Origin of the sequence: Psychrobacter sp. SCQQ22 (genome assembly GCF_015864605.1) — a bacterium.
GTDB lineage: Bacteria > Pseudomonadota > Gammaproteobacteria > Pseudomonadales > Moraxellaceae > Psychrobacter > Psychrobacter fozii.
Map to the genome: position 1 here is coordinate 1 of NZ_JADYWZ010000004.1, position 57671 is coordinate 57671.

At 42.6% G+C, this 57671-nt stretch carries 50 protein-coding genes (1 of these 50 running past the window's edge); 23 read left to right on the forward strand and 27 right to left on the reverse strand.

Annotation, left to right across the window (positions count from 1 at the left end):
- Positions 1–229 precede the first annotated feature (229 nt).
- The 5 genes from I6E84_RS06520 to I6E84_RS06540 all read right to left on the reverse strand — a co-directional run bounded on the left by I6E84_RS06520 (position 230) and on the right by I6E84_RS06540 (position 5193).
- Complete coding sequence (locus I6E84_RS06520) at positions 230–1336, reverse strand: TonB-dependent receptor domain-containing protein (protein WP_197216958.1); 1107 nt, start codon at positions 1334–1336, stop codon at positions 230–232.
- A complete protein-coding gene (locus I6E84_RS06525; protein WP_197216961.1) occupies positions 1333–2502 on the reverse strand; it encodes a TonB-dependent receptor plug domain-containing protein in 1170 nt (389 codons plus the stop codon). The genes I6E84_RS06520 and I6E84_RS06525 overlap by 4 nt, the downstream gene beginning before the upstream one ends.
- 201 nt (positions 2503–2703) lie before the next feature.
- On the reverse strand, positions 2704–3177 hold the full coding sequence (locus I6E84_RS06530; protein ID WP_197216963.1) for a DUF2946 family protein: 474 nt from the start codon (positions 3175–3177) through the stop codon (positions 2704–2706).
- A gap of 243 nt (positions 3178–3420) precedes the next feature.
- The gene (locus tag I6E84_RS06535; RefSeq protein WP_197216965.1) at positions 3421–3786 is read right to left on the reverse strand and encodes a DUF3817 domain-containing protein; all 366 of its coding nucleotides are present in this window, start codon (positions 3784–3786) and stop codon (positions 3421–3423) included.
- A 231-nt stretch (positions 3787–4017) separates the two neighbouring features.
- Positions 4018–5193 (reverse strand): siderophore-interacting protein, encoded by a 1176-nt coding sequence (locus tag I6E84_RS06540; RefSeq protein ID WP_197216966.1) that lies wholly within the window; start codon positions 5191–5193, stop codon positions 4018–4020.
- Between the two features lie 152 nt (positions 5194–5345).
- Between I6E84_RS06540 and I6E84_RS06545 the strand changes: the two genes are divergently transcribed.
- From I6E84_RS06545 to fhuB, 3 genes are read left to right on the forward strand one after another with little or no spacing between them, the layout of a single operon-like run.
- On the forward strand, positions 5346–6110 hold the full coding sequence (locus I6E84_RS06545; RefSeq protein WP_197216968.1) for an ABC transporter ATP-binding protein: 765 nt from the start codon (positions 5346–5348) through the stop codon (positions 6108–6110).
- 60 nt (positions 6111–6170) lie between these two features.
- A complete protein-coding gene (locus tag I6E84_RS06550; RefSeq protein ID WP_227681334.1) occupies positions 6171–7217 on the forward strand; it encodes an ABC transporter substrate-binding protein in 1047 nt (348 codons plus the stop codon).
- Positions 7214–9367, forward strand: coding sequence for a Fe(3+)-hydroxamate ABC transporter permease FhuB (gene fhuB, locus I6E84_RS06555; protein ID WP_227681335.1), 2154 nt, complete (start codon positions 7214–7216; stop codon positions 9365–9367). The genes I6E84_RS06550 and fhuB overlap by 4 nt, the downstream gene beginning before the upstream one ends.
- A 130-nt stretch (positions 9368–9497) precedes the next feature.
- Here fhuB and I6E84_RS06560 read toward each other — a convergent pair whose 3' ends face one another.
- Positions 9498–10409 carry a LysR family transcriptional regulator gene (locus I6E84_RS06560; RefSeq protein WP_197216970.1) on the reverse strand — a complete coding sequence of 304 codons (912 nt, stop codon included), beginning with the start codon at positions 10407–10409 and terminating at the stop codon, positions 9498–9500.
- A gap of 158 nt (positions 10410–10567) precedes the next feature.
- On the opposite strand from I6E84_RS06560, the gene I6E84_RS06565 reads away from it, so the two are divergent.
- Entirely contained in the window at positions 10568–11758 is a 1191-nt protein-coding gene (locus I6E84_RS06565; RefSeq protein WP_197216972.1) for an MFS transporter, read from the forward strand.
- A 69-nt stretch (positions 11759–11827) separates the two neighbouring features.
- Entirely contained in the window at positions 11828–12967 is a 1140-nt protein-coding gene (locus I6E84_RS06570; RefSeq protein ID WP_197216974.1) for an MFS transporter, read from the forward strand.
- Between the two features lie 143 nt (positions 12968–13110).
- Here the strand turns inward: I6E84_RS06570 and I6E84_RS06575 are convergent, their stop codons facing one another.
- Complete coding sequence (locus I6E84_RS06575) at positions 13111–14274, reverse strand: TauD/TfdA family dioxygenase (RefSeq protein ID WP_197216976.1); 1164 nt, start codon at positions 14272–14274, stop codon at positions 13111–13113.
- A 172-nt stretch (positions 14275–14446) separates the two neighbouring features.
- Positions 14447–15445: a formylglycine-generating enzyme family protein gene (locus tag I6E84_RS06580; RefSeq protein ID WP_197100395.1), complete on the reverse strand. Its 999-nt coding sequence runs from the start codon at positions 15443–15445 to the stop codon at positions 14447–14449.
- A gap of 465 nt (positions 15446–15910) precedes the next feature.
- On the opposite strand from I6E84_RS06580, the gene I6E84_RS06585 reads away from it, so the two are divergent.
- The 5 genes from I6E84_RS06585 to I6E84_RS06605 all read left to right on the forward strand — a co-directional run bounded on the left by I6E84_RS06585 (position 15911) and on the right by I6E84_RS06605 (position 21922).
- The gene (locus tag I6E84_RS06585) at positions 15911–17314 is read left to right on the forward strand and encodes a hypothetical protein (RefSeq protein WP_197216978.1); all 1404 of its coding nucleotides are present in this window, start codon (positions 15911–15913) and stop codon (positions 17312–17314) included.
- A 158-nt stretch (positions 17315–17472) separates the two neighbouring features.
- Complete coding sequence (locus I6E84_RS06590) at positions 17473–18525, forward strand: hypothetical protein (protein ID WP_197216980.1); 1053 nt, start codon at positions 17473–17475, stop codon at positions 18523–18525.
- A 68-nt stretch (positions 18526–18593) separates the two neighbouring features.
- Positions 18594–19748: a DUF6708 domain-containing protein gene (locus tag I6E84_RS06595; RefSeq protein ID WP_197216982.1), complete on the forward strand. Its 1155-nt coding sequence runs from the start codon at positions 18594–18596 to the stop codon at positions 19746–19748.
- 121 nt (positions 19749–19869) lie between these two features.
- Complete coding sequence (locus I6E84_RS06600; RefSeq protein ID WP_197216984.1) at positions 19870–21075, forward strand: DUF6708 domain-containing protein; 1206 nt, start codon at positions 19870–19872, stop codon at positions 21073–21075.
- A 118-nt stretch (positions 21076–21193) separates the two neighbouring features.
- Entirely contained in the window at positions 21194–21922 is a 729-nt protein-coding gene (locus I6E84_RS06605; protein WP_197216985.1) for a hypothetical protein, read from the forward strand.
- 192 nt (positions 21923–22114) lie between these two features.
- On the opposite strand, the gene ppc is transcribed toward I6E84_RS06605, so the two are convergent.
- The gene (gene ppc / locus I6E84_RS06610) at positions 22115–24889 is read right to left on the reverse strand and encodes a phosphoenolpyruvate carboxylase (RefSeq protein WP_197217315.1); all 2775 of its coding nucleotides are present in this window, start codon (positions 24887–24889) and stop codon (positions 22115–22117) included.
- 525 nt (positions 24890–25414) lie between these two features.
- Entirely contained in the window at positions 25415–26431 is a 1017-nt protein-coding gene (locus tag I6E84_RS06615) for a bile acid:sodium symporter family protein (RefSeq protein WP_197216988.1), read from the reverse strand.
- Positions 26432–26797: 366 nt separating this feature from the next.
- On the opposite strand from I6E84_RS06615, the gene I6E84_RS06620 reads away from it, so the two are divergent.
- The 5 genes from I6E84_RS06620 to I6E84_RS06640 all read left to right on the forward strand — a co-directional run bounded on the left by I6E84_RS06620 (position 26798) and on the right by I6E84_RS06640 (position 31368).
- Positions 26798–27268, forward strand: coding sequence for a MarR family winged helix-turn-helix transcriptional regulator (locus tag I6E84_RS06620; protein ID WP_197216990.1), 471 nt, complete (start codon positions 26798–26800; stop codon positions 27266–27268).
- A gap of 84 nt (positions 27269–27352) precedes the next feature.
- Positions 27353–27886: a hypothetical protein gene (locus tag I6E84_RS06625; protein ID WP_197216992.1), complete on the forward strand. Its 534-nt coding sequence runs from the start codon at positions 27353–27355 to the stop codon at positions 27884–27886.
- Between the two features lie 192 nt (positions 27887–28078).
- The gene (locus tag I6E84_RS06630; RefSeq protein ID WP_197216994.1) at positions 28079–29302 is read left to right on the forward strand and encodes a YHYH protein; all 1224 of its coding nucleotides are present in this window, start codon (positions 28079–28081) and stop codon (positions 29300–29302) included.
- 208 nt (positions 29303–29510) lie between these two features.
- Complete coding sequence (locus tag I6E84_RS06635; RefSeq protein ID WP_197216996.1) at positions 29511–30527, forward strand: YHYH protein; 1017 nt, start codon at positions 29511–29513, stop codon at positions 30525–30527.
- Entirely contained in the window at positions 30514–31368 is an 855-nt protein-coding gene (locus I6E84_RS06640) for a hypothetical protein (protein ID WP_197216998.1), read from the forward strand. The genes I6E84_RS06635 and I6E84_RS06640 overlap by 14 nt, the downstream gene beginning before the upstream one ends.
- 156 nt (positions 31369–31524) lie before the next feature.
- Here the strand turns inward: I6E84_RS06640 and I6E84_RS06645 are convergent, their stop codons facing one another.
- Entirely contained in the window at positions 31525–32409 is an 885-nt protein-coding gene (locus I6E84_RS06645; protein WP_197217000.1) for a LysR family transcriptional regulator, read from the reverse strand.
- Between the two features lie 209 nt (positions 32410–32618).
- Here I6E84_RS06645 and I6E84_RS06650 point away from each other — a divergent pair, with 209 nt between their 5' ends.
- From I6E84_RS06650 to I6E84_RS06665, 4 genes are all read left to right on the forward strand, one after another.
- A complete protein-coding gene (locus I6E84_RS06650; protein ID WP_197217002.1) occupies positions 32619–33224 on the forward strand; it encodes a short chain dehydrogenase in 606 nt (201 codons plus the stop codon).
- Between the two features lie 445 nt (positions 33225–33669).
- The gene (locus tag I6E84_RS06655; protein ID WP_197217004.1) at positions 33670–34707 is read left to right on the forward strand and encodes a hypothetical protein; all 1038 of its coding nucleotides are present in this window, start codon (positions 33670–33672) and stop codon (positions 34705–34707) included.
- A 215-nt stretch (positions 34708–34922) separates the two neighbouring features.
- Entirely contained in the window at positions 34923–36578 is a 1656-nt protein-coding gene (locus I6E84_RS06660) for a phosphatase PAP2 family protein (protein WP_197217006.1), read from the forward strand.
- Positions 36579–36670: 92 nt separating this feature from the next.
- Complete coding sequence (locus I6E84_RS06665; protein ID WP_197217008.1) at positions 36671–37318, forward strand: glutathione S-transferase; 648 nt, start codon at positions 36671–36673, stop codon at positions 37316–37318.
- Positions 37319–37365: 47 nt separating this feature from the next.
- On the opposite strand, the gene I6E84_RS06670 is transcribed toward I6E84_RS06665, so the two are convergent.
- The 4 genes from I6E84_RS06670 to I6E84_RS06685 all read right to left on the reverse strand — a co-directional run bounded on the left by I6E84_RS06670 (position 37366) and on the right by I6E84_RS06685 (position 40739).
- Entirely contained in the window at positions 37366–37665 is a 300-nt protein-coding gene (locus I6E84_RS06670; protein ID WP_197217010.1) for a hypothetical protein, read from the reverse strand.
- Between the two features lie 69 nt (positions 37666–37734).
- Positions 37735–37992: a hypothetical protein gene (locus tag I6E84_RS06675; RefSeq protein WP_197217012.1), complete on the reverse strand. Its 258-nt coding sequence runs from the start codon at positions 37990–37992 to the stop codon at positions 37735–37737.
- 547 nt (positions 37993–38539) lie between these two features.
- Entirely contained in the window at positions 38540–40030 is a 1491-nt protein-coding gene (locus I6E84_RS06680) for a histidine kinase dimerization/phospho-acceptor domain-containing protein (protein ID WP_197217014.1), read from the reverse strand.
- A complete protein-coding gene (locus tag I6E84_RS06685; RefSeq protein ID WP_197217015.1) occupies positions 40020–40739 on the reverse strand; it encodes a heavy metal response regulator transcription factor in 720 nt (239 codons plus the stop codon). Before I6E84_RS06685 ends, I6E84_RS06680 begins: the two co-directional genes overlap by 11 nt.
- Before the next feature lie 472 nt (positions 40740–41211).
- On the opposite strand from I6E84_RS06685, the gene I6E84_RS06690 reads away from it, so the two are divergent.
- Positions 41212–41847, forward strand: coding sequence for a DUF411 domain-containing protein (locus tag I6E84_RS06690; protein ID WP_197217016.1), 636 nt, complete (start codon positions 41212–41214; stop codon positions 41845–41847).
- Positions 41848–42004: 157 nt separating this feature from the next.
- A complete protein-coding gene (locus I6E84_RS06695) occupies positions 42005–42178 on the forward strand; it encodes a hypothetical protein (RefSeq protein ID WP_197217017.1) in 174 nt (57 codons plus the stop codon).
- Positions 42179–42601: 423 nt separating this feature from the next.
- On the opposite strand, the gene I6E84_RS06700 is transcribed toward I6E84_RS06695, so the two are convergent.
- The 12 genes from I6E84_RS06700 to I6E84_RS06755 all read right to left on the reverse strand — a co-directional run bounded on the left by I6E84_RS06700 (position 42602) and on the right by I6E84_RS06755 (position 57004).
- A complete protein-coding gene (locus I6E84_RS06700) occupies positions 42602–43513 on the reverse strand; it encodes a haloalkane dehalogenase (protein WP_197217018.1) in 912 nt (303 codons plus the stop codon).
- Between the two features lie 299 nt (positions 43514–43812).
- Positions 43813–44241: a DUF6789 family protein gene (locus I6E84_RS06705; protein ID WP_197217019.1), complete on the reverse strand. Its 429-nt coding sequence runs from the start codon at positions 44239–44241 to the stop codon at positions 43813–43815.
- A 30-nt stretch (positions 44242–44271) separates the two neighbouring features.
- The gene (locus tag I6E84_RS06710; RefSeq protein ID WP_197100447.1) at positions 44272–44967 is read right to left on the reverse strand and encodes a haloacid dehalogenase type II; all 696 of its coding nucleotides are present in this window, start codon (positions 44965–44967) and stop codon (positions 44272–44274) included.
- A gap of 236 nt (positions 44968–45203) precedes the next feature.
- On the reverse strand, positions 45204–46538 hold the full coding sequence (locus I6E84_RS06715; RefSeq protein ID WP_197217020.1) for a patatin-like phospholipase family protein: 1335 nt from the start codon (positions 46536–46538) through the stop codon (positions 45204–45206).
- A gap of 605 nt (positions 46539–47143) precedes the next feature.
- On the reverse strand, positions 47144–47821 hold the full coding sequence (locus I6E84_RS06720; RefSeq protein ID WP_227681336.1) for a c-type cytochrome: 678 nt from the start codon (positions 47819–47821) through the stop codon (positions 47144–47146).
- A gap of 88 nt (positions 47822–47909) precedes the next feature.
- Positions 47910–49541: a flavin monoamine oxidase family protein gene (locus tag I6E84_RS06725; protein ID WP_197217022.1), complete on the reverse strand. Its 1632-nt coding sequence runs from the start codon at positions 49539–49541 to the stop codon at positions 47910–47912.
- 174 nt (positions 49542–49715) lie between these two features.
- Positions 49716–51137, reverse strand: coding sequence for a cytochrome c (locus I6E84_RS06730; RefSeq protein WP_197217024.1), 1422 nt, complete (start codon positions 51135–51137; stop codon positions 49716–49718).
- 351 nt (positions 51138–51488) lie between these two features.
- On the reverse strand, positions 51489–52250 hold the full coding sequence (locus tag I6E84_RS06735; protein WP_197217026.1) for a PAP2 family lipid A phosphatase: 762 nt from the start codon (positions 52248–52250) through the stop codon (positions 51489–51491).
- A gap of 164 nt (positions 52251–52414) precedes the next feature.
- Complete coding sequence (locus tag I6E84_RS06740; protein ID WP_197217319.1) at positions 52415–52804, reverse strand: diacylglycerol kinase; 390 nt, start codon at positions 52802–52804, stop codon at positions 52415–52417.
- 417 nt (positions 52805–53221) lie between these two features.
- Positions 53222–54568, reverse strand: coding sequence for a sensor histidine kinase (locus tag I6E84_RS06745; protein ID WP_197217029.1), 1347 nt, complete (start codon positions 54566–54568; stop codon positions 53222–53224).
- 107 nt (positions 54569–54675) lie between these two features.
- Positions 54676–55362 carry a response regulator transcription factor gene (locus I6E84_RS06750; protein ID WP_197217030.1) on the reverse strand — a complete coding sequence of 229 codons (687 nt, stop codon included), beginning with the start codon at positions 55360–55362 and terminating at the stop codon, positions 54676–54678.
- Between the two features lie 43 nt (positions 55363–55405).
- Positions 55406–57004: a phosphoethanolamine--lipid A transferase gene (locus tag I6E84_RS06755; protein ID WP_320158631.1), complete on the reverse strand. Its 1599-nt coding sequence runs from the start codon at positions 57002–57004 to the stop codon at positions 55406–55408.
- A gap of 255 nt (positions 57005–57259) precedes the next feature.
- On the opposite strand from I6E84_RS06755, the gene I6E84_RS06760 reads away from it, so the two are divergent.
- On the forward strand, positions 57260–57568 hold the full coding sequence (locus I6E84_RS06760; RefSeq protein WP_110924327.1) for an ArsR/SmtB family transcription factor: 309 nt from the start codon (positions 57260–57262) through the stop codon (positions 57566–57568).
- A gap of 77 nt (positions 57569–57645) precedes the next feature.
- Positions 57646–57671 carry the 5' end (the start) of a tRNA-dihydrouridine synthase gene (locus tag I6E84_RS06765; protein ID WP_197217032.1) on the forward strand. The gene runs 1213 nt beyond the window's last position, so the window shows 26 of its 1239 coding nt (coding positions 1–26); its start codon is at positions 57646–57648; the stop codon falls past the right edge of the window.

The following is a 57671-nucleotide window of genomic DNA, read 5'->3' on the forward strand; positions in this document are numbered from 1 at the left end:
GTGCCGGTGTTGGATTATTTGCCTTATGCGTTCTTCTGTTATTTGTCTTTGCTATTGACGCTGCTATTTGGCTTTACGGGAGTGACTATTAGTCGAATAAAAATCCATTAGGTGTTATCTGCTCACTATTGCTTCTGATGCTACTCTTATATTTAGGACAGCTGTTAATACTAGGGCGTGTCTTCAATTCACTCGAAAAATGAAGACACATCCTAGACTTTAGTACCGATTAAAATTTATAGTTGATACCCATGTAAAATGAGCGGCCCACGCCAGGTACGGCCGTGCCCCAGTTAGAGCCTGTGGTTAGCTCGTTATTGATACCCATGGTGCGGCCTTGACCCATGTATGCACCGCCTAGAGGTAATGCGTAGTTTTTATCCAATACGTTATCAATACCGGCCTCAACGCTAATCGCATCCCACTGATAACCAGAGCTCAGGTTTAACAAACCGTAGCCAGCTGTTTTAATCTCATTACGCGGTGTCGACACCTTGTTTTTAGCAGCGACGGCAACCACTTCGACTTGGTTCCTCCAGTTATTGTTTTCGTGATTGAGCGCAATACTAGCATTGAGCGGCATGATGTTGTATAGGTGGGAGCCTGTGTCTTTATTTTTGCCATTGGTATAGCTCAATGAGCCTGTAAGTCCCCAATCACCCCAAGCATTAGAGGTTAAATCGCGGTCAGCTGTGATATCGATACCGTATATTCTGGCATCTTGGTTGGTATAACGCATCACATTATATTGATTCGCCGTTTGGGTGGTTGCGGCGGTATTGATTGCTGAATCCCATTGTATGGCATCAACATAATCATCGATGTGTGAGTAATAAGGCGTTGCTTTAATACCCCAGCTGTCATCAGCGCCGCGCCAATCGAATGTTAGGGATAGCGTGTTAGATTTTTCTGGACTCAGATCAGGATCACCGAAATAGCCGTTACCATCACCTACGGTATTGTTCATAATCGATGCCATGCCCCATGTCGACCATGTATAGCGCTCGTATAGGCTAGGGGTGCGTTCTTTGTGTGCGGCTCCTATCTCTATTGATCGCTGGGTGTCGATGTCGTAGCGTGCGATAGCAGTCGCGTCAATGTTATTATCAGTCGTGCTACGGTCACTGGCATTAAAGATAGCACTATCGCGGTCTTGATAGGTCATCATCATTGAGTTGTAGCCGTTGACTTCATCCGCGCTGGTACGCACGCTTTCGTAACGAGCACCCAGCTGTGTGGTCCACTTTGGTGCTATCTGTTTTCCCCACTCGCCATAGACACCGATACGTTCGCGTTCGCCATTATTGATATTTTGGAACTCATTAGGCCCCATCATGCCAGTACCAGAGGCTGGCCATAAGTCATCGAGGGTGTATCTTGATACTCAGCGCCTACGGTCACAGTGCCTTGGTTAGTCAAATCGATAATGCCTTTGAGGTTAGCACCGATGGTTTCACTGTCGGTATACATAGGCATACCAGGAGCCGTACCGTACAAGAACTGTTTATCTTCACCAAAGTTCATATAGTGATCGACGTCTTCATGATACGCCTGTGCTTCTAATTGCCCCCAACTTAAGTCAGTTTTGTAGCGGAGGTTGATACGGTCGAGCTGGTTATCTAGCATGTCCATACGCTGGTTTGGATATAGCTCTTCTGGCACACGTTGCCAAAGGTAGGTACCTTGCAACAGATGATCACCATTTTGATAAGCCACATCGACAGACTGAGTCTGGCTTTCAAAGGCAGTCGAACCAACTTCATCTTTGGAGAGTTCTTTGCCGTCGCCACTCGCATCTGTGTAAGACTTAAAGTCACCACCACCGTCGTAATTGTCTGATTTGGCGTAGCTGCCTTTATAACTGAGGCTTAAAGTATCGTTAGCGATAGTGGTTTCAATGTTGGCACCGTAGCCATTACCATTACTTCGATAGAATGTGCCAACCTCGCCTGACGTCACAACGGTACTGTCTTCTGAAAACGTTGGCTCTGCTGATTCTACTACGATGGTGCCGCCAATACTGTTACCACCGACACTCACGGGCGTGACGCCTGCATAGACTGTGGTTTCTTCCACGGCGCTAGGCGATATGTAGGATAGCGGTGAGTTCATACTGTTTGGGCAAGAAGCGATGGAGTCAACACCGTCCACTAAAATGCGCAGACGATTATCAGCCAGTCCTCTAATGACGGGCAAGTTTGAGATGCCACCAGCACTCTGCACATTTATGCCTGGAATTTTGGTCAATATGGTTGCAGTATCACTGGTTGCTACCTGTTTATTACCGATATCATTTTTATTAAGCGTCGCAGATGTACCAAGGTTACTGGTATCTGATGCGGTTGCCATTACTGTAATAGTGGGCAGGTAGGCCATTGGAATATCGTCAGTATTAGAGTGATCCTCTCCATTGTGGGCATAGGCATTACTGATTTGAAACAAAGCCATTGCCAACACGCTAAGCTTTAGAGCAGGGGTCGTACTTTTTAATGGTTGTAACATATTCTTTTCCTGAAAACTTTAAAAAACACATGATAAGAGGATTGTATTTTTGGTGATCAGTCACGGTCAGGCAGCGCATTAATAATGACAATAGCCCGCTGTACGACGCTATATACGGTCGTCAGTTATGCTCTCAACGTTTTATCGTTGAGCGGGTTACCAACTGTTAAATCAGCTGTCAATATTATTGGTAGTGACTGATTAAGCAATCAGGATAAAGGGAGGGGCACGGGAGAATGGTCGTAAGAAGTCAGTTGCATAATAGACCTCTATCGTAGGTGGTATCATCGCTACAATAGTAGTTAGCTCAATGAGCTTGAATTCAGGTGATTTGATGATAAGAGGAGTGATAACTGCTGACATGGATGTACAGATGTCACAGCTATTATGTTGTTGCGCGTTGTGCTCAGAATGTGAGGCTGGCTCTGCATGTACAGATATTGCTGCTTCAGAATGATGCTGCGAGTGCATGCTATGATCATGAGAGGCTGATACGACAGGCGCAAGCTCAATACAAATGCCATGACCCAGACTGGCGTTGTCACTCCATAAAGGCGTCAATAATGGAGTAGTGTGCAGCAGCCATGCAAGACATGCCAGTAGCATGCCTGTCCACATCATTGCTGGTGATAATAGTGAATATCGCCGCGCATTATTGGGTTGTTTTAGCGTCATAGTATGTTCATTGAACTAGGGCATATTCTTAATTTAATCGATAGCCTTGTTTCTGATACAATTAAAAAAGAAAGATTAACAAAACTTATAATAAACGCTATTTTACGGTAATTACCTTACTCATTACAAGGAATAAAATATTGAAGGTGGTATTGATAAAATGGCAAAAAAATACCCCGATACGTCTTTTATGAGACGCATTGGGGTATCTTGTTTATCTATACTAGAAAGATGTTTTTACGCTTACTTTTCTGCGTTTTTGTTCAAAGTTTTTTTCAAAAAATGATCGAATACAAATGGTCCAAAGGGTAAAAATGAGCCAAGTACGCCTGCAGGCATGGCCCAGAGTGGCATTTTTATTCTACCGACAGTAATCAGTAGGACAAGGATATAAGCGATAAATAATATACCGTGTGCCATACCGATATATTTTACCGCTTCGGGCATGCCCATCATATATTTAAGTGGCATGGCAATACCCATTAACAATAAGAAAGAAGTACCTTCTAGATAGCCGACAACGGTTAATACCTTTAACGATGAATGCTGTTTTTTGCTAAGGCCAGTTGTTTCACTGCTAGTGGGGCAGGTGGTCTGAGCTTGTGACACGTTGTGTTCCTTTCGGTATTATTGAATGCACCATATGATACTGGCTTTGTTCCATGCTTTGAAGGATTGCTTTGTGTCAGTGACTATATAGTCCATTCTTAGGGTAGACCCCAGAACATGTTCTCACTTCCATCTCTTCAAAACTTGTATATTTCTCATCTGCTCAGCATCATTTATATAGACTCAGCTTTTACTGTCTTAGCTTTTATTATATTAGTCTCTATAATGGCTTCAGTCCTGACGCCAATAGACTTTAACGACCGCATCAGCGCGCTCTAATGTGAGTCTTTGTTTGAGTAACCGACGCAGTGATTTTGCAGCACCTGCTTCAAGCGCTCCCCAGACCTTATCAATTTTTAGCGGATGCGTGGCTAGGTAGTCGCCCACCGTATTGTCTATCAACGTGGCTAACTCTTTTCCTGAATTTACCTGACCTGTCACTAATGGCAGTACTGTAAATTTATTATCTGTATTGCTTTCTATGTCACTGCTCATGTTATCAGCGTTTATTTTAACGTCATTAAAATAAGCCTGATCTTTTTCATCTTGAGTAACACAGAGGATGAGTGGTGGTAGAGGATTGTCCCACAGCTCCAGTAAGCGTGCCACGGTTGGCATCGAAGTCTCATCTGCTACTAGCAGCGCTTGGCCTTCATGCAGATGCTCAACTTTCTCTGGAAACTCACGCTTACTGATCACGCTATCACCTGCTTGCAATGAGCTCGCCCAATTACCGCCAGAAGTATCTCCGTGTAGAAACACATCAACCCATGCTTGCATACCGTCCGAGGTTGACCATGCTTTTCTTAATGTGTAATAGCAATGGGAGCGCGAAGGGCGGTCATGCTCATCAGTGACGTTATGCTCTAAATCAAATAAATATGCATAACCTGCCTCATTGACGGGTACCGGATTAGAGGTATTGGTTTCTCGTGCTGTTAAGACCAGACGCAGCATGTTTTCGCTGACCTGATAGCTGTCTTGTACGATAAATTTTTGCTCAGTCAGCTTGATGGTTTTTTTGCCGAGTTTTTTATCTGCGCGTTGTTTGAGCAAAATATATTGCGTCTGTAGTTCGCTAAGCTGTGTGATAGGCGCGGTAAATGGTATAAAAAAATCATGATCTTGCGCGGCTAGATTTTGAGCGTCTGCGCGCGGATGCGCTGAATCGTTCGGCTGTACTCGTAACGCGATACCTTCAGCATAAATATCAGTCAACTGTATATCTGCGTTATCCATCTCATCGGTCGTCAGGGACGTAAACGCTTTCAAAAATCCGAGTAACTCGTCGAAATGCTCTTCATTGATATGAGCAATAGTATGGGCAAGTTCTGGGATATCTAGGGAAGTGTAGACGTTTGATTGAATATCAGGCTCATTTTTAGCAGAGGAAATAGAATAGGTCATATATGTACTCACGAACAATTGTGCATGAAAAGATTAAAAGAGTTGTATTTTATCTTAATGATAATTGTTTTTATTACGGTTTACGAGTAAAATCGGTTTTTATTGGCTTTCCAATATAAATACCACGACTTAAATTAATGACGAGTATCGCTATGTTACGTGCAAACCAACTGACTATCAGTCGTCAAGGAAACACCTTGCTAGACAATGTGAGCTGTGAGATTGATACCAATCAATTGGTTGCTTTGGTGGGACATAATGGCTCTGGCAAGTCAACTTTGATCAAAGCGTTGGCAGGCGAGATGATAAGTAATGGCGGTAGCGTCAGCTTAGATGATCGTCCTATGAGTAGCTACAGTAGCAAGGAGCTGGCACGACAAATGGCATATTTGCCGCAGCAACTGCCTGAGGCTGCTGGGTTTACGGTACGTGAGCTGGTCATGCTGGGGCGTTACCCGCACCAAAAATGGCTACAAAAACCCACTCAGATAGACAAAGATAAAGTCGCAGAAGCGATGCGTACCACACAAGTTGAGGCGTTCGCTGACCGTATTACAGCCACATTATCAGGCGGGGAGCGCGCGCGCGTTTGGCTGGCGATGTGTCTGGCGCAAGACACTCGATACCTGTTATTAGATGAGCCTTTGGCGGCACTTGATATGCATTATCAGCTTGAAGTGATTCAACTGATTCGTCGTTTGGTGGATGAGCAGGGCTTGAGTGTGATCATTATTGTCCATGATATCAATCTGGCCGCGCAGTATGCCGATCGAGTTATCGCACTGAAAAACGGCCAAGTGTGCCACAACGGTGATATCCAAAGCACCATGCAACCAGACATATTACACAATATCTTCAATGTCGATATGCAATTGCTCAGTCATCCTATCACTGGGCAACCTGTCGCCATCGCTTAATATTTGCCTCATCTTTTTTATTCGCCTGTTTCATCTTATTCGCTCAAAAGATAGGTCGCTATGTTCCCTGCTCTTTATCAAAATAACCATTCTAAAAATGTCTCCAGACACGCCGTAAAACCGTCAATCAGAAACTGCTCACCAGACTCTCCAAAGGTGCGACTAAAGCGGTTGTCTCTTGTCGTCAGCTTGGCATTGACCACTATGCTAACTGCGTGTCAGGAGCCAGTGACTGAGCAAAAAGACGTTCAGGCAACTGCTCAAACAGCTGCTCAGGTAGACGGCGCGCCGCATGTGAAAATTAATATTGCCTCGCCTGATTGGGGCAACGCAGCAACCTTGACGGCGATGGGCTATCCACCGATTGCCACGGGCGATGTGAGAGTATGGGACAGATGGGTAGGGACGCCGACATTACCGCCAGCGACGATTGATTTGGGTATTCGTTATCAGCCCAATGCCGAGTTGGTCGCCCAGCTGCCAGTTGACTTGGTTGTAGACAATTCATTTTATCAACATGCCCGAAATTTATATGGTGATGTCCCTGCTGAGTCTGTGATGTTCGCAGCCAAAGGGGATACCGCGACATGGGCCGATTATACTGAGCCAACTCGCAAATTAGGTAAGCTGATTAACGAGCCAAAATTGGCTGAAGATTATATTGTAAAAAGTAATGACGACATAGGCATTGCTAGTGAACGGCTACAACAGCGCTATCCAAATGTAAAAAAATTCGCTGTGGTCCAGTTTGCTGATGCCAATAATATGCGTATGTATGTGGCAAACAGTTTGTTTCAGCCTGCATTAGCGCACATGGGCAAAGAGCTTGATGTGTTAGGTAAGGGCAACCAATGGGGTTTTGTGCCGATACGTATGGGTGATTTGGCCACGTTAGATAATGATACTTGCCTGTTGATTATTAATCCTTTGAGTCCAATCACGCGTGCTGAGATTGATGACAGCTTGATTTGGCAGCGTCTAAGCTATGGTCATGATCGTTGTGTGGGCGAGTTACCGCCAGTATGGATCTATGGCGGTATGGCATCACTGGTCGGTTTGGCAAATAATTTATCAAATGTCACACTAAAAGGTGGTGCAGCCTCATGAGCATTCATACCGCCGAGCATCCTCACAACCTGCCTGCTGACAATACTACTAATAATGTTGATTCTATGTCCTCACTTTCATCGCCTTCGTTGTCTAAGCCGTTAAAGAACACGAAAAATCTAACAAATCCATTACCCCCATCTCCAGAGTCACCTCGGCCAGATGCTTCTACCTCTAGTGGTTTATGGCGACTATGGAGCATGTTCATTGTGCTTCTGGCCTTGTCACTATGGAGTGGTTGGACGTTAATCGCTCAAGAGTGGACACGCCCGATTGGTGATCTGTTGATACCAAGCTCACAGCTGGATATTGCCAGTATGGCGACACAGCTGCACTTGGTCGCAACCAGTATCGTTGCAATATTGGCAGGTGGACTGCTTGGGGTCGTCAGTATTTTACTCCAGCAATTGGTCAAAAACCCATTGGCATCAGACACCACTTTGGGTGTCGGTGTGGGTGCGCAACTGGCCATGCTAATCGTGACCTTGTTTTTGCCAAGCTTGGCAATTTATGGTGGCATTTATGTCGCGTTTGTCGGTGCGATTATCAGTATGGGCTTGGTATTTGCCTTGTCAGCGCCCAGTCGCTTTAACCCGTTGATTTTAATACTTGCCGGTTTAGTGGTGAATATTTTGCTCGCTGCTGTAGCCAATGTATTGGTGTTATTTTTCGCGGAGCGCAGCAATGGTATGTTGTCATGGGCTGCAGGATTTTTAGCACAGAATAGCTGGCATACCAGTACGACGCTATCGATAACCGCAGTTGTGATGCTGGTCGTATGTTTGCCCTTGTTAAAACCACTGACGCTGATGAGCTTAGACGACTTGCAAGCCAAGCGTTTGGGTGTGCCTATTAATAGTATTCGCGCACTGGTGGTGTTGCTCGTCGCGATCGTAACTGCATTGGTCGTGAGTGAAGTTGGGCTGATTGGCTTTATCGGTCTGGGTGCTGCTAGTTTGGTCAATGCGCTGGGTATTTCTTCTATTAGCAAGCGTTTAGTCGTCGCCTTCGTATTGGGTGCGCTATTACTATGGCTGACCAGTAATGTTGCGCTATTGCTAGAGCCGATACTCGATATGCAAATTCCAGCAGGTGCAATGACGGGTATTCTCGGTGCTCCGTTGATTATCTGGCTGATTTTGCGTCAGCGCCGTGAGCAGATAGAGACGGTAACCCCAATGATTACCGGTAAGGATAAGCCGGTCGTATTATGGCGTTGGGGTATTGGCGTGGTTGCACTCATCGCGTTGGCATGTCTGTTCGTCCAAGATATCAATGGCTGGGTATTCAGTACCGACTGGGCCATTACTCAGCAATATCGACTGCCTCGCAGTTTGAGCGCGGCGGCAACGGGTCTAATGCTTGCCATCGCTGGTGTGCTATTACAAACGCTCACGCGCAACCCAATGGCAAGCCCAGAAGTATTGGGGGTCAGCTCCGGCGCTGCGCTTGGCGTTATTTTAGGGTTTTTACTGCTGCCTAGTTTAGGGCTGTCCGCAGGTGCGGGTACGTTGCTCATCTCAGGATTGTCTGGTGCCATGGCGGTGTTGCTATTGGTTATTTGGCTGTCACGTCGAGTAAGCTCGGGCTATCTATTATTGGTCGGTATTGGGATCGCTGCCATGATGGATGGGGTGATGCATATGGTGAAGATATCTGGCGACCCGCGTTTAGAAGCGATGCTTAGCTGGCTATCAGGAACGACCTATAGCGCCCAGCCTAGTACGGTTTGGTATCTTATTACGATTGCCTTTATTCTGTTTGCACTCAGTTTGCTAGTAGTAAAACCTTTGCGTATCCTCGGTTTGGGTACAGGCGTGGCTCGTAATTTGGGCGTCGCCGTCAAGCCCGTGACCCTTGCATTGTTGGTACTGGTGGCGGCATTGAGTACGGCCAGTACGCTTGCTGTTGGGCCATTGAGCTTTATTGGTTTGATGGTGCCACATTTGGCAACATCGCTTGGTGCGATAAAGATTGAGCGTCAATTGCCATTGGCCGCCTTACTCGGTGCAGGTGTGATGGTGATAGCAGATTGGATTGGGCGTTATGTTATCTTTCCTTATGAGCTGCCTGCGGGTACTGTGGCGGCCATTATTGGTGGCGCATATTTCTTATGGCTGATTCGTAAAGTGCCTGTTTCTGCGAGTTGATGGTTCTCGTATTGGTAAATCTGTTCAGTGCTAAAGATATAATAAGTAACCTTTGAGCTTGTATGTTGATATGTGAATAGTATTAAGCCCCATTTTTCATAAACCAGACGAATGGGGCTTTTTTGTGGGTTTAATACGCCATGCTTTGCTGTATGTCATCTGTCGCGCTCAACGCTACCGCGACGAAAGCGGCAACCGTCGCACTGTTATTGCTCTGCTTATATTGGATATGCACGGGTATGTGTGTGCTAACGTTGTTTAACATCATAAAGTGACAGCCCTCGCTATACAGCTTGCGCACGCAATAAGGCGCAATCGCCACGCCTAAGCCTGCAGCTACCTCGGTCACCAATGTCTGCATGTGCTTGGGTTGACTGATGATATTGGGCGAAAAGCCAGCTTGTTTACACAGCATGATGGTTTCATCAAATAGACCAACCGCTTCATCACGGTTAAAAATAATAAACTTATCATCTTTTAGCTGCGCCAAGTCAAAGGTTTGTTGATCGGCTAATTCATGGCTTTGGTTCACAATCGCCACCAATTTGTCGATATAAATACTGTGGCTGATAAAGTCGTTAGCAATAGCGCTCGGTAGCGGCCTAGAAAAACCAATATCGATGCGGTCATTATTAAACGCTTCTATCTGTTCGGTCACCGTCATCTCAAATAATGACACGTGCACGTGCGGAAATTTTTCTTTATAACTGCGTACCAATGTGGCCATAAAGGTCAGACATGCTGAGCTTAAATGCGCAATATTGAGCGTACCTACCTGTCCGTCATGTGCCCGTTTAACTTGTGTTTTTGCTTGCTCTGCTAAGCTCAAAATAACAGCGGCGTCTTTCAGTAGTTGCTCGCCAGCGGGTGTGATAGTCACCTCACGAGAAGTACGGTTAAACAGAACAACACCCAATTCTGTCTCTAAAGATGAGATATGGCGACTGATGGCAGGTTGCACGGTATACAGCTCACGCGCCGCTTCCGAAAAGCTCTGGTGCTTGGCCACTGCCATAAAGCTTTTGAGTGTTTTTATATCCATATCATCAATCCCTTTTATTAATATCTTTCATCAAAATCTTGCTCAATCTTAACTTTTTATCTATACAGTATTTGTATGGATTCAATCATATACTATCATTTTTGTTATGGTTTGATAGGCTCTATACTTGCGGCATGATTTATTAAGCCGAGATAACAATGGATAAGCCAGTACCAGCACTAAAACAATCGTCAAGCCAGTCGTTAAGCAGATTTATTCTACTGTTAATGACCGCCGCGATTGCCGCAACCGCCGCCAACCTTTATTACAATCAGCCAATTTTACCGCTCATTGGCCATGAATTTGATTTGACCGACTCACAACTGGGTAGTATTCCGGCATTGACGCAGTTTGGTTATGCCTTTGCTTTACTGTTCCTCTCACCGTTGGGCGATTCGATTGCGCGTAGACGCCTGATTGGTATTCTGTCGTGCTTATTAGTAGCGGCTTGTGTTTTTGCAGCGATATCACCCAGCTTACCCGTACTGCTGCTATCGGTGTTTTTGATTGGTGTCAGCGCCAATATTACCCAGCAGCTCATTCCGTTTGCTGCATCCATGGTGTCTCCTGAAAACAAAGGTGCAACCCTCGGTACTCTGATGATGGGGTTAACCATTGGTATATTGCTATCTAGAACCTTAAGTGGGTTTGTAGGGGAGCAGTTCGGTTGGCGCAGTGTGTTTGTGATGTCTGCAGCACTTGCCGCTATCTTTGGGGTATTACTGCGCGTATTTTTGCCAACCAACACCCCACAAACCACACTGCGTTACTTTCCGCTTATCAAAAGTAGCTTGGCACTGTTTATAAAACACAAATCCCTGCAAAAATTCACCTTGGCAGGCGCATTTTGGTTTGCCTCATTCAACGTACTGTGGGCAACACTGGCGATTTATGTCAGCGATGCGCCTTTTAATTACAATGCACAGCAAGCAGGACTATTTGGTGTGATTGCGCTGGCAGGCGTGATAGGGGCTAAATCCTCTGGCAAATGGGTCAATAAATTGGGTTCTAAAACCTTAGTAATGATTGCGTTGGCATTAGCTGCCATAGGCTTTGCTATTACAGGGTTGTTTGCAGGTAATTTGGTGTCGCTGATTGTCGGTATTATTTTAATCGACTTTGCTGTGTTCAGTGCGCAAGTGGCCAATCAGGTTCGCGTCTTTAGTATCGATCCCGCCGCTCAGAGCCGCATCAACGGTATTTATATGCTGGGTTACTACACAGGCGGGGCATTGGGGTCTATGGCGGGTGTCAAAGCCTTTGCCTTATACCAATGGCCAGGAGTAGTGGTGGTCAGCATCGTCTTTATCATCATCAGCGCAATATTTAATTCATTCGCCAAAAAATAAGTGATATCAGTACAGTTATCTCAATACAGTTATATTCGTACATGGATATCGAAAGGACTAGGGACACATATGAATCAATTAAAAACGGCAGGTAGTTTTACCTTACTGTGTATTGCCAGTTTGACCATTATGGTCGGCACGTTACTGGCACCCGGTTTGGTCAGTATTTCGGCAGGCTTGGGCATTACCGACAACAGCGTGCTATTAATCACCTTACCGTCATTGGGTGCGGTGGTATTTGCGCCACTGGCTGGCAAGTTAATCGATAAATATGGCGCGTACAAACTCTTGATAATAGGTTTGTTTTTATACGGACTTGCAGGTGCCAGTGCTTACCTTTTACATGGGCCAGCGCAGGTGTTTAGCAATCGGTTTTTATTGGGCGGTATAACAGCGGTCGTCATGGCGAGCTGTACGGTATTAATCTCTACATGGTATCAAGGTGAAGCTCGCTTAAAGATGATTGCTAAACAAGGCATGGCAGTAGAGCTGGGCGGGGTCATATTCTTATTTTTAGGTGGGTTACTGGCCTCACAGTTCTGGGCATTACCGCTATCGATTTATTTAATGGCGTGGGTATTTTTGGCCATGCTATTACTGTTTGTACCACGGCATCATGCAACTGCTGTAAATCATGAGCAGATTGCCGAGGACGATAGCAAAACCATCATTAGTGGTCTATCTCTAAAAAATGTTTATCTTATCTCAACCTTAGCGATGACCATATTTTTCACCTCAACCGTGTTATTGCCCATCACTATGAATGAGTTGAGCTATAACGAATCACAAATCGGTCAACTATTGGCCTTTATCTCTTTGGTTGCTGTCGTTACCGCAGGCTTTATGCCCAAAATAATCAAATGGTTAAATGAACCCAAAGTATTGGCATTGGCATTTTTAGCATTTGCGTTATCGTATATTTGCTTTACGCAAACCAGCACCTTGCTATTAGTATTAGGCGCGCTATTGATCGGCATTGGCTTTGGTTTTAGTATTCCGCTGTTGAACCATATGACTGTCGAGCTAAGTGCTGCTAAAGTACGTGGCCGTAACTTATCTTACTTTACGATGGCGGTGTTTTCGGGTCAGTTCTTCACATCATTTATGGAGTACATGCCGGGCGGCGCACATAACGTGTTTATTATGTGCAGCGTGTTCAGCGTCATCATCAGCGTGGTTTTATTTGTGAAAGGTCGTAAAGCTGCTTGATAGAGCGCTTGTATTTTTCATAAGGGAACATGAAGGGAAGCAGCTTAGAGTCATCAACAGACACTGAGCCAAACACTGATGCTGTTGCTCTTGCTATTTATATTACAATCACAATCACAGCATCAGTTAGCTTGTGGGTCGTGTTAAGCCAGTTGCTTTTTAAGCGTTCGTAAGCGACTTTTAAATTCTGAGCGGTCAACATAACAGCCTTTGAGACGACGCTCACCGACGTTTTCATCAAAGGCATTACGCCCATGCAGGACTCGGCGGTTATCAAAAACCACCATTTGACCCGCTGCTAGTTTTAACTCAATCTTATAGCGACTGTCTTTTAATCGAGCCATTAGCTCTCGATAAGCAAGGTAGTAGTCGTACATAACGTCACTTGGTAAATCAAAAATATCTGCAAGATGCGCATTGTATTTGATTTCCACAATATTACCAAAGTTGTCTAGATTGATGACGGGGTGGTGCTCACGGATATCATGGGCGCTGTCATGAAAACGAAAGGGGATGGCATATTCGGCAAGCAAGCGAAAATATTCAGGCTGCTCTTCTCGTAACCCTTCTAACACCTTTAACCCATCTACGAAAGTAGATTCGCCGCCTATACTTTCATTGCTCAAAAAATGCAAAAATTGATAGCCTGGAGGCAATTCCTGATTTGGCAAGTCGGTATGCAAAGGTAATGAGAGCGAGGTATAAGCCAAATTGATTGGTGACTTTTCTGATATAACATCAAAGGTCATGCCAAAATTGGTCTGCCGTAAATAATCGACTCGCATGGCGGTCTGTACGCCAGCATCAGAGTCATCTGGCATATTATCAATGATAGTAAGCCCATATTTATCCAGTGCACTCATCCACTCATATAAAGCGCTGTCACTGGTCATGATGCTCTGCTGGTCATACATGGGGATGTGGTCAATAAACGTGCCATCCCAACTTTCATAAGGACTGCTATGGTCCTTGGCCAACGCACTAGAATACCCAAACTCACGTAACCAGCTTTGTTCAAAGTGGCTAATATGCTCTTGTTCTGACCATTCAATCGTCAGCGTTGTCTCATCAAAGGAGACGGATAGTGGATGGATATCTTTTGAGATACTCAGTAAATCAAAGCTACGCTCGCCAGTTTGCGGATGAAAAGCAGATGGGCAGTTATCACGCAGCCAGATGTAGTGGTACGTGCTGTCGATACCATCATTCCAACGTATTTGAATGGCGCGGTCAATGAGCGCAATTGAGTCTATATGGTAATCAATTGCTGCGATGTCTAGAGATGGTGTTGCTTGAGGCGTTTCCATTGGAGCAGACCCTACATATACATGAAGTAAAAATATATTTTACGGTATATTGCTAAGATCGGTTATTCAAACAATGAATTACGAATCACCTAATAGGTAATATCAATTATGGTGTTAAGTCTTTTGCTTAATTTTTATTGTTGAGAAACAAGAGTCATGATACTAAAGGTGATCAGCTTATATCCTGCGAGCTATTAGCGACGCAGCGAGCTGATGTATTATAATCATAATTGGTCTTACCTTCATTCTCTTGCTTTTCAAACTCATCAACAGGCGCTGTTGGCAAGCGTTTGATTCGCATGATAGTAATTGACCCGTTGGCTCGTACATTTTGTGCATCTCCCCAATCAGCATTGACAGAGCGTACGACTTTTTTAGTGCCTGTCTTAGGGCCTTTTGGGTTATGCTCAGGACTGTTAGCATAATAATCCTCGCTATACCAGTCAGTCATCCACTCAAGGTTTTGATTGGTCATGTCATACAGTCCTAATGTATTGGGCGGGTACAGACCGACAGTAGGTATAGCTAAACTGGTGCGATACTTACTTGAGAGTTCACTCATTTCGTCAAATGTAGCTATATTACGCCCACCGTTTATCCATCCGTTATCAGTTGGGAATAGCACATATTTACCACGATTACGCGCGGCATACTCCCACTGAGCTTCAGTCGGTAGACTCATAGGTACATCTAGCTGCTGACCAAGCCACTGACAGTAGTTTTGAGCAGTTTGCCAATTAATACCAGCTGCTGCATTAGGTTGACGTATTGCTTCCATGTAGACCTGAGTACCGACTTTCTCTTGTCCTGTTGCCATACTATAGATATCAAAATCACCATAAGTCGCTTTGTAAGCATTCATACTAAAGCCATCAAGCGTTACTTTATGAAGAGGCTTATTATTTTTACTGGTGCTAATAGGACCACCACCATTGATAGTGACTTTATGCCCAAAGTCACCCATCTCATAACTACCACCTTCGATGAAGCGCATATTAGCCTTTTGCTTAACTATAAAATCGTCTAACTGCTGTTGTTCATCTGCCGTTAGATTGCTACGAGTTTGCGGTACGCCATTACTGTCCGTTGAGGTAGTAGGCGTGTTAGCACAGGCAGAGAGGGTACATAAAGGCAAGATAAATAAAGATACGAGCAGGGGCTTTAAAGTCATAGAAGTAGGCAGTTATATGTTATAAAAAAATAAGGCGAAATATCTAATCTTAAATCATTTTCGTTTGGTCAAAATATATTTAAAATTGGATAATAGTCGAAATATGCTCAATATATTGCGACAAATTACTGTATATAACAAGCCCTATCTAAAACGAGAGATTAAACCGACTGTATATTTTATAAAGACTGGCTGTTTATAATATTGGTTTATAGCCTTGCTTTGGTATATAAATAAAAATAGAATATAGTCGATTAAATATAGCATGTATGTGAATGATGATTCCCAATAGCCAGCCTAAAGATATCCAAATAAAAAAAGCCATATATAAATCCTTACCTGCATTGGTCAAGCATAGTCGCCACTGACGGCGGACTTGTCTCATTTGCGCTGGTTGGTTTAGGTCAAATCGACTACGGTAGCAATAAATATGAATGTACCTTCGATGATGGAAAGGCTCTCTAAATGTCAAAAATTTTAAAACCGTTATTCATATGTTTTTCGATAATGTTGGTCTCTTGTTCAGTTAATTCTCCTGCTAACGATCCAAATGATAGTACTCTAGAGAATACTGACCGCACACTAGGGCAGGATAAGGCAACTATCGTTAAAAATCAGAAAGTGTCTTTTGACAGCATAATCAAATGTAATGGGAATAATTTATTCACTTTCAATGAAGGTCATTTTTATTATCCTGACTACGGTTGTATATATAGTGATAGCAACAGGTTTGGAGATATTCAGGTCTTTTTGTTTCCTAAAAATAATCTCTTTATTCCAAATAAGATGTCTGAATTTGACTCAGTTGTAGATGATGTTAATGCGTTAACGCTGAACGAAATAAAAAATAACTTTGAGATCTTTGTTAGGGTTATTGATAAAAGTGACTTAGTTTTCACTAAGGATCTCGACTCTCCCTACTATATAAAAGACAATCCAAAAAAATTGGTTTATTACTTTGATGGTACGTGGAAGCTTATTAATACAAAAGAGGATATAGACCAAGATCCTTTTAAGTTTTATGTAAATTTTGCTAAATCAAATAACAAAGGTTCAAACAAAATTAATTCTGAAGAAGTCTACAAGGCTAAGGATATAGAAGATGCTACTAAAGCAGCAACTGAAATATATCCTAAGCAGCCAATGTATGGCACGATTGAAGCGTTCACCTTTAATGGGCTGCTATCTTTGCAGGAAATCAAAAAAGACTTACCAAAAGATCAGTTTGAAATATTTACTTTCGATGTCAATGCGGATGACATAGACGACTTAGTGGTTAGTCGTATTAATGACGATAATGATTTTTTTCAGGGCAATGAACTCTATGTACTTACTCGAGACAAAAGTGGTAAATACACACTGAGCTTGAGTACGCAAAGCTATACCACTGAGACAGGTTGGTCTTTATCCAACATATTACCGCGTCGAGACTACTCGGGATTTATTATAAGTACTCAATATTCTACAGGGAGATCTGAATATACTTTTTACTATACCGTTGAAAACGGTAAGTGGTATATAGCAAACGCATCAACTGAGGGTTCTATAGCAACTGGTGAAGAGTATTATTGTATTGACCACAATAAGTCTAGTATAGATGATTTTATTACCCTGATTGGTTCATATCCAACAGAAGCTGATGAGCTTGTCAGAAACTGTCCTTTGCCTCCGACCAAGTACACGGTCAAAACAGATCAAGCAGAAATTCTCAATGAAAAATTCAAGTCTAGATCCAAACCGAATTATTACATCAAAGGTGATTTAATTGAAGCTGTTGATCAAAATGAGGACTGGGTGAAAGTTGCTTATAAAGAGGGTACTAAGTTCGGTTGGATAGATAAGCGTGATTTGAGTCCGATTTCTGATTGATGAAGAGGCTCAAAAAGCTTTTGATGGTAAAAACTGGCAAATAAATATCAGATGGATAGTGGCGATCGCGGTTAACGCCAGTCTCGTTGCTTGGATAGCACTTAATAATGTTTAGTAAAAATAAGCTAATTGATAATAAAGTTTAATTGAGTTCCGATATGATATTACCCATACCTCAACAGCTTCCTATAGGTAAAATAATTGGCCGTCCTTACAAAGGTAAGATTACTGACTTCAACGAGCAAGAATACAGTGTATATAGGCTAAGTGGGCTTATACATGAAATTAACCCAGATTATTTATTATTCCACCCGTCAATAAACTCTATCCAAAATGTATCCTTGTTGGCATCTTATGGATCATTATGGCTGTTTGGCCAAATGCTTTTTATTTTTACTACTATAGCATTACATCCATCACCTAACTATATAATCGAATGGATAGATATAATACTTTTTTTTAGTATTATTTCAATTTTTGGGTTTGCACCTATTCTAACTTTAAAACAGCTTAGAACTAAAAAGTCTCGCTACTACAAAATTCTGCTACTAAAAAGTACTCAAGAAATTGCCTATTATGAACATAATAAAAAGCAAGAACCTATCTTTCATTTGATTGATTATCAAAATATCATTGCCTCTGTCAGAGGTAATGAAGGTACTAAATTTGAGTCTCTCAACTTGCATATTGTTGATAAAACAACAGACGAATTGATTCATTCGATTAAATTTGATGATCATAGACTCAACCCCTACGACCAATGGGCGTTTATCCGTACCTATATGGAACGTCCAGCAGATGAGCTACCTTTAAATATCGAATATGCTCAAGAATGCCCAACAGACATGAGTCGCTCATTACTGGCCTGCGCTGACATTGTGCAGGTATCAAAAGACGTCTATTACTCTAATGCCAATCATGACATAAATCTAATGGGGTGGTCACGAGCCTGTATCGTCAGCTACTTAGATCTAGCCGAAGGTAACATCTATCAATCCAGTGCCAATCCTGCATTGCACCCTGAAGTGCAGCGTCGGCTTAAGTGGGATAGAAAAAACAACCCATACAATGTGTTGCCTGTCACCGCAGCGCGCCAAGCTGCTTTTGATAATAAAAATACAAAGGTCAAACTAAAATGGTACTCAGGCATAGCAGTGAATGCGACATGGTTTATCGGTTCGATACTATATGTGATGCTGGTGATTGCTTAGATAAAACAACAATAAACAAGCCATCCAAACGCATGACGATGCTTTAAAGAGGATGACGGAGTAAAACGATGATCGACATGATAGGCCGCGGAAAAAACGGAACCTACGATACCTTAGGTAAAGCCTATAAAGTAGATAACTTGCAACATGAGCTGCGCCCATATCAGAAGCTTGATTATCCACTACGTCCGCAGCGTACTGTCGTACAGTTTAATAGCACCTATATGGAGCTGGTAGACATGTGGGACTCTATCCGTGGCGAGATTGTTTGGAGTCAATTATTTCTTTCTTTAGTAGCCACTGTTGGTTTAGGTGTTGTTAGTTATATTATGCTCTCTGAGTTTAATAAAAGTGGACTTGGCTTCTCCACCTTATTTTATATTGTAGCAGATCTTATATGGTTTGGATTTATTTACGTCTTATTAAGACGTCTTAGCAGAGAGCTATTTACCTACACCTATTTCCCCATTCGTTTTAATCGTAAAGAGGGCAAAGTCTACGTCATAGGTGCCAATAAAAAAGTAGAAACCTATGACTGGGGTAGTCTAAAGATACAAATGCAGACCGATGTCAATGCACCATGGGATATCCGCTGCAGCGATGTGGATGACAAGGGTATTATCCAACGCACTTTTAGTCTGCCTTTTCGATACGATAGAGTATATAAGGTCTTATATGGCCATTTTGAGTTTGTTAATCGCTATATGTCTGCCAAAGATGATAGCGAGCTCGCTGAGGTAGCCAGTAGTATCCGTCATATCTTTCCCGTCCATCAACGTAAAGAAACCTTTAAAGAAAGTGTACAGCGTTCTTTATTTGAATATCATCAAGATTTCTATGATATGGAATATCCAGAAGACACTTTAAAGTTAGACTGGACGTTTATGATTAATATTCCTTTTTGGTTTTTAAAGCTATTGGGACGTCGTTTAGCCGTATTAACGTCTACCACGCCGCATTTCCCTTTTGAGATAGAAGTTCAGTGTGATGTAGATCCCAACGATAAATTTGACTTAAATAAAAACCCACCGATACCAGCGCTCATAAAGCCTGCTACCTTATTAGAAAAAGTATTCTATGTCGTGATGATGGTGGTTGCAACGCTTGCTTCTTTATCGATACTCGCTATTATTATTGATATAATCGGTGCTGCGCGACCACATGGTGATTATCCCAGCTTCTTTAAAATACTGTGGGATTTGCTGTTATTTCGGTGGATTTAGACTGGATTTTTAGTTGCAACGCCTAAAGTATAAAATTCTGATGATATGGGCAAAAACATCTTCTAGCATGTCTCTGTAAAGCAGAAAACAGCGCAGCCATAGAAATTTAGGACAATGAATAATGAGCGGATATGTTGTAGACATGGAAGGTCGGTTTCGACTGACCAAGAAGCCACCATTTTTGACCCCTGGTTATCAGGCAGTTGGGCAAAAGCTTGATGATGTAAAAGGCATCCGTAAAAGAGTACCGTTAGAAAAAGATACAACCTACGATGTGCCATTGCACCCTCAACAAACGGTTGTACAGTTTAATTCAACTTATCTAGAAACCACGGGGCGCAATGAAAGAAGACGTGGCGATGCGGTAGGATGGGGGCTGGCTTTAGGGTTTGTTGGACTGTCTGTTAGCAACGGTATTATCTTTGCGATAATGAGATTTATAACAGATTTTAATATTGTGTATTTAAGTGTTTGTCTTATTCTTGCTTTTTCTATGATTCTTCTATTCTTTGTTCCATTAATAAATGTACTCTCAACCGAGTTATTTACCACATGGCATTCTCCTATCCGATTTAACCGTAAAACCCGTAAGGTCTATGTCCGTCAATATAACCGTAAAGTAGAGGTATATAACTGGGACGAATTGACCTTTTTTATTGCCTATATTAGTGAAGACAGAGACATCAGAGCGGTTGCCTTGGATAAAGATGGCGAAACCGTGACAGGTATGTTTGCGCTCGCTTTTAAAAATGATGTCTTTGATAAAAGCTTAATCAGCTATTTTGAGTTTATTCGTCGTTATATGGAAGGCGATGATCAGCAACTAAAAGAAGTCAAAGAAGCCATACGTTATATCTATCCCATTCATAAAAAACGTGAAACACCGCTCATGTCATTTAAGCGTTTGATACTCAATGAAGTGCATCATGACCATGAAAATATGGAGTATCCTGAACGCACGTTTGAATTTCAACCAGTGACATTGGTTATCCTGCCGTTATTAGCACTGCGCTATGCAGGACGAGTGATTTCTATGCTCACCAGCTATCGTCACCGTTTTAGCTCAGATATTCAAGCGGAATGTCAGATTGATCCCAATGACCCTTATGATTTAAACAAGGATTTACCAGCAGGCAACCTTGAGCAGCGCAATCAGCCTATGTGGAAGACGGTGGTTTATAGTGTCGGTATTGCTATTGCGACTATTGTCATGATGTTTGTGGGCGCTTTTATCATAGATCTGATGGGCGCGGCGAGACCACATGGTGACTATCCAAGTATGGTCGGCAAACTCTGGTATGTGGTTAGTTTGGGATGGTTATCTTGATAAGTCTGATCTATGCTGTCACGTCTGCAGACATTAATTGGAGAGGTTTTAGCCATTTTAAGGCCACTAAATATATTAATGTGCTAATTGAGGACACGCTATAACTAAGGAAAAATAAATGAGCAATACAAACAACGTCTGGCTGGCGGGCTTTAAGCTAACGTCTATTAATTTTTACGATATCTATCCTGCTAATAGTAAAAAATATGACTTTCCTAAGTATTGGAAAGTATTTGAAAGTAGGGAAAAAACAGCTGACCCTAAGTTATTAGAAATAAAAAATACGTACAAAGAAGATAGGTTAGAGCTATCAGGAGCAGGTAGATACTTCTTTAAGACTGAGCATTTACCAGACAGTTTGTGGGTAGAGGGTAGTGACACCAAGCTACCGCCATCCTCTGAATATATCTTTAAAGTGAGAAGTGGTGGCGTTGTGCTTACCCAAGCCTGTGCTCAGTTGCTACAGCATTTTCGCTTAGGGGAAAGTACGCTCACGCCAGTGCAACTCTATAGCCTTGAGACCCAGCAACTGTGTAGTGACAAGACCTTTTATTTTCTTAATCTGTGTGAAAGACGAGAATACATTCAATACCCGCACCCTCAGGTGAACGAGTCATTTTCCTCTTATGCTAGTTCTAGCTTTGATGGCAAGCAAAGATACGCAACCAGTATACCTATCAAAGACAAACAACTATTAGTTAGTAAATCAGCACTAAACTGCGAGCTAGATCTATGGCACGACCCCTTGTTGATGAGTTATGTATTTGTGTCCGATGCACTGCATGATGCCCTAGTACAAGCGGATATGGATACTCAATGGAACATGGTGTCTTGTCAGTTGGTCTAGATAAGATTACCTGCCAAGCCCGTTTGAATGCGACCAGTTATCTTAGCTGACATGCTTATCTCTAGTACTACTAAAAATAAGCTGTTTATTTTGAAGTATATTCAAGCATAATGAAAAAATTGAGGCTCCGCTCACGGAACCTCAATATTTAGGGGTAATCTATATCAGTATCTTGTTTATGCGACAGCCATTCTAACCAGTATTGCGTAAGCCTGCTGCTAGCGCATTGATACTACGGATTAATGGGTCTTCAACTTGCAGGTTCTCGCTATCATTTGAGTCCTCTGCTTGTCTAGAACGCTTTAACAGCTCAATCTGTATATAGTTGATCGGGTCTAGATAAGCGTCACGCCATTGCAGGGATGAAGCAAGGTTTTGCTGATTGGATAATAAAGAGTCTTGTTCAAGCAGAGAGTTTAAGCCTGAATTGGTCAGCGTGTATTCATCGGTGACAGCTGTCATGATTTTTTCGCGTAACGGCTCATCATCACACAGTTGGCTATAAGCCTCGGCAATATTCATCTCTGACTTGGTAAAAGCCATTTCGATATTGCTGATAAACACGCTAAAAAATGGCCAGTGCTTATTCATCTCTTTCATTAATGCTTCGTCAGCTTTGACACTATGCAGCGCACTACCGACGCCATACCAAGCAGGTAGGGTAAAGCGTGCCAATGACCAGCCAAACACCCAAGGAATCGCTCGCAAGGTAGTTTTACTTGGTAGGCCTTTTTTGCGATGGGCAGGACGTGAGCCAATGTTTAACAGAGAGATTTCTTGAACAGGCGTCACTTGCGAGTAGAATTTATAAAACCCTTCGGTATGATCGGTCAGCTCGCGATAGCGTTGTTCACCTGCGTCTGCTAAGCGTGCAAACAGCGCTTCATACTCTGGTAACTCAGTAGGTTGCACCACAAACCTTGAAGAGCAGGCTTTGAGTGTGCCCGTGATACCCATGGTCAGCTCAAATACAGCGGTATCCGTATTGGCATACTTAGCATATAGCACTTCGCCTTGTTCAGTCACTTTAATCTGACCATGTAGCGTGCCAGCGGGCTGTGCAGCGATGGCATTATGCGTTGACCCACCACCACGGCTCACAGATCCGCCGCGACCATGGAACAGTCGTGTTTTGATGCCATATTGCTCAGCGATATGGTTGATGGTTTGCTGTGCACTATAAAGCTGCCATGCTGAAGTGATAATGCCGCCATCTTTCGATGAGTCTGAGTAACCCAACATGATCTCTTGCGTGTTATCGGTATTCTGTAGCAGTCCACGATACAGTGGGTTGTCTAACACGGCAGGCAAGATTTTATCGATGTTTTTAAGATCTTCGATGGTCTCAAACAACGGTGCGACAGGTAGGTCAGCAGACAATTGACCGTCAGCATCAATCGTACATAAGCCTGCAAATCGCATTAACAGCAACACTTCTAGTAGCTGACTGGCATTATTAGTCATTGAAATCACGTAACTGCCAAAGGTGTCTTGACCAACCAATTTGCGTAGGGTAGCGACTGAATTCATCAGCGCTAACTGCTCGCGTGTTTTGTCTGCTAGGTTGTCAGTATAAATGAGCGGTGTGCCCGGTTTTTCTAGCAAGCGTGTCAGCCACTCTCGACGCTCTACTTCACTGAGCGCTTGATAGTCTGGTAGGTTAGAGGCACTGGCAAAAATATCGGCAATGACTTCGCTATGATAAGACGACTCCTGACGGATATCGAGCGCCGCCAAATGAAAGCCGCAGGTTTTGACCAGACGAACGACATCGAGCAATAACCCATCTGCATGTGCTGTGTCATGAGTATTCACGCTATGACGGATAATGCGTAGGTCTTCTAATAACTCTTCTGGATTGCGGTAAGCGTCTTTTTCGGCCTCGATATCCGTGCCTTTGCTTTGAATGCGGCGATTGGTGGCTTTGACTTTAGCAAGAATGATAGAGAGCAGTCGACGATAAGGCTCGTTGCTGTAATCATCGAGATTGTAGTCAAATACTCGCTGATCGAGTTCGTCATAACTTTTGATTTTGGCATACACCTCAGGCTCGACCGTCACGATCGTATCACTGTGAATGAGCTGGCGGCGCAGTTTTTTGATCAACACTTGATAGTGACGCAACACCGTGTCTGCATGCATTAGGACGGCACGTTCTGTGGTTTCAAAAGTCACAAAAGGATTGCCATCTCTGTCGCCACCGATCCAAGAGCCAAAGCTAATAAATGCAGGTAGTGGATAGTCTGTCAGCTCTGGGTAGATATCAATGATGGCTTTTTTAATATTGCGATACACTTTAGGAATGGCATTAAACAAACTGGCATTAAAGTAGTGCAGTCCATTATTGATTTCATCATAAACCAATGGCTTACGTGTACGCACTTCATCAGATGACCATAATAAGTCAATCGTTTGTGCGGTTTGGTCTTTTGCCTGCTCGTAAGCGACACTGTTTTTATCCAGATTGTTTAGCGCATCGCTGTGTGTGAATAGGCTTTGCAACATGTTCATCGTTGTGCGGCGACGAGCTTCTGTAGGATGGGCGGTGAATACAGGTATAAACTTTAGCTGATCAATCAGCTCTTGCATTTGGGCAGGTTCGATATTGCGCTCACGGCACTCAAGTAGCGTACGACGGAACGAGCCTTCCCAGCTATGTTCTGACTGCATGCGTTGGGCGTGGCGTTGCTCACGTAGGTAGTTTTCTTCACTTAGATTGGCAAGGAAAAAATAGATAGAAAAGCTACGGATGACATTTTTTAAGGTTTGATTGTCTAAAGAGGCAATGAAGTCGATGAGCTGCTGCTTGTTTTCCTCGTTAGGCTCACGGCGTTGTTGAATAAAACCTTTGCGTAGAGTTTCAATCGTGTGAATTGTTTTTTCGCCAGTTTGGCGAGAAATCGCATCGCCTAAAAATGATCCTAATAAGCTGATGCGCTCACGTAATACGTTATTATCTATAGTCATCATTAACCTTCTCATTAAATGGGTTGGCAATATATGAAAATCATGATTTTAATATATTGTTATTGACGGGTATTCATTGGCTGCTTTTATTATTTTGACTGTCCAAGCAATTTACCACACTAACCATAGCAAAACTAATGTGCCACTGGTATAAATTTTTCTCGCGGAATGCATTTAGAACTTATCAAAATTATCAAACAACTTACATTCACTCTACGACAGTACTTCAAAATGAATTCACTGTCGTTTAATAAAGTTGCTTTAAGATATGAAGTTGCGATCAAGGGTATTGCTATAGTCGGTTCAATATAATTTCGATACAAGGAAACCGAGTGCAAGTTATACATTAGTATGCTTAGCGAGGATGACGATGTAGCGGATTTATATGGACTTGACTATATTGAATTAGCTGGCTAGTAGCCAATAATCTAGGGCGTATCATCCTTTAGATTGTGGGTCTTTATATCAGAAAGATGGATGACACGCCCTAGCGTGGTGCTTTTAGTCTTACCTTTTTCAATAATATTAACTATTTTTGATGGGTTTACCAAGATCTACGATGGCTTCCGCATCGATAGTAGTAGGTAATTTTGCTTGCTGACGCTTATCCCACCAAGCAAAGATATTTGCCAATACAGAGCCGGATACAGAATGCCAGATACAAGCAACGGCAGCAGCGATGGCAGATTCTGCATTACCAGGGAAAAACTTGGTACTTAAACCCGTGGCCAATCCTGCATTTTGCACCCCAACCTCAATCGATATGGTGCGTTTTTTGGCTTTATTCATACCAAAGAATGCGCCTGAGTAGTAGCCCAATACATAGCCGATGATATTGTGTACGGCAATGGCTAAAATGACAACCAATCCTGATTGTAAAAACTGACTGCCAAATACGGCTGCAACGCCACCGACGATCGCGGCAAAAGCCAAGACAGCAACGCCTGGCATAATGGCACGTACATCATTAAACCAGTGCTTGTTGTGAAATAAAATATTTAGCATAGAACCAATAGCGACTGGTAACAACGTCACTAGAAGCATAAAGCGGAACATGCCCCAGCCATCCATTTCTACAGATTGACCTACCAAATAATTCAACCAAAGTGGTGTTACTAAAGGCGCAATGATGGTTGAGACAGTGGTCATACCTACTGAAAACGCAACATCACCTTTAGCCAGATAGCTCATGATGTTCGAAGACACACCACCTGGACAAGTGCCGACTAAGACTAAACCGAGTGTCAAGCCGGGTGAGAGATCAAACAGTCTTGCCACGCCAATTGCCAATATTGGCATCACGGTATATTGAATGATAGAACCAATAAAAATATCTAGTGGGCGCTTGGCCAATACTTTGTAATCTTCTTTGCCTAACGTCATGCCCATAGCAAGCATGATGACACCCAGCACGATGACTTGGGTATCGCCTGTTACCCAAGAAAAAGTCGCAGGCTCTATAAATGTCACTGCCGCTGCCAAAATAATAACCAATGCTGTAAATCGACTCAATTGCTGACTTATCATCCCTAAAAACTGCATCTCTCACTCCTTCTAAGTCGAAAAATACTAAAGTATAAGTTTAAAACCGTTGTATTTCCAATAGGTTTGGGGTGTTTTTAGCCAACAATAAGTTGCTATTATGACAACTTTAAATATTTTCCATTTTTGATACAGAGGGGATTATTTGGTAAAAATTACGGATAGCTGACCATATCGTTACCTTTCTTTAAATTCCACAATTTTAGATGCCGTTATAATTCCTTATGATTTAGTGTATGTAATCTACATAACACTTTATTTATGAAGCATATGTATAAAATGCTATGCAGATTAACGTCATTCTTTGCAATAGTGTTATATAGTTAGCATACTAACAATTAACATGCTAACTAAATAATATCTAATATGCCTAATCAACCTTATCAGTTTCACTTTTTTTTGCATTGTGGTCATCTCATCGAAGAGCGTCTACGTACCAAACTGACCCCTTTGGAGGTTATGCCGCGTCAAGCACGCGTGTTAGATGCGCTCGGAAGAATGGGGCAAGCATCACAAGTGCAGTTGGCTGACGAGTTTGGATTGTCTGCTGCAAGTATGAGCACGATGACCGCACGCTTATTGACAGCGGGTTTAATCGAAAGGCGTGTCGATGAGCATGAGCTGCGCAGTAACGTCCTCAAGCTCTCCAAGCACGGGAAAGGTCTATTAACGCAGATTTATGAGGTATGGCGCGAATTAGATCAAGAAATATATGAGGCGATAGGGTCTGAAAATGCGACGCAACTTGCCAGGATTACTCATGAGCTACGCAATGCGTTTGGTGGTTTTACACCAGGCGAGAATAGCTCAAATTCAGAAGAATTAGCTTCCGCATAATTAACTTTAAAACAGTCTTAATATTAGTGTTTTTATAAGAGATTTTTCACCTATTCAGTCTAACTAGCTATCAGGAAATTTACGATGTCGACCTCTATTCAATCACTTGTTCGATCAAAAAATATTATCAAACACCTATCTTTACTGACGTTACTAACCACGTCTTCTTACGCCTTTGCGCTCGATGTAAATTTTGTGGATAGCAAATGGGATGGAGCAACGATACCCAAGGGACAACAGTGCCAAAAATTTGATGGGGTCAATCCAGGTACGCCCAAGCTGAGCGTATCTGATATTCCAGCAGGGTCAGACAGTGTAGTGTTGGTATACAGTGACCGCGACTCTAAAAAAATGAACAATGGCGGGCATGGCATTATGAATTACACCCTACCAAAAGGCGCAACTGCGGTTCAGTTACCGATTGTGGCTGGACACAGTTATGAGATGCCAAAAGGGTTTGAAATAATTGCAGAACATCGCGGTGCTGGCTGGGACAAAGAGGGAGCCTATATGCCACCTTGTTCTGGTGGTAGTGGCCATGAATATTACGTCACGGTTCAAACCTATAAAGGCAATACGGTCACTGCAGAAACCGTGTTAGAGCTTGGCAAGTTTTAATCGGTAGCGTGGTATTCGTTATAAAAAACACGACCATTTTCACCTGCGAATCGACTAAAAAATAGTCGCTGTCAGGGTTATAAGTGTCAATGTCATTAGAGCCAATGTCATCAGTGCCATGGTCGAATACCAGTGACAAGATTAATTTTTTTTTGATAATTTATGATAATTACTGTTCACAATAGAGGGTTTATGAAAACAAAGATACTTTACAATAGCATACTGATCAGTATGGCATTAACGCTAACCGCTTGTAGTCAACTTGCTGAGCAATATTCGGTAGAAGCTGCTAACGAGACTAGTCAAACGCTATCAGTTTCAGAAGCTGATCGCATTGCTAATGGTGGTGTTGATATGACACGCATCAGCCAAGATGCCCTTGTAAAGGCCCCTGAAACTGTAGACTGTACATTAGAAAACGGCGACGCTGCCAAGTGTGCAAAGATAGTGGTCAAGCATCAACCTGATAACTTGAAAATTGGGCCGTTTTGCCCAGAGACGCTAGATGACAAAGGTGGTGTCTGGAACTGGGATGGCGAAAAATCAGGGCTCTATCGTATCGATGAAAAGTTTTTGACCATGTTGGAGACGCAGGGTTACCAATTCTATGACGCTGACGGCAAGGTGAATATCGTCGACGTGCGTACGACCCAGCCAACGGTCAGTAATGCCTGCTTGTCTGCCTCGGCTGATGAATCGGTCGAGATGACTATTTTATTGCCATTGTCGCCTGTCAAGTCTGACGAAGAAACCAGTCTAGGGACTGTGGCCAAAGTTGGGTTGGCTCTTGATGGCGTGCCTATTTTTGCGGATGCGCCTTCAGTGCTACAAACCGGACACATGCCTGCGCTCGACACGTGCGGCGGCCATATTGATCCGGGTGGCTGGTACCACTGGCATGCCACCTCAACAGACATCAACTCAGTGTTCGAGCATGACCATGTCGATGCTAGTTGTGCCCTAGAGCAGAAGGCTGATGCCCTGTTTGCCTATGCTTTTGACGGTTATGCTATCTACGGTAGCGTGGACAGCGATGGCAAGATACCGACCGATCTGGATGCCTGCAACGGACACACCAGCGCCACCCTTGAAAACCCTAAAGGCACTTACCACTACCACGCATCGACAGAGTTTCCGAACTTGCCAAGTTGCTTGAGCGGTGTAGTTGCTCAGGATAACTTCACGACCACTGCCAAACAAGCCATCGGTGCTGAAAATGGCACAGGAGCAGGAGGTCCAGGCCAGGCTACGCCCCCAGGTTTTGATACGGCAGCGACAACACTTGGTGTTTCAGAAGCTGACTTGTTAAGCGCGATTATGAAAAATGGCGGAAGACAGCTCGACACTGCCGCTGCTGCCAAAGACCTCGGTGTGACCGAAGCGGCGTTGAAAGCTGCATTACCCAACCAAGATTGATCTCGTCAACCCTTTGACTTGCTAAGCTTTTGCATACGGGTCTCATTTTATAAACCCTACAAGCTACAACAATAATTTGTGTGGCTTGTAGGTTGGGTAAAATTCTAGTCATCTCCATTTTTTGTCAGACTCATTAAAACTTTCTAATTGTTAACAATTAATTTATATATGGAATTAATCAATTATTCATATAAAGAGGACACTATTCATGCAACTTTCTACTGCCAAATTTGGCTTAAGCTGCTTAGCATTGACACTAGCATCGGGCGGACTGTTCGCTTGTAGTAGCGAGGTGTCGAATACCAATGCAAGCGCCACGACCAGTGTGTCTAGCAAAAATGCAGATACCGTTATGCCTTCGGTGCAACCGTCTTACTTCTTAAGTGAAGGCTTAGTTGAGCCTATTAGTAAAGTGTCATGCTCGTTGTCAGATGGTAGCACTGGTGAATGCTATAAAATCGTTACTGAAAACAAGCCAAGTGACGTTGGTATGGGGCCATGGTGTCCAAGCAATATTGCAGATGATGCCTCAAAAGGGGGTATTTGGCTAGAGGATGGTGAGGTTCATGATGTTGATGGTGAGTTCATCAAAAACTTATCACAGTTCTATGGTGACAGTAATTGGAATATGTACAACAAGACCACTGGTAAAATCATGAAAACCTCAACGCTTGAGGAATGTGTGGCTGCGGCAGACCCTAGGGTTGGTGACGAATACCGCAACTATTGCGTTGAATGCTTGCCAGAGTATGTAGAAGACTTGACCGATACTTTCTATATTCCAGTCACACCAAAAGCCGCATCCAGTATTACTGAATTCGGTGGTCCAGGCCCTCAGGCTAGAGGCCCATCGGTGCGCGGTATTGCCTTTAATGGCGTACGTTTTGATGCACCAGCGCCTGTCAGTAATATTTTGGCAGCCTATACGATTGCACCGTTTGACGATGCCGGTGGTCATATCAATTCTCATGAAGGTTACCATTATCATGCTGCTACTGGTGTGACGACCAAAATTGCACAAGACGACAGTCATGCGCCAATGATTGGTTACGCGCTTGATGGTTATGGTATTTATGCCAATACAGATGCGGATGGTAACGAATATACTGACCTTGATGAAGCTCGCGGGCATTATGATGAGGTGAGAGGGTATCACTATCATGTGGACAAAGCAGGCAACAATAACTTTATCGACGGACTGCGTGGTGTGTATGCTGAAGATTAATTTGTCATCAAAAACAGTTGCGTGCTTAGCTGCATTTGGGCTGAGTATCGTGAGCGTTAATGCGACTGCGCATAACCCTAATAACTCGACTTTTATATTGTCGCAAGCTGCGGATGGCAATTACTCTATGCGTCTAGATGGGGCGTTGACTGGGGTAGAAGCGCAAATTAACGAAACGTATTCACCCGATGCGTATAAAACGGCTGAGGAGTTTCAACAGTTAGCCAATGAGCACTTTATTAAATCATTGACTTTATCTATCAATGACCAGCCCATTAAGGTCGTTAATCCAAGTGTGCAGCTAGGTCATGCGACTCAGTTTTCTGCCGAAGCGCAGGGTACTGGCGATACGGTTGAATCTATTGATTTGACCAATACATTTTTTAAAGATTTGCATGGTAATCGGATGACGGTTGTATTGTTGTCTGACCAATTTCCAAAGACGCAATATACGCTTCGTGACAGCAATCAGCATCAGCTGAGCTTACAGTTGGTTGATGGGCAGTGGCAACAAAATAGTAGTGATGCCTTACCGATGACAGCTGATGACTCTCATACGCATACTCATGATGCAAGCAGTCAAGAAGGACATCACCATGATGAAAATGCTCATGACAAAGGCATCCATGATGAAGGTACTCACGATGCAGACAACCATCATTCACATGAATCTGCGGATACAGCACCAGATAGTATTTTAGATAAGAATGTAAAGCTAGCAAGCACACCGACATTGGCGACAGCAGACAAAACCTTGTTTGGTTCTGTTTATGTGTTAGGTATTGGTGCTGTGATAGCATTGTTGATAGGTGCAAGGTGGTTCTTTAAAAAGAAACAGTAAGAGTATGAATCGTTATATAGTCAGCGAACCACTAAACCGCTACGGTGTTACCCTACCTAGAGGTACTAGTTGTACAATCTGCGGTCGGCTGCCTTGTAGCCGTTTTAGACTTCTTTGACTATAGCTGATAGGCTCTGTTGACTGATTACAGGTCTATCATTTGTCTTTGAGTAGTGATATCACCCAGCGCTGCAATGCATCCTCATGATAACGTGGGTGCCAAGCGGCAATCACATCGAACGTATCCGGTGTGTGTTCAAGTTTAATCTCAATTAAATTTAATCCCTTGATAGCACGAGAAGGCAAAAAAGCAATGGAATCCGTTGTGTCAAGATACAGTGGTACGACCGAAAAACAGGGCGCAGACACCACCACGTTTCTTTTTAAACCAAACGATTTAAACCAATCATCAACAGAGCCTTTAAAGTTAGGGCGTGATGGTGAGGCGATGATACTAGGATATTGTGCCACGTCGGCCAAGGTAGGTGTGCCTTTCAAAATAGTGGCATTTGGTGATGCGACACAAACATGCTGCTCTTCAAATAGGGTCAAAATAGGATAACTGTCTGGAATGTAATCAGGAAAGGCAATCGCCAGATTAACGTGACCACTCTCCATCAATTCATTGAGCTTATCAATTTCAAAGTCCCTCACTATCACCTTTAAGTTAGGGGCTTGTGTCCTTATTAGGGCAATCAATGTTGGCAAGACTATTTGCTGTGCGTAATCAGTGGCCGCAACAACAAAGGTGCCGTCCACGGTGCTGGGGTCAAACGTGGTTGGTGACACTAGGGTATTAAAATCATTCAGCAGCTTATCAACACTCACGGATAGAGTCTGTGCAAAGGGGGTGGCAATAAACCCATTGGTTTTGCGAAGAAACAATCGATCATCAAAAACGTCGCGTAGTTTTTTTAACTGCTCACTGACCGCTTGCTGCGTAAGCCCTAGCTGCGCTGCTGCTTTAGAGGCACTTTGCTCACGTATGAGCGCTTGAAACACACGCAGTTGTTTGATGTCTAATCTGTCTAATTTACTCAATGTACCTCTCCATTGTCAGAACGTTCGCCTCATAGTATTTAACCAGTCGTCCACTGCTTGTTGATCTGCAGCTAATACATTGCTAGCAACCAGCTCATAATCAATACTATAAACCAATAATAATTGTATCACTAACAGGAATTATTTGTTTTTAATTGTTGGTTGAGTGGCTTATTATCAACACATCAAAACAAACCTCGGAGAAAAAAATGAAAACGGTTATTTTAATTGGTGCATTGGGCAAAATGGGTCAAGCAGCGTTAAGCGGTCTTGGCAATCATACGGTGATTACTGCCGGTCGTTCTGGCGACGTGGATCACATTGTAGATATTACTAATGAGCAATCTATTAGAGCGCTTTATGAAACGGTTGGTCATTTTGATGCGGTAGTGAATACTGTTGGGCTTTGCGAGTATGCAAGCTTTGCAGAGATGACAGAAGCCCAGTGGATGACCACTGTGATGAGTAAAATGATGGGACAAATTAATCTGGTGCGTATTGGTCAAGAGTATATTGCCGATGCAGGCTCATTTACTTTGATTAGTGGTATTTTGAATAAAAAGCCGATTCCTTACGCCATTGCAGATGCTACAACGAGCGGTGCTATTGATACTTTTGTGCAATGTGTTTCGCTAGAGATGCCAAGAAATACCCGTATTAATGTGGTGAATCCAACGGTATTGGTCGAAGCATGGGATGTGTATGGTGAGATGATGCCAGGTTTTGAGCCAGTACCAAGTGCATTGGTAGGTAAAGCGTTCGAGCGTTCAGTAGATGGTTTTATTACTGGTGAAGTGATTGTTGTTGACGCTTAACTATCATTAACTAAACACTGCTGTTTTATCAGGCAATTTTTTTACCCAAAAGTCAGCTTATAGTAAGCTGGCTTTTTTGCTTTCTGCTACCGCTCTTGTTGAGATTGGGGACACGTTCTAGGGCGTGTCCTCATTTTAAAAATGGTGATAAAAATGAGATAAATTGTAGTCAAACAAGGAAAATAGCGCAGATAATATCGAGATATTAGTCAGCTATTTGACGCCATTTGGCAAGATTTAGCCATTTTTAACTCATTTAGAGGACTGTCGATTGAATTGAGGACATGCCCTAGCCATGCTAAGCAAAATTATTCAATGTACAGATATTTAAAATATCTCTCTTAAATTTATATTTATTAGATTTTATGTAATATAATATTAGAGAATATTTAAATTGAATGATATTTACTATATTCAATGCAGACATCTGAATAGGATAGAAAAAATGAAATTTGCCTCACCAAAAACAGGCCTGACTATTGCTACGATAGCAGCGATGGCTTATGCGCTGAGTGCTTGTAGCCACGACAACACGGTTGCCGTAGCCAATAACTCTGAACTGCCATCAACGAGTAACTATAAGGGAACAGCCTCTGTCTCACAGGGCAAGGCGAGTATCGATGTACCGTCACTGTACGACTGTAAAAATGGTAGAAACGCGCCGATTGGTCATATAAAAAGTACCGATGGTAAGACGTGGACCGTGCCAGCAGAGGTCAACTTTACGGATAGCAAGTTTCCAATTGCTGGAGACCTGAACAATCCTTGTACTGGCGTGAGTTATGCGTCAGCTCAAGAGGCACGTGATGCATTAGATCCTTCTGACATTATCGAGATTGATGCGGATGGTGAAGTAGTGACGGCATATGTTTTTGCAGACAACTATTTTGAGATGTATATTAATGGTGTTGCAGTAGGCAAAGACAATGTCCCTTTTACCCAGTTCAACTCAAATATTCTGCAATTTAAGGTCAAGCAGCCCTTTACCGTGGCGATGAAACTGGTCGACTGGGAGGGAAACAGCGGTATCGGCTCAGAGGACAATCAGGGTCATGCCTATCATCCGGGTGATGGTGGCATGGTTGCAGTATTTAAAAATGCAGATAATAAAATCATCGCCAAAACGGATGACAGCTGGAAAGCCCAAACTTTCTATAGTGCGCCAATTCGCGACCTCAGTTGTGCGACAGAGCAGGGCGCATTACGTATAACCTCAGAGTGCTCAACTGAGGGGCTTGAAGAAGGATCACAGGACTATGCCCTACATTGGGAGGTGCCTGCAAACTGGTACGCGAAAGACTTTGACGATAGTGCTTGGCCAAAGGCAACACTATTTACCAATGATGAGATTGGGGTCGATAATAAGTCGGCTTATACTGATTTTTCAGACATATTCGATGACGCAGATGCGGATGCGCGTTTTATATGGTCAACCAATGTCATTTTAGACAATGAAGTGCTGGTACGTCATACAGTCAATTAATTTCAACAGACCCTAATATACCTCTACACTCGGTTGCCTTGTACTACTTTTAAACTGAATCGCTTGTATGTAGCAGTAGTGGCAATAAAAAACCAACCTCCAAAGGTTGGTTTTTTTGTCTTCGTTGTATCTTATAAAAAGTGATTTGCTATACTTCATTCTGTAGCTATACCTAGCGAATACAAACCGTTCAGCAATATCTCAAGGCTATGTCATTGAATAATTTGTCTACGCATCTTTTGTCCACGACTCATGCGCTATCGATATCCACGCGCTTTCGGCATCTATGCCTTGCGTTAGCGATATTTTATTTGCTTTATAATGTGACGACATTCTATAGCGTTTCCTTATATGAGATTGCCCCTTCGAGCATTCATAATTTGGCCACACCATTTGATGTCGTCATACCTTTTATGCCGGTTATGATAATCCCTTATAGCTGGTCGTTGATTTTATTTGTGGTCGGCTTTTTTTTAGTACGCACGTCCACGCAGTTATCCTTACTGACATGGCGCTTAATCTTGGCGACTGTTTTTGCCTGCTTGATCTTCTATTTTTATCCTGCACGTTTCTCATTTAATCGAGCTGTACCTGATGATTGGACGCAGTTTGGCTATCAGTTTTTACAATTGGTGGACAAGCCATTTAATCAGCTACCATCATTGCATGTCACTTATGCCATCTTGCTTGGCGTATCGCTATGGGATGTGGCAGCGTCTAAAAAACAGTGGATTTCAGTGGCTTATCGATTATTACTGACTGGCATATGTACATTGATAGCACTTTCAACGGTGTTGACGTATCAACATCATTTGCTAGACATGCTAGGCGGGGCAGTGTTGGCCATTTTGGTGCTTATGCTTTCGAATCGAATCCGTAATGCACTGGTAATCAAGCACTTAGCACTAGGTAGCATTGGGTTTTTATTGATAGCGATAGGAGGCTTTTACCTTGCTAATATGAGTATGATAGCGTTTGAGTCTATAGAAACCTTAGCCATTATTATTGCTCTATATTGGTTAATCAGTTTTACAATGTTGGCTTGTGCCTATCAACAGGCCAAGCCAATACGGGATACACGCTGGTTTCAAAAGTCCAATAGTGGACGACTCACCGTATATACTTGGATGAAGTTTGCGCCCATCATTATCATTTACAATGGGATGTCATTTTTGGGACAGTGGTATTTTAAAGTTTTCTCAAAAGGTCAGAAATATCCACTCACGCCATATGCTATTAGTAATACAGTCGAGGTGGTTGCTTCCCCTCGATTGAGGCAGGCTGATTTGCATAGCCATTTAGTGCATTGGCTGTTTGACTGCACTTCATTAGAGTGGTCGAGTTTGCCAGAAAAACTGCTGCCCTCAGTTCACTATCAGATTATCGTCGTTGATTTAGCCGCTGAGATATCTAGCCATGTTGATAAGCTTGAAGTAGTTGCTAACGGTATTACTAAGATGCCTGTCCATTATTTATATCTACCTTTACTGGATTTGCAGCCATTGAGTGATGTATTGCTTAAAGATTATATTGATCTATTTAAGCGAATTGAAGATTTGACACAATCAGCAGAAACGCGAGCGATAACTGCTGATAATGAGAGTTGGGTAGAGGGTAGTCAGGTAAAAGATGATCAGGTAAAAGATAGCCTCATCACGCTTATCAATTTCCATTGTGTGATGGGATTGTCGCGCAGCATTGGCGTGCAGGTTCTATATTTATTATATTGTGGTACGCTAACCATCCATAATTATCAATCGTGGATTGAACAGCATTATCCACATGCGCACCTGACAGATGCTTATCTGCCACAGCCATTGGTGAAAGCGATGGCCAATTATAAATCTATCGAATATCCAACAACTCATTAATGCACATTGATATCAGTGGGTCTGCGCCTGCTACTTTTTCTTTATTTTCTATTTACCTATTGCTTAATTCCTATTCAACTATGGAAATGTCTATGAACGCTTCGCTGCCTTGCTTGTACTCTTTTCGTCGCTGTCCCTATGCTATGCGTGCTCGTCTTGGTTTATTATTTGCCGAGTTACCGGTAGAGCTACGAGAAATCACGCTAAAGAACAAGCCAGAGCAGATGCTAGCGATTAGTCCAAAAGGTACGGTGCCAGTATTACAGCTTTTAGATGGTTCTGTGCTTGAAGAGAGTGCAGAGATAATGATGTGGGCGCTTGAGCAAAAAGATCCGCAAGGACTGCTGGATGAAAGCGTTTTATCTCAGGGCAAATCTTTGATTGCACAAAACGACAATGAGTTTAAACAGTGGCTCGATCGCTACAAATATGCCGATCGTCACCCTGAAATGACTCAGACAGAGTATCGGCAACAGGGTGAAGTTTTTTTGCAGGATTTAGAAGCTCTATTGACTAAGAATACGTATCTACTAGGCAATAGCGTGACTGTTGCTGATATTGGTATTATGCCGTTCGTTCGCCAGTTTGCCCATGTAGATCGTGATATCTTTTATAGTTTGCCTTATCCGAAATTGCAACTATGGCTAAAAAATTGGTTGGCGCATCTATTATTCATACAAGCCATGACTAAGTTTCAGCCATGGCAGGAGGGCGATGAGGTAGTGGTGTTCCCTACTTAATATAACGGGTTCTATAGAAGCTGTATACGGTATCGGTCTCGCTTGGTCTATCTTGATTTCACGAAGACCACTTTTTTTGCTGGATGCTTGTCTTTAACCACGACCACTTTTTTGGCTTTAGGTTTTGATTTCACGAAGACCACTTTTTTGGCTTTAGGTTTTGATTTCACGAAGACCACTTGTTTTGCTTTAGGCTTTGCTTTAACGACGACAGTTTTTTTTGTCTGATGCTTGTCTTTGACTACGACCACTTGTTGGGCGGCATTTGCTGTGCCGACCATTGCAAAGCAAGTAGATAAAGCAATTAGTGAGCTGATGGCAATGTTTTTCATGTTGAATTTTTTCATGGTAAAGCCCTTTTAAGCTCATTATAAGCATTTATTAAGTGGTTAAAGAGGTGTAAATATACATTTGCTCTATCGAACGATGACCACTTTCTTTGTTGGAGTTTTTGCTTTCGCTACGACCACTTGTTTTGCTTTAGGTTTCGCTTTCGCTACGACAACTTTTTTTGCTTTAGACTTGTTTTTAACGACAACCGCTTGTTTTGGTTGATATTTATCTTTAACCACAACAACTTTTTGTGCAGCATTCGCTGGACCGATCATAGCAAAGCAAGTAGATACAGCCAATAGTGAGCTGATAGCGATGTTTTTCAAGTTAAAGTTTTTCATAGTAAGGTCCTTTTAATCTCATTATAAGTATGAGTATTTATTGAGTGGTTAGAAATATACAAATAGAACGTCGCTCTATCGAATAAGGAAATCATAACGGATTGCAGTGTTAAGTACATTTATGAAAGTTAAAGAAAGGTTACGTTTTCTAGCCAATACTCAACTACTCACACTAACGCACGTGAGTTGTGCGAGTGATAGGTACGTTAGCAATACTCTAGAGAGTATACTTACGCAATATCATCAATTTGCTTTTCCGCTAGATCCTTACTACATTCTGATATGGCCACACCAACTAACTATCTAGATCATCATTGAGAGGGGAGTCAGACGGCATATTGGCAATAGGTAAAGGATTTTATAAGATTTAGAAACGTTGCTAGCTGATAGTACTAACTTATTATTTATACTAAAGAGCCATGACTGAGTTTCAGCCATGGCAAGAGAGAGGTGAAGTGGTGGTTATTCCTGTTTAGTACTAATTAGTACTGAGATTTTCTAACACATCGTTAAAGTACCGCCCTAATTTAGATGGCTCTCACTTAAATTAAGCCCTCAATAGCTCAACACTGACTTGAAAGTAATAATCATCTTTGATAGTGATGCTGACATTACCTCTATGAGCTTGTGCAATCGTTTGGACGATTGATAACCCTAAGCCTGCTCCTGTGTGCTTGTTGTCTGTCTTATGATGACGATAAAAACGCTCAGATAATTTATCTACCTCTAGCTGGGTCATTGGCTCATCTAAACGATTGGTCATCATGATTTTTAGAGAAGATTGCTTTAATGCAGGTGCTGAAGCCTTTTGTAGACTACTCCTACTCCTAGTCGTATGCGTCAGCGCAGAGTTTTCAATCGAAAAGGCTTCAATAGTGATGCTACTATCACTCGCTGCATAATAAGTGGCGTTTGATATCAAGTTGGCAAATAACCTCTGCAATAAACTCTCATCTCCCAATACTGCTCGGAAGTTACCTGTTTTTTGGAAGGTGATGTCACGCTCTTCCGCTACCAGCTCATAATAAGAGATAAGGTTGGTCATCATTGATTCGGTATCAATACGATTGAGCTGTGAGTCAAACAGTCCTTTTTGGGTTTTTGCGAGCAGTAGCATGTTGTTGATTAGCGCAGACAGCTGCTCGAGGGTGTCATGCTGATGATGCAGCTGTTCGACATATTCATTGCAGCTTCTATTTTTGCTCAGCATTACTTGAGTTTGGGTGCTGAGCGTGGCAAGCGGAGTGCGTAGCTCGTGCGCGATATTATCTGAAAAGCGAGACAGCGATTCAAAATTGCTTTCAAGGGTTGCCATCATGAGATTGTAAGATTCAGCCAGTGGTCGTAGCTCTCGAGGCATATCAGTAACGATGACCCTTTCATCCAAGCGATCAGGATTAATGCCTTTCATTTTTTGGACGATGGTAGATAACGGTGCAAACCCCCAGTAGACACTCATGGCGGCCACTGATATCAGTAGCAGGGTGATAATCCCTAAAATAATACTTAACTGACGATTGAAGTGTAATAGGTATTGCTGATGGACATCGATAGGTAAGGCAATCAGTGCCAATGTTTGGTTGTTTTGAATAATAATGGCATGGTAGTTTTTACCGTTCATTGCCAATGAAAACTGTTGCTCATGGTGGGTGTCCCATAATGGCAATACTTGAAAGTCTTCGGGTAAAAAGGCTGAAAATCCGCTAGGGGCACTCGATAGCAGTTTTCCGTTTTTATCAAAAATAAGGGTTTTTATATCGTAATCAAGCCATGAAGAATGCAGATGATCCGCATCAGCAGGTGCAGATAATGTCAAAGCATTAGATAGAGTCGTTTGTTCATCAGTGCTATTGACACGCTTACGCAGGTTGAAGGCGGCATGAGACAGCATTTCAGTATCCATTTGATCGAAATGGTTACTGACAGAGCGCTGAACCCAGATATAGATGATGGCTTGAGAGATAACGACAAATATCGTTAGTAAGAAAATAGTACGCCATAGCAAAGGCAAGCGCCGATTGTGGACGTTACTCTTCATTGTGTGCGTGCTCAGCGTTGTCATTGCTATCGTCCGGTGTATCTAACTTATAGCCCATACCTCGTACGGTATGAATCAGTTTTATGTCAAAGTCATCATCGATTTTTAGACGCAAACGACGAATGGCAACATCGATGACGTTGGTGTCACTATCAAAGTTCATATCCCAGACTTGAGAGGCGATGACAGAGCGCGGTAACACCTCACCATGGTGCTCTAAAAAAAACTGCAATAGAGAGAACTCTTTAGCAGTAAGTTTTATAGTGGTTTGACCTCTATTAACTGTGCGCTTGGAGAGATCCATTTTTAAATCTGCAATTTGCATGATGGTACTTTTATAATCTGCTTGGTTGGCACGGCGTAGCAAACTTTTGATTCTTACAATCAATTCAGCAAAAGCAAAAGGTTTGGTTAGATAATCATCACCGCCAATCTCAATGCCTTTGATTCTATCGCTCAGATCATCTTTTGCTGTCAAAAATAGCACAGGCGTATAGTTTCCAGCCGCTCTATAATTGCGGATTAACTCAAAGCCGCTAATATCTGGCAACATGACATCCATGACTACCACGCTGAAATCATCTGTTATCAACGCATGATGACCATCTAAACCAGTCATATAATGATCTACAATAAAACCTGCTTCGGTTAATCCTTTTTTGATATATTCACCGAGTTTTATTTCATCTTCAACCAGTAGTACTTTCATATTTTCTCTATTTAGTATGGTGCGCGTATTTATCACAACTGAAGGGCATGGATAGGGTAGATGCCATTAATGCTATCAGGTGTTTAGGATTCAAGTTATATTAGTTTTTGATGCGTCAATTCTGTGTGGCAGTATATGTTTGATAGAAATCATACAGCTGACATAATCATCAGGTTTCAACCTCATATTAAAGGAAACGGTCGCGCATTAGAATCCAAAGGCACCAACATGACAAAATTGTCATGTTGGTGTCATCTATCAGTCAGAATCAACCGTGTATGCTCCCTGCTGATTTAATGGACTGTAATGCCAATCCTGCTAGCCCTATCACTTTTATTGGCATCGAATCAAACCAATAGAACTCCCTGATGTGGCCACTCAAATCAATGGCGGCTTGATTGGTGTATATTTACACACAAGCCTATCTCAATATTAAATTAATCTTGGTATGACACAAATTAGAGGCGGTCTTATGAGACACAAGAATAGTACTTATACATATAGGCATCACAAGATATCGAGTCATATTTTGTTAGTGGCGCTGACATCGTTACTCTTTGCTTGTAGCCAACCAAGTACGGATGCGCAGAATATACAAAGTGTATCAAACGATAAATCCGCCACTACTGACTCGCAAGCAGTACAAACAAGCGCTGCTGAGATAGAGCCAGTCATGGCTCCTGTGTCCGACTCGTCTACATCACTTAAAAATGTTTCAGCCACTGTCTACAAAACACCAGATTGCGGCTGCTGTGAGGACTGGATAGAACACATAGAAAGTCATGGTTTGGATGCAAGTGTTCAACATCCTGAAGACTTGTCTTTATTTAAAGATCGTTATGATGTTCCGCAGCAGATGCGTACTTGTCATACCGCTGTTACCGCAGATGGCTACGTCTTTGAAGGTCATGTGCCTGCAAAATATATGGCACAGTTTTTAGCGAGCCCGCCTGCACAAGCCATTGGCCTTGCTGTCCCGGGTATGCCAGTGGGCAGTCCTGGTATGGAGCAACAAGATAAATTTATGCCGTACCAAGTAATGCAGATGAATAAAGATGGCACAACAGAAGTATATGCTGATATTACGTCTGCTCAGCAGCAATTGTAACGCTATAGTCAATCCTCTATAAAATGGATAGGGTGTCACTATTATCAATGATAGACACCAAATACTTTATAGCTAACAAAACAACCTATTGAAAATGAAGTGCTTAAACATCACTTTTGATATCAGTACCATAAATTTAGAACCATGGAGAAGTACGATGATGAACGATACCGCTATGAACGGAGCAATGATGAACGGAACCATGATGCAAGGTATGGGCATGGGTGGCATGATGATGTGTATGCTATTTGCACTATTGCTATTTTCCGTACTCATATTAGCTGGCATCGCACTGATAAAACACTTGCGTAAACCAGCAGCAATTGCATAATAAACGGCGGTATCTGGCAGCAGGGGATAGAGATAATGCGTCTGTCCCCTGCTACCAGAGACTATTTCAAGCTGATGGTTCTCAACAGAGCGTTTGATCAAGTGTGATATACCTGAAAATTCACATAGACGATAAACAGCCATGAGGCTCTGACATTGTAACCTGCTTGGATAGCGTAAATAGGATTTAACCACCTAAGAGGGCTGGCAATTTAATAAAATTGCCAGCCCTACTGGTATGGTGATGACGTCATTTAATATATTATCTAATACTTTGCTATCAAATGCTCATTAAAATATTGCCAGTTATAGTCAATCCTCTATAAATTGGGTACGGTGTCAGTCTCGCTTAGCCTACTACTTGTAGTGCTTTCACTCGGCTTCCTTGTATCCAAATTATATTGAACTGACTATAGTAAAAAGGTTATTCAGGGTTGTCATTAATGAACGTAACCAAAAGCTCGCCCAATGTTTCGCCTTGATCTTCTTGGAGGAAATGTCCACCGTTGGTAATAATCGTATGGTTTTGACCTTTGGTCCCCGGAATAAGCTTTTGCATTATTTTATCACCACCGTTGGTAACTGGGTCTGAATCGCTGAACAAGGTGATGAAAGGCTTTGTCCATTTACTCAGTTCAACCCAAGCTGCACGGTTATTGTCTGAGGCAGGATCATTCGGTGTCGTAGGGACAAGTAGAGGGAATTGTCTGGCGCCTTCTTTATAAGACTCATCAGGAAATGGTGCATCATAAGCGTCGATTACCGCCTGTGATAATTCTGTGATGGTCCCGCTCTTAATGGCACCACCCACATTGAACAGTGGTGTTTCTTGTGAGAATTTTTGCCATTTGCGAAAACCTTCCCCTGGATCGTGATCGCCAGTGGGGAGCATGGTATTACCAGCGGCTACACGGGCAAATTTATCTGGGTGTGCTGCCACAAGTCGCAGTCCGATTAGACCGCCCCAATCTTGACAAAACAGGGTAATGTCTTTCAAATCTAATTGGTCAAGTACCGATTGCATCCAGTCGACGTGACGCTGATAGGTATAGTCTTCACGAGATGCAGGTTTGTCTGAACGTCCAAAACCGAGAAGGTCTGGGGCAATCACACGATGACCAGCGGCAGTTAATATTGGGATGACTTTGCGATATAGGTAAGACCATGAAGGCTCTCCATGTAACAATAATACTGGAGCGGCATCTTTTGGGCCTTCGTCGAGGTAATGCACACGTAGTTCACTCCCTTCGCTATCGTCGACCATTAAGTAGTTCGGCTCAAAGTCATAATCAGATAGGTTCGCAAAACACGAATCAGGGGTTCTAAGTACTTTCATATATCATCCTTGTTATCGTTTAGGTCCATTAAATGTAACTTCAGGGTTGGGCTTTTGGTACATGATGTGGTAATTATATTCTGCTTATTTCGATGAGTAGTTACCTCAATCAGCAGAGACATTTACCAGAATAAGTAGGTTTATTTTATACATTTGAAAATATTTTCAATAAAGACTATATCGCACATACCTTTGTTCATGCAACACAGAGAGTGCTGAAAAAGATATGAGCGATATGGCGTGTCAATAGTGATAAATTCAAACTCCATTAATAAATGGATTGTTGTATATAAGCTTTATTATTTATGAACGAGCTTGGTGTAAGCTTTGCCTAATACCACGCCAAAGACAATGTGTAGCATCAAGGTTGCGATAGGTATCATGACACCGCTTGGCATATCTAAGCCAAACATTGCTTTGCCCATTATTGGCATCACGGCAACCATCATCACAAGCCAACCTGCAAAACCTATCCCAATACCTAGTCCGACGAAATTTCTATGTAAATTATTGCCAGATGCTAATGCGATGCCAATACCGTAGCCGATAGAACCAATCATAAAGTGAGCCACCAAAGCGATGGCTTTACTACCACCCATTTTGGATGCGATCATCGCGATGATGTCAAAATCAAGCATCAGTCCCATCATGCTTTTGAACATGAGTAGTAAAGACATGACGATAGTAGCGATAAAGCCTGCAATTATTCCTGCTATATATTTATTCATGATAAATATTACTTTTTTATAGTTTTAAGGTTACTTCTTCTTTTTTGAGATAATTTGCTCAACCAGTGTGACAAGATCTGACGCTATAAAGTCAGGGGTTGGGACGTTAGGGGCGGGTAACATAGCGTTGTAAGGCCGTGTGAGAAAAGCCCCTTGGCAACCAGCTGCTTGTGCACCAATCGTATCCCAAAGATGAGAAGCGACTAGGCACATATCAGACATCTTCACCGATAGCTCTTTAGCCACCATTTGATAGGTCTCAGGTGCAGGCTTGAACTTCGCTACTGTCTCAACGCTAAAAGATTGCTCAAAAAACTCACTCAATCCTGCTTTTTCAAGTGGTGTAGGGGAGGTGCTACTCGCTGAATTGGTCAATGTCACGAGTCTAAACCCTGCCGCACGTAGTTTGGTCAATGCAAGCGCAGCGTCAGGATGAGCGGGCATGTTACCCATGCGAGTTTTGAATTCTTGGATGTCATCATCTGTTAGCGTGACTTGATGGATATCAGCTGTCATCTGTAATGCGCCAACACCGAGCTCACCGAAAGATGTATAAAGACCGGATAAGGTCATGGCTTGCGAATACAGCACCAACTGAGCGAACCATTCTCTTAATATGTTCTCATTGTTAAACAGACGAGCAAATAAAGGTGTGAGGGTATCGATATCTAATAATGTCTCGTTGACATCGAATACGATGATTGAAGGAGATAGGTTAGAGGGCATAAAAGCTCCTTTTAATATATAAGTGTGTTGAATAAACGTATTAAATATAGGCACTTTGCAGTTATAAGTATTAGAGAAAAAGCGTTAGTAGCTCTTACAGTAACTGGACTTAAGCAAGCATTCAAGTTAATTTGAGTAATCACTCAAATTTAATGGTTAAGCTTAATCGAGATTTTTAAATAGCTCGATTGACTTAGGTTGCTTAGACTCTTTCGCTTAGAGGACTTGGTTATATATCACTGAAGGGCTTTACGAAAGTTTTGAAATTCTTCAGATTGATCAAGCAGACTGCTGCCAAGCGAGCGCAAATCATCGACTTGCTCAGGTTGCAAATGAAAGGTCGTTGGCATCGCATCGAACTTTGCACGTTCGTTTTTATCCTTTACTTGATCAAAGGTTAATACGGAAAAGTGAACTGCAACTTGAGGCGAGTCTGAGTCGCGCTGAGCATTTACATGTTCGCTCCACTGCAAAAACTCTTTTTTAGCCGATGAGACAGTTTCATTATTCAGAGTACCTAATGCGACTTCACTGGCGGCTGAAATGGTTTCGAGGAAACTAGGATCTTTACCCTCTAAAGACCAGTCATGCTCTGAGTAGGTTTGCGCATTGGCAATGACGACTAGCACTTGTTTGACCTGACGCAACTTGTCAGGGCTAAATGCACCAGCCATATTTGGGACGTCGCCATATTGAGTCACAGGACTCATCATCGAGCCACGAACCCCTAGATTATCGGTGACGCCGCCATCTACCAAGCGAACGACAGGCATACGATCTGGCTGTGAATAGCGATCCAATGCACGGGCGATTGCGTAACTGCGTGGTAGATGATCGTCTTGATTCAGCGCCTCATCCACCCAAGATTGCTCTCGCTGTGCGCAGTCAGAAAAGTTACGTAGGGCTATGGGGGCAAAGATACCGGGTACGGATGAAGAGGCCATCACTGCATTGGCCACGGGATAGCTCGATAAATCTGAACATAAAAAATCAAATTGCTGCTGAGTAAATGAGAAGGTCATGGCGTTATTTAGATCGCTGGCATTGAGAATGACGTAAGGTAATTTGCCTCGACCCATATCCGCAAAAGTCTTTTGTTGAAACAGATTACTGTCTAAGTTATCCGCTACCAGATCACCCCGATTGTATTCAGAGCTGCTCATAGCGATTAGGCTTTTCGGACGTAATGCAAGCCTGATCAGTCGAGATTGCCAGTCCTCATATAGAAAATCTGGCGCAAACCGCTCAAAAATATCATCACCAAACAAGCCGTAATAAGCAGCGGTGTAACTACCGCCTGATACTGAGGAGATGACATCAACCTCATCTAACAGTCGACGCTCTACGCCATCGATAGTCACTGGTGTGTCACGCAGTTTTTCGAGTACACCGTAGCTAAGCGCTGCTGCCCGTGTGCCCCCACCAGAAAAGGCAAGCACCACAAAGACATCATCTGAGTTTTGAGGTAAATTACTATCAAAATCGTAACGAGTAGTGGTTTTGTCTACTATAGGTTCGTTCCAGACACGTTGTGTACAACCGGTCAATAAGCTTGATATAAGGATAAGCATCAAGAGGAAAATCATGAAGCGTAATTGCGGCGCAGCTATGCGGTTTGATAGCCTTTGAAGGAGGTACTCATAGCAACTAGATAAGTATATACGCATGCAGACTACCTCAAAATATGTATAGTAAAATCCACATAAATTCGCTACATCGTCACCCTCGCTAACCATACTAATGTATAGCTTGCACTCGGTTTCCTTGTATCGAAATTACTTGAACTCAACTATAGGTCGGGTCTCTTGTCTCTCAGTTATTTCAAAGCGGCTATCCGTGACACTTTTTATGAATTTTTAGAGAGCGCTTGACGCTTATTATATTGACCTTTCTTATAATAGATAGCTGATGCGTACGGTCTACAGTTTACAATGTAAATGGCGGTCAATAGTCCAATTGTTGAATATAAACAGTAACGGCATAGCAATGGTCAGTCAAGATAAAATTAAGCAGTCCTTCAATGTTGATAGCGGTGTGTTTAAGGTTAATGTATTAAGGAAGCAGATGATTTCGTTTGAATATAGAGATAGTCTGTTTTAAGCAGCGCTAGACAATTATGCTGAAGCCCAAAGTCTGATGATAGAGAATGACTGTATATTAGCCGCCGTCAGCATACTTATTCGCTGGGATCAGAGCCAGGTGGAAAGTCATGGCGCAGCTGAGATACGTTGTCAGTCGTTACCGTATCAGTATAGTTATTTAAATCACTATGCACGTACTGGGTAACAGCGGCTATCTGCTGATCATTCATCATGCGATGAAAAGAGGGCATACCGCGTAACCCATTGATAAGGATGCTAATGATGTAATATTTAGACTCCATTTTACTGTTGTTGGCTAATGGTGGATAGTAACCCGCTCCCTGTGCACCTTCACCTTTGAGCATGTGACAGCCTGCGCAGGAGTCGTCATAAAGCTTCTTACCATCCGTAGCGAAAAACCCAGTTTCACCTTGTGTACTGCCTTCAAATTTAGCTAACCATTTTTGCAAGTTAGCATCGTCACTCATTTTTGGTATAGCACTGACGTCGACGATATCCATAGGCGGGCGTGTCAGTGCTTCTTTTGATAGATAGACGCCGCCCCAAGCCCCATTATTGCGGCTAGCTTGATTGTCAAACACCATAGGCGCTGTTTGCTGGCTGGCGATAGTAGCGGCGTTCTCGGTTCTATGCTGACTACAGCCTGACAACGTTATTAACGCTATCGATCCACCAACAACGAGGGTCATTACTGCCTTACTGGAGCTAAGCGGGCTAGATGATTGGATTGGGTTTGATGTCAACATATTCATGATTGTTCCTAATGTGCCTAGTCTCATTGTTAGCATTCTTGCGTCAATGCCAGACTTATTAACCAAAGACTTATTATTTAAAGATGTGCTATCCAAGTTTCTTGGCCTTTTGATGTAGGCGCTTGGCTGCGTCTAGCCCTGAGAGTATCGCACCTTCTTGCCAAGCAGGAATATGAGAACAATGCTCACCCGCCAATACAATACGATGGTCAATACTACAAAGCGACTCGTAATACTGCTGACGGCTCGACTCACTCCAAATGCCATAGCAGCCGAGTGACCAAGGAATACGATGCCAAGCGACTGATGTACCTGCGCGGAACTCTTTGGTGTATTGCGGATGAATATATTTGCCATATTCTAAAGCAACGTTAATTCGCTCTTTTGGCGTTAACGCATTGAATTTATAAGACGCTTCTCCAAAGCCATAAGCACCTAATAACACGCCTGAACCTGAGGTAAATAAATCTTGTGAAGGGTAGGAGATTTGGGTAATGGGCAGATCCGTATAAGTGATGCCGCCGTATATCCATTCATCCTCTTCCCAAAACCGTCGCTTAAACTCAAGCCCTACTTTATAGGAGGTGTCATAAGGAACGGCAGCCATGGCTTGCTTCATTGGCTCTGAGACATTGATGTCAATTTGGGTCAATACTGACAGTGGAATATTGCAAATACACCAATCAGCACGAATACTTTTAACGCCACTTGTTAAGTTACCGCTTTCAGAGTTGCTGCTTTTAGAGTTATTGGCATCGACATAATCAACCGTGACACCCGTTTCATCTTGATGAATCTTAGTTACCTTAGCATTGAACTGAATCATATCGCGGCATTCGCGGGTGAAAGCGTCGCCGATTTTACCCATGCCACCAACGGGTTGGAACATGGCGGGTTGATGCACATGAACCGTATAGTTGTTATAGAGATCAGACCACATGCCTGAACTGAGCAGCTTGTCCATTTGAATGGGCGTAGAGGGTTTGGCATCGGGCATCAGTCCACCACCTGGATAGACGCTATAGCCACGATGTTTACCCGTTTCATGGCTTTTGACATAGCGATAATCAGTATCGAGCACGCCCCAACCTTTAAGGCCTTCTAATAGTTTTTCTTTGTCTTCTTTAGTCACCGTATCATCCAAGCTGCCTTTATTGACGGCTTTGGATAATAGCTCTGATACATAGCCACGGATATCGCTTTGCACGTCACCCAAGCGCTGCGGCGCACCATTGAAATGGTTGGTACGATGTAGGTAAGCACGATCATTGGTTTGAATAAAGGGCTGTAATGCTACATTGAACTTTTTGCAATAATGAAAGACTGCATAGTGATGCACGGGCAGACGCCATGGCCCACCATTAAAATAGTTGCCTTTTTCGAAGTCGCAGGTGACTTCTTCGCCACCTAATTCTGTGTATTTATCCCCGCTGTTTAGCGTCCAACTGCGTCCGCCACCGCGATTTTGGTACTCAAGGACAGTAACTTTATAGCCTGCTTTGCGTAATTCATAAGCCGCTGTCAGCCCACCTAGGCCCGCACCAAGGATTACGATGCTGGCGCCAGCAGGGGCGCCTTTTAGATCTATTTCTTTTTGAAAGCTAGACTCTGAGGCAAAGCCCAATGTGGTCATTGCCTGATACATGGCCGTCGCACCAGCTGTCTTACCAATCATCGAGAGCAGTTGTCGCCGTGTAGGGGAATGCAGCAAATCTTTCATTTGATTATCCTTGTGGTGCTCAGTCTCTATATTGCTATAGTCAATCCTCTATAAAAGAGTGACAGCGTTAACCTCGCTTAAAGTATTACATATACATCTGCACTCGGTTGCCTTGACTCTCTTTCAAACTGAATCAACTACATAAGACGCAAACGGTTCAATTAATTTTTGGGGTTAGCCTTTCTCTTTTATCACTCGCTTAACCTCGTCAGCACTCACATCACTACTGGGTAAACCACCAAAGTTGATTCGCACATAATTGGCAATACTAGCAATCTGCGCGTGGCTCAAGTCTTTTTCAAAGCCTGGCATCTTGGGTGCGGTATTGAATGCACCTTTTGCCCCAAACGCAATTACGCCGATAAGTGCATCAGGTTTAGCACGGCGGATGCTACTGAGACCGACGATAGCAGTATAGCGGGCATCAGGTTGCGCGTAACCATCGACACCGTGACAGCTGGCGCAATGAGTCAGATATAGTGATTTTGGTGAATCGCTATTTTCCATTACTTTGTTTGGATTGTTATTTTGACTGCTGCTTTGATTACTGATTTGATGACTGCTTTGATTAATACTGACATGAGGCGTGTCAGCTTTTGCCTTAGCCAAATAATCCTTTTGCTCAAGTAAGTCGTAGGTAATAGATGTGCTTTTTGGATTGGGGAGTCGCGCGATATTGACAGGTATTAAGTAATCATCCGTCTGGATAGCGGGGACGACTTTTAGGTAGTTAGCCATCGCACTCAAATCTTCATCAGTGAGATAGCGGGTACTATGTGCTACCGCTTCAGCCATCGGGCCACCCGCATAAGCTTGCTTATCAAGTTTACCAGTACGCAAATAAGCGATGATGTCACGCTCAGTCCAGCGACCAATCCCCGTCTCATTGTCAGGCGTGATGTTAGGGGCAAACCACTTGCTGAGTGGTGCTCCAGATAAATAGCGATCTTTATCGAGACCTTGGGTGAGATTGCGCGGCGTATGACACGTGCCACAATGCTCTAGATTATTCACCAAGTACTCACCTCGCTGCTGGGTTTGGGTCAGTCCTGAGCGATTTTCGGTAGAGGGTACATTGATGACATTCCATGCCAGCATCAAGCTACGGATGTTTAATGGAAATGGCAAATGAGTGGTCTTTTCAGGAGGTGTGTCAATGACAGGTACTGTCTGAAAGTAAGCAAACAAAGCGCTGATATCAGCATCAGATATACCGTGATAGGACGGATAGGGCATGGCAGGATAGATTTGGTGCTTTGGCGAACGACCTTTACGAAGCGCGTTTTTAAAATCAGCTTCGGTATAGTTGCCGATACCATACTGCGTAGAAGGCGTAATGTTGGTTGAATAAATATTGCCAATAGGCGTCTCTATCGGTACGCCGCCACTGTAATCTTCACGGTGGCAAGCCATACAATCTGCCGTACGTGCCACATAAGCCCCGCGATTGGCGAGATCACTATTCAGTGGACTAACATTTGGCAGGCTAGTTCTAGCAGGCAAATCAGTATGCGCAGGATAGATATTATCAGCATAGGCCGTACTGCAAGCCAGACTAACAACCAGTGCTGATATCGGTATAGAAAGTGATTTCATAATATCCCTATAATGCTAGTAATAGCTCCTATCTATAACGCTTGCTCGCAGCACCAGTCGTATGGGCGGCTTCTATCGTAGCAGTTTATTCTGACACTCAAATAGAAGGCTCATGGCTACATTCCTTTGTCGGCCATCTACACATCAATGACGATTACGACGAGTGCGATTCATATTTTTATCGAGTCAAATATTGGTTACTGTTGATTATTTATACATTGTTTTTCAAATATTTAGTAGCGATATTTTAGTGGGAGTAATATCGATGACCTAAGTAGTGTTTGCTCGACGATGGCCGTATCATCGTTACGGTCAAATAGTTTTAGGATGTTTTTTTGCTATTAAGGATATCTATAAAGTTCTTTGAGAATTGAGGGTAATACTTTTAGTTCTACTGGTAGATGTTTTCTTAAAAAAGAGACTTGAAAGCGCACAAGCAATGGTTAGTGATAGCAGCATCGATACTAATGTATGACTAAAAAAATGGTCGCCAAAGAGCATTTTGTATAACCCCATTGTCCAGCCTAAGGCGGTCACGCTCTCAAATATTCTATAACGATATTTTTTTAGAGTGGGTAAAAATACCAAACCATACAAAGAGAATCCTGCGCTCGCATGTGCGGCTGGAAAGCATTTGGCTGGCGTGTCGGCGACTATGTTTTGCCAAACATTTAGATAAGGTAAGCTCCCACCAAATAGTGTTAAATGGTTGGGGCAACTCACATGTGTCATCCCTTTTAATAGCGCAATAGACGTAGGTACTACGATAAGAATCGTCAAAAGATAACTTATCTCACGAATGGATAAAGGGACAATAAGTTTACGGAGCTTACTGCTATTGGTTGCAGAAATACTGTTTGGAGATTGCCTGTATTTCAGGATTAATACGGTAATCAAATAGAGTGCTAGGAGAATCAATAACGCTTTTGGTCCATCATAAAAGATGAAGGCATAAGGCTGTGCATCTTTTTGGATGAGCCATTGCCCATGGCTATAAAACAGCTCACTAATACGAATATCAAATTGGCTATGCTCAAAAGTTAAAGCCGCAATAATCGTTAAGCACAAGAGTTTAAGCCAAACCCAATCCGTTGAATCATCCTCTGGAATCATTTAAAACCTCAACTAGTCCTATAGTCAATTCTCTATAAAAGAGTTACTGCGTTAACCTCGCTTGAAGTATCACATATACATCTACACTCAGTTGCCTTGTCTCTCTTTTAAACTGAATAAACTATACATACATTATGGTAGTGATACTGCTCACCAAATACTGTTTAAGATAAAAAGGTCGATAATGCCATTAACCACAAAACAAACAATAACAGTAATGCTAGAAACTGAGCAGCTGAACCGACATCTTTGGCTATTTTAGCTAGTGGATGTTGCTCAGTAGAGGTATGGTCGACACTCGCTTCGATACCAGTGTTTATAAGCTCAACGATTAAGGACAAGAAAGAGGCGAACACCAGCATCATTTTGATGCTGATAGTAAAAGGCATAAATATAGTGAATATTAACAGCAGTAGATTGAGCCAAAGAACTTGTCTGAATGCGGCTTCAAACTTATAAGCAGCACGGAAACCATCTATAGAATATCCTGTTGCATTTAGGAGTCGATCCAGACCTTTTTTACCCTTGGCATTACTTGCAAAGCTGCCAGTCATCACAAGAGTATCAGGTACGCTCTTATTTTTAGAATAGGAGTCTATCTGTTGATGCTCGATAGAAATGGTTTCGACATTATTAATATTGATGCTCATATTGATGGCTCAATCGTTATGGATATTTTGAGTGTATGGCAAGGAGTACGTAGTGCTTTCACTCGCCTTTCTTATCTCTGAAAATATAGAGCAAGTGCAATCATTTCTATAATTATTGTTTTAATGATCCCAGTGTAGGAGGTCACTGGTTAGCACTTGGGTATTAGTATGAGCGGGGCGCTGTTAAGAAAGTGTTAAGACGGGATGCTTTTGATTTTTTATATTTATGCGATGTACTTATGCGATTGTTAAGTGTGGATGAAATGCTTCAAGCGAGGTTCAAGCTGGTATTCTTTTATAGAGGACTGACTATAGAAGAGGCTACGTATAATAAATACTAAATGTGCTACCGCCAGCCTCATTGGCTTGGTGCGTTAGTTGCCAGTCCATATGAGTCATGATGCGTTGCACGATGCTAAGTCCCAAACCGCTGCCTTCAACTTGGTAGCTAAACTGACCTTTTGACAATGATTCGGTATCCAGTTTTTGGTCATTGTTCTGTTGTTCTAGACGCTCAAATCTTTCATATAGCAAAGGCATCATCACTTCAGGAATACCAAGCCCTGTATCCGTGACGGTGATTTTTTCGGCATCAATCGTAATGATTACCTCACCCTCATCAGTGTATTGAAATGCATTTTTTATTAGATTGCCCAATGCCATTTTTAGTAGCTCGGGTCGTACGTACGCGAAATATTCTTGTTCAGCCATTACGGTGCAAGTCACTGCCTTATTGCGTAGCAAGTATCTTAAGCGCGCCACTTCATTTGAGGCAATATCGTTGATGGAAGTTTGCGGTGTGTCTAGTTTTTCAGGTGCACGAGAGAGTAATAATAAAGCACTGATAATCTCAGAAGTTTCCTTAGCGGTATTGCTAATGCGGTTAGTAAATTCACTTAAGTGACTGTCATGTTCTAATTGTGAGGCCAGTACCTCTGATGCCCCCATGATAATAGTCAAAGGGGTGCGCAGCTCATGGCTGACATCGCCTGTAAACAACTGCTCACGCTTTAGATATTGCTCTAGCTTATGGTTTTTGTCATCGATAGCTCGAGCCAAGACGCCAACCTCTGAAGGTATATGTGTTAGTTGGGATAGGTTTTGATGATCGGTCTCTACGGCTTTTTTTAAGTCTAATAGTGGTTTGGTGATTTGCCTAGAGGACAGCTGAGAGAATATCGCTGCGATTAATAAACTCAAAATGACAGCCGCTCTCAAGGCATTGGCAAAAATATCTTCTAAGCTTTCAAAGATTTCTAGAACCGGATAGTGACTCATCACCATCTCAACCCCTTCTACGTAGGTTAAGATATAAGCTTGCTCACCTTGCTGATCGATAAAAAAGTGAAGGTTGGCGTGGGTTTTGCCAGACTCATCGTTGATAGTGACCGATATTTCTTGCACTTTTTCATTCGCTAATGCCTGTAGATTGGCAGGTGCAACATCGTAGCGGTAAATTTTAATACCTGGGTCGGCAGTGTAAATAGGCTGATCGCCGTACTTCTCTTGACTAAGATCAAGCTGCTGTAATAGACGAGCCTTGACCAACTCCTGTTCTATTCTGCTCTCCGCGTACAGAAAAATACTGACGAAAGTTGCGCAAAGCAATAAGGCAAATAAGAAGTACGAGATTCGAAATTTGTTAACGATGGAGTCGATACTAAACATGGTATTTACTTCGTAATGAAAGGCAGGAAGGAAGAAAGTGATGTGGTCATACAAATAGCTAAATATTTTTTATCACAAGGGCAGATTGTTAAAGCTATCAGCGGATTTTATATTTTATCTGGATCAATGATTTGGTAACCGACACCAGGTATCGTGACTATCATGGCTTGTACAAAGGGTTTATCAACTTGTGCACGTACACCATGCATATGTGTGCGCAGGGCATCGCTACTAGGAATGTCCTCACCCCATACCTTTTCTTCTAGCTCGTTTTTGCTGACGACTCTAGGCGAAGTGCTCATGAGCACATTTAGTATCTTAAAGCCTGTTGGCGTGAGTTTTAGCGACTGTCCTTCACGTGTAATGGTGTGCTCTTCCGTGTTTAACGACAGCTTGCCGACTTCTATACTATGCCGGAAGTGGTCGTCTTGATGTCGACGTATAAGGGCTTTGATGCGTGACTCTAGTTCTACTAAAGAAAAGGGCTTAACCAGATAATCATCGGCACCACTATCGAATCCTGCGACTTTATCTGAAATAGTATCGCGCGCCGTCAGCATGAGTACAGGAGTTTTATTATGTAGCTCATCTCTTAGCTTTTTACACAGTTTTGTACCGTCCATGCCAGGTAGCATCACATCTAATAAAATCACGTCATAACGATTATTAGCAGCGAGCGTCAAGCCGCTAATACCGTTATGAGCATTATCCAACTCAAAGCCTTTTGGCTCAAAAAAAGCATAAATATTGGCCACAATATCAGGATTATCTTCAATAATAAGTATTTTGTACATAGATATCTCGTGCATAAATGCCAGTCGTGAATGGATTAAAACGCTAACTGGCCAGCTTAAAAAAAGTGGGTTCTGCTGCGACTTCATCGGTCATGATACCGAAGAAACTGAGTAAAGTGGGCGTAATGAAATCATGTGATACGAGCTGATCGGCCATACGAGCAAGACTATGGCTATCAATACTATTGCTAGTAGGTGACCAAATGATGACGGGTACCTGCTTTTGGGCATCGGGTGCAATACTATAGGGTAGGCCATGCAAATAAATATTGTTTTCTCCTAAGCTCTCGCCATGATCACTGATATATACCATCACCACATCATAGTCTTGCTCATAATTTTTTAGCGTATCAATAACGTTATCTAAGAAGTAATCGGTATAACGAATGGCATTATCGTAACCATTGATAACAGACTGGTCATCGCATTTGGCCAGCTCATTGGTCATACAGACGGGTTTAAAAGTCTCAAAGTTTGCTGGATAGCGCTGGTAATAAGCAGGACCATGATTGCCCATTTGATGCAGTAAAATAAGAGTGTCTTTAGGTGTTTCGCTTGACTTAACAAGTTTGTCAAAACCATCGAGCATACCAATATCTCGGCATTCAACATCGCAATTAGGGTTAGTCTCAGCCGTTTTGTAGTCTTCAAACGTGACGCGATCGGCCACACCTTTAGAGCTAGAGTTGTTGTCTCGCCAAATGACGTTGACGCCTTGTTTATGTAGCGTGTCCAGTACGTTTTCATTATAGTTTGCATTCTTAGAATCATAGTTTTCTCTATTTGCATAACTGAACATACAAGGTACCGAGTAAGCGGTAGATGTCCCGCAAGAAGTGGCTTTTTTGAAACTATAAATGTCTGGCTGGCTAGCCAGTAATGGCATGGTGTCGCGCTGATAACCGTTGAGACTAATATGATCGGCACGGGCGGTTTCACCGACGACAAAGACCATCAGCTTAGGTTTTGCGGCAGGTGCTAGGCGCTTGGCATCGGTCGCATGCAGTATCAACGTGTCAGGCCGACGTAGTTCATCAACGTAATCAGTGCCCAGTTTGATAACAGAATAGACAGGGGTGATGGGGTTGGCGTAGCTACGGATTATTTTGTGTTGACGGAAAAAGGTGGCATATTGATCGCCCAAGGGCAAAAGGCATGCGCCTATAAACGCAAGCGACAGTATCAAAGTTATAATGCGTTGTAAGACAGCACGACGTAAAGGACTGCGTTTTATAGGGGTTTTGGCAATAATAAAAGCGGGTATGATGCCCAATAAAATAAGACGAATAAAAAAGCTTGGTGCCATCAGGCCCGTTACTTCGGCTTGGTCCGTTTCCATACTATTGATCAGCATGTTGGTGTCAAATATCGTGCCGTAAGCATCCGTAAAGTACCCGCATACAGCAGCTATCAATACCATCGAAATCAGCACGGTCTTTGCAATTGGTCGATAGCATAGCAACTGAAATAGTAGCCACATGAGTCCGAATAACAGACCTGTGAGGGATGTTATAAAAGCAATATGCGTTCGAAAGGGATAAATATTCAGCACTTGCTCAAAAAAGCCAATATTCGCCGTGGCGACCAAGTAGAGCGCAACGATTATAATCAAATAATGGAGATTAATCTCGCGATTAGACACTTTGCTTATTCTGCTTATATCGCTATTTTTAGTATAAGTTTTAGTGTCATTAGTGCTAATTAATTGAGGTATTGACATAATCTGGCTTCTCAACAGCGTTATAGGGAATATATTCCTCACCATAACAAGGGGCCTGTTAAGAAGACGTTAAGGTAGCTGGTTTTTTAATAGGACGCTATGATTGATTAAATTATTAATCAAGGTTGTGCTAGAGAAGTAATTGACTTTTGATAGTATATCGAGATACCATGATTTATGAATATAGAAAATGTAATATCCGCCCTTAATAATCCCATGCGGCGTCAAATCCTTGAATGGCTAAAAGACAGGTCGAACTTTCCAGCCTCATTACCAGAGCACGCTGATTTAGACGGTGTGTGTGTGGCATATATCCAAGAAAAAGCAGGATTGTCACAATCAACCATTTCAAATTACATGGGTGTATTAAAAAAAGCAGGATTGGTCATTGCTGAACGCCATGGACAATGGACATTTTATCAACGCGATGAGGCTAATATTAAAGCTTTTCTCAACGAGGTTGAGAAAGAACTGCTAAAGCTTTGATACACTGTCTTCTCAGCCTAAAATAGATTTTTAAAATATAATATCGATATATTTCGATATAACGATGGAGTGTCCCGATGAAACAAACGATGACCAAACTTAA

Coding starts and splice junctions, on each gene's coding strand:
- I6E84_RS06520 (WP_197216958.1), bottom strand. CDS start 1,336: ATGATGGGGCCTAATGAGTTCCAAAATATCAATAATGGCGAACGCGAA.
- I6E84_RS06525 (WP_197216961.1), bottom strand. CDS start 2,502: ATGTTACAACCATTAAAAAGTACGACCCCTGCTCTAAAGCTTAGCGTG.
- I6E84_RS06530 (WP_197216963.1), bottom strand. CDS start 3,177: ATGACGCTAAAACAACCCAATAATGCGCGGCGATATTCACTATTATCA.
- I6E84_RS06540 (WP_197216966.1), bottom strand. CDS start 5,193: ATGACCTATTCTATTTCCTCTGCTAAAAATGAGCCTGATATTCAATCA.
- I6E84_RS06545 (WP_197216968.1), top strand. CDS start 5,346: ATGTTACGTGCAAACCAACTGACTATCAGTCGTCAAGGAAACACCTTG.
- I6E84_RS06550 (WP_227681334.1), top strand. CDS start 6,171: ATGTTCCCTGCTCTTTATCAAAATAACCATTCTAAAAATGTCTCCAGA.
- fhuB (WP_227681335.1), top strand. CDS start 7,214: ATGAGCATTCATACCGCCGAGCATCCTCACAACCTGCCTGCTGACAAT.
- I6E84_RS06560 (WP_197216970.1), bottom strand. CDS start 10,409: ATGGATATAAAAACACTCAAAAGCTTTATGGCAGTGGCCAAGCACCAG.
- I6E84_RS06565 (WP_197216972.1), top strand. CDS start 10,568: ATGGATAAGCCAGTACCAGCACTAAAACAATCGTCAAGCCAGTCGTTA.
- I6E84_RS06570 (WP_197216974.1), top strand. CDS start 11,828: ATGAATCAATTAAAAACGGCAGGTAGTTTTACCTTACTGTGTATTGCC.
- I6E84_RS06575 (WP_197216976.1), bottom strand. CDS start 14,274: ATGGAAACGCCTCAAGCAACACCATCTCTAGACATCGCAGCAATTGAT.
- I6E84_RS06580 (WP_197100395.1), bottom strand. CDS start 15,445: ATGACTTTAAAGCCCCTGCTCGTATCTTTATTTATCTTGCCTTTATGT.
- I6E84_RS06585 (WP_197216978.1), top strand. CDS start 15,911: ATGTCAAAAATTTTAAAACCGTTATTCATATGTTTTTCGATAATGTTG.
- I6E84_RS06590 (WP_197216980.1), top strand. CDS start 17,473: ATGATATTACCCATACCTCAACAGCTTCCTATAGGTAAAATAATTGGC.
- I6E84_RS06595 (WP_197216982.1), top strand. CDS start 18,594: ATGATCGACATGATAGGCCGCGGAAAAAACGGAACCTACGATACCTTA.
- I6E84_RS06600 (WP_197216984.1), top strand. CDS start 19,870: ATGAGCGGATATGTTGTAGACATGGAAGGTCGGTTTCGACTGACCAAG.
- I6E84_RS06605 (WP_197216985.1), top strand. CDS start 21,194: ATGAGCAATACAAACAACGTCTGGCTGGCGGGCTTTAAGCTAACGTCT.
- ppc (WP_197217315.1), bottom strand. CDS start 24,889: ATGACTATAGATAATAACGTATTACGTGAGCGCATCAGCTTATTAGGA.
- I6E84_RS06615 (WP_197216988.1), bottom strand. CDS start 26,431: ATGCAGTTTTTAGGGATGATAAGTCAGCAATTGAGTCGATTTACAGCA.
- I6E84_RS06620 (WP_197216990.1), top strand. CDS start 26,798: ATGCCTAATCAACCTTATCAGTTTCACTTTTTTTTGCATTGTGGTCAT.
- I6E84_RS06625 (WP_197216992.1), top strand. CDS start 27,353: ATGTCGACCTCTATTCAATCACTTGTTCGATCAAAAAATATTATCAAA.
- I6E84_RS06630 (WP_197216994.1), top strand. CDS start 28,079: ATGAAAACAAAGATACTTTACAATAGCATACTGATCAGTATGGCATTA.
- I6E84_RS06635 (WP_197216996.1), top strand. CDS start 29,511: ATGCAACTTTCTACTGCCAAATTTGGCTTAAGCTGCTTAGCATTGACA.
- I6E84_RS06640 (WP_197216998.1), top strand. CDS start 30,514: ATGCTGAAGATTAATTTGTCATCAAAAACAGTTGCGTGCTTAGCTGCA.
- I6E84_RS06650 (WP_197217002.1), top strand. CDS start 32,619: ATGAAAACGGTTATTTTAATTGGTGCATTGGGCAAAATGGGTCAAGCA.
- I6E84_RS06655 (WP_197217004.1), top strand. CDS start 33,670: ATGAAATTTGCCTCACCAAAAACAGGCCTGACTATTGCTACGATAGCA.
- I6E84_RS06665 (WP_197217008.1), top strand. CDS start 36,671: ATGAACGCTTCGCTGCCTTGCTTGTACTCTTTTCGTCGCTGTCCCTAT.
- I6E84_RS06670 (WP_197217010.1), bottom strand. CDS start 37,665: ATGAAAAAATTCAACATGAAAAACATTGCCATCAGCTCACTAATTGCT.
- I6E84_RS06675 (WP_197217012.1), bottom strand. CDS start 37,992: ATGAAAAACTTTAACTTGAAAAACATCGCTATCAGCTCACTATTGGCT.
- I6E84_RS06680 (WP_197217014.1), bottom strand. CDS start 40,030: ATGAAGAGTAACGTCCACAATCGGCGCTTGCCTTTGCTATGGCGTACT.
- I6E84_RS06685 (WP_197217015.1), bottom strand. CDS start 40,739: ATGAAAGTACTACTGGTTGAAGATGAAATAAAACTCGGTGAATATATC.
- I6E84_RS06690 (WP_197217016.1), top strand. CDS start 41,212: ATGAGACACAAGAATAGTACTTATACATATAGGCATCACAAGATATCG.
- I6E84_RS06695 (WP_197217017.1), top strand. CDS start 42,005: ATGATGAACGATACCGCTATGAACGGAGCAATGATGAACGGAACCATG.
- I6E84_RS06700 (WP_197217018.1), bottom strand. CDS start 43,513: ATGAAAGTACTTAGAACCCCTGATTCGTGTTTTGCGAACCTATCTGAT.
- I6E84_RS06705 (WP_197217019.1), bottom strand. CDS start 44,241: ATGAATAAATATATAGCAGGAATAATTGCAGGCTTTATCGCTACTATC.
- I6E84_RS06710 (WP_197100447.1), bottom strand. CDS start 44,967: ATGCCCTCTAACCTATCTCCTTCAATCATCGTATTCGATGTCAACGAG.
- I6E84_RS06715 (WP_197217020.1), bottom strand. CDS start 46,538: ATGCTTATCCTTATATCAAGCTTATTGACCGGTTGTACACAACGTGTC.
- I6E84_RS06720 (WP_227681336.1), bottom strand. CDS start 47,821: ATGAATATGTTGACATCAAACCCAATCCAATCATCTAGCCCGCTTAGC.
- I6E84_RS06725 (WP_197217022.1), bottom strand. CDS start 49,541: ATGAAAGATTTGCTGCATTCCCCTACACGGCGACAACTGCTCTCGATG.
- I6E84_RS06730 (WP_197217024.1), bottom strand. CDS start 51,137: ATGAAATCACTTTCTATACCGATATCAGCACTGGTTGTTAGTCTGGCT.
- I6E84_RS06735 (WP_197217026.1), bottom strand. CDS start 52,250: ATGATTCCAGAGGATGATTCAACGGATTGGGTTTGGCTTAAACTCTTG.
- I6E84_RS06740 (WP_197217319.1), bottom strand. CDS start 52,804: ATGACTGGCAGCTTTGCAAGTAATGCCAAGGGTAAAAAAGGTCTGGAT.
- I6E84_RS06745 (WP_197217029.1), bottom strand. CDS start 54,568: ATGTTTAGTATCGACTCCATCGTTAACAAATTTCGAATCTCGTACTTC.
- I6E84_RS06750 (WP_197217030.1), bottom strand. CDS start 55,362: ATGTACAAAATACTTATTATTGAAGATAATCCTGATATTGTGGCCAAT.
- I6E84_RS06760 (WP_110924327.1), top strand. CDS start 57,260: ATGAATATAGAAAATGTAATATCCGCCCTTAATAATCCCATGCGGCGT.